Annotated in this window: 38 protein-coding genes, 2 tRNA genes, 1 other RNA gene and 1 riboswitch (2 of these 42 running past the window's edge); of the genes, 2 read left to right on the forward strand and 39 right to left on the reverse strand. The window is 27.9% G+C overall.

Translation table 11 applies throughout. The annotated features are described in order from the left end of the window. From EJL03_RS03580 to aroC, 20 genes are all read right to left on the reverse strand, one after another. Positions 1–582, reverse strand: partial view of a penicillin-binding transpeptidase domain-containing protein gene (locus EJL03_RS03580; protein WP_125152606.1) — the 5' end (the start) only. The gene continues 2,325 nt to the left of window position 1, outside the view; only the first 582 of its 2,907 coding nucleotides appear in the window; the start codon lies at positions 580–582; its stop codon lies beyond the left edge, outside the window. A gap of 14 nt (positions 583–596) precedes the next feature. Next, on the reverse strand, positions 597–1,088 hold the full coding sequence (gene mreD, locus EJL03_RS03585; protein WP_125152607.1) for a rod shape-determining protein MreD: 492 nt from the start codon (positions 1,086–1,088) through the stop codon (positions 597–599). A gap of 10 nt (positions 1,089–1,098) precedes the next feature. Further along, entirely contained in the window at positions 1,099–1,944 is an 846-nt protein-coding gene (gene mreC, locus EJL03_RS03590; RefSeq protein ID WP_125152608.1) for a rod shape-determining protein MreC, read from the reverse strand. Between the two features lie 2 nt (positions 1,945–1,946). Next, positions 1,947–2,960, reverse strand: a complete 1,014-nt coding sequence (locus EJL03_RS03595) for a rod shape-determining protein (protein WP_125152609.1) — start codon at positions 2,958–2,960, stop codon at positions 1,947–1,949. Positions 2,961–2,980: 20 nt separating this feature from the next. Then, positions 2,981–3,667, reverse strand: coding sequence for a RadC family protein (radC, locus tag EJL03_RS03600; RefSeq protein WP_125152610.1), 687 nt, complete (start codon positions 3,665–3,667; stop codon positions 2,981–2,983). A gap of 15 nt (positions 3,668–3,682) precedes the next feature. Next, complete coding sequence (locus EJL03_RS03605) at positions 3,683–4,261, reverse strand: Maf-like protein (RefSeq protein ID WP_125152611.1); 579 nt, start codon at positions 4,259–4,261, stop codon at positions 3,683–3,685. A gap of 247 nt (positions 4,262–4,508) precedes the next feature. Beyond that, complete coding sequence (locus tag EJL03_RS03610) at positions 4,509–5,147, reverse strand: hypothetical protein (protein WP_125152612.1); 639 nt, start codon at positions 5,145–5,147, stop codon at positions 4,509–4,511. A 191-nt stretch (positions 5,148–5,338) separates the two neighbouring features. After that, complete coding sequence (locus EJL03_RS03615) at positions 5,339–5,953, reverse strand: C40 family peptidase (protein WP_125152613.1); 615 nt, start codon at positions 5,951–5,953, stop codon at positions 5,339–5,341. Next, positions 5,954–6,099, reverse strand: a riboswitch (cyclic di-AMP (ydaO/yuaA leader). 120 nt (positions 6,100–6,219) lie between these two features. After that, positions 6,220–6,861, reverse strand: a complete 642-nt coding sequence (locus EJL03_RS03620; RefSeq protein WP_125152614.1) for a lactate utilization protein — start codon at positions 6,859–6,861, stop codon at positions 6,220–6,222. Continuing rightward, positions 6,862–7,380: a GNAT family N-acetyltransferase gene (locus tag EJL03_RS03625; RefSeq protein ID WP_125152615.1), complete on the reverse strand. Its 519-nt coding sequence runs from the start codon at positions 7,378–7,380 to the stop codon at positions 6,862–6,864. A 148-nt stretch (positions 7,381–7,528) separates the two neighbouring features. Beyond that, positions 7,529–7,921, reverse strand: coding sequence for a hotdog fold domain-containing protein (locus tag EJL03_RS03630; RefSeq protein WP_125152616.1), 393 nt, complete (start codon positions 7,919–7,921; stop codon positions 7,529–7,531). Positions 7,922–7,950: 29 nt separating this feature from the next. Further along, on the reverse strand, positions 7,951–8,388 hold the full coding sequence (locus EJL03_RS03635; protein ID WP_125152617.1) for a beta-alanyl-CoA:ammonia lyase: 438 nt from the start codon (positions 8,386–8,388) through the stop codon (positions 7,951–7,953). Positions 8,389–8,412: 24 nt separating this feature from the next. After that, positions 8,413–9,603 (reverse strand): CaiB/BaiF CoA transferase family protein, encoded by a 1,191-nt coding sequence (locus EJL03_RS03640; protein WP_125152618.1) that lies wholly within the window; start codon positions 9,601–9,603, stop codon positions 8,413–8,415. A gap of 119 nt (positions 9,604–9,722) precedes the next feature. Further along, a complete protein-coding gene (locus EJL03_RS03645; RefSeq protein WP_125152619.1) occupies positions 9,723–11,057 on the reverse strand; it encodes a branched-chain amino acid transport system II carrier protein in 1,335 nt (444 codons plus the stop codon). Between the two features lie 224 nt (positions 11,058–11,281). Continuing rightward, positions 11,282–11,475: non-coding RNA, 6S RNA (ssrS, locus tag EJL03_RS03650), on the reverse strand. 11 nt (positions 11,476–11,486) lie between these two features. Then, positions 11,487–11,568: transfer RNA gene (locus EJL03_RS03655), tRNA-Leu, on the reverse strand. Between the two features lie 42 nt (positions 11,569–11,610). After that, positions 11,611–12,153 carry a lytic transglycosylase domain-containing protein gene (locus EJL03_RS03660; RefSeq protein ID WP_125152620.1) on the reverse strand — a complete coding sequence of 181 codons (543 nt, stop codon included), beginning with the start codon at positions 12,151–12,153 and terminating at the stop codon, positions 11,611–11,613. Positions 12,154–12,171: 18 nt separating this feature from the next. Next, positions 12,172–12,789, reverse strand: coding sequence for a dephospho-CoA kinase (gene coaE / locus EJL03_RS03665; protein WP_243108635.1), 618 nt, complete (start codon positions 12,787–12,789; stop codon positions 12,172–12,174). Then, entirely contained in the window at positions 12,776–15,406 is a 2,631-nt protein-coding gene (gene polA / locus EJL03_RS03670; protein WP_125152621.1) for a DNA polymerase I, read from the reverse strand. Before polA ends, coaE begins: the two co-directional genes overlap by 14 nt. 23 nt (positions 15,407–15,429) lie before the next feature. Further along, the gene (aroC, locus tag EJL03_RS03675; RefSeq protein ID WP_125152622.1) at positions 15,430–16,575 is read right to left on the reverse strand and encodes a chorismate synthase; all 1,146 of its coding nucleotides are present in this window, start codon (positions 16,573–16,575) and stop codon (positions 15,430–15,432) included. A 379-nt stretch (positions 16,576–16,954) separates the two neighbouring features. On the opposite strand from aroC, the gene EJL03_RS03680 reads away from it, so the two are divergent. Then, positions 16,955–17,041 (forward strand) — tRNA-Leu (locus EJL03_RS03680). Positions 17,042–17,489: 448 nt separating this feature from the next. Here the strand turns inward: EJL03_RS03680 and EJL03_RS03685 are convergent. The 10 genes from EJL03_RS03685 to EJL03_RS03730 form a co-directional block, all read right to left on the reverse strand. Continuing rightward, a complete protein-coding gene (locus EJL03_RS03685; protein ID WP_125152623.1) occupies positions 17,490–19,217 on the reverse strand; it encodes an ABC transporter ATP-binding protein in 1,728 nt (575 codons plus the stop codon). Between the two features lie 31 nt (positions 19,218–19,248). After that, positions 19,249–19,935 (reverse strand): thioesterase II family protein, encoded by a 687-nt coding sequence (locus EJL03_RS03690; RefSeq protein WP_125152624.1) that lies wholly within the window; start codon positions 19,933–19,935, stop codon positions 19,249–19,251. Continuing rightward, positions 19,932–20,624, reverse strand: coding sequence for a 4'-phosphopantetheinyl transferase family protein (locus EJL03_RS03695; RefSeq protein ID WP_125152625.1), 693 nt, complete (start codon positions 20,622–20,624; stop codon positions 19,932–19,934). Before EJL03_RS03695 ends, EJL03_RS03690 begins: the two co-directional genes overlap by 4 nt. Then, the gene (locus EJL03_RS03700; RefSeq protein ID WP_125152626.1) at positions 20,621–26,251 is read right to left on the reverse strand and encodes a non-ribosomal peptide synthetase; all 5,631 of its coding nucleotides are present in this window, start codon (positions 26,249–26,251) and stop codon (positions 20,621–20,623) included. The genes EJL03_RS03695 and EJL03_RS03700 overlap by 4 nt, the downstream gene beginning before the upstream one ends. Beyond that, positions 26,251–33,873: a non-ribosomal peptide synthetase gene (locus EJL03_RS03705; RefSeq protein WP_125152627.1), complete on the reverse strand. Its 7,623-nt coding sequence runs from the start codon at positions 33,871–33,873 to the stop codon at positions 26,251–26,253. Before EJL03_RS03705 ends, EJL03_RS03700 begins: the two co-directional genes overlap by 1 nt. Further along, positions 33,866–43,324, reverse strand: a complete 9,459-nt coding sequence (locus EJL03_RS03710) for a non-ribosomal peptide synthetase (RefSeq protein ID WP_125152628.1) — start codon at positions 43,322–43,324, stop codon at positions 33,866–33,868. The genes EJL03_RS03705 and EJL03_RS03710 overlap by 8 nt, the downstream gene beginning before the upstream one ends. Positions 43,325–43,620: 296 nt before the next feature. Beyond that, positions 43,621–43,836, reverse strand: a complete 216-nt coding sequence (locus tag EJL03_RS03715) for a hypothetical protein (protein ID WP_125152629.1) — start codon at positions 43,834–43,836, stop codon at positions 43,621–43,623. Continuing rightward, complete coding sequence (locus EJL03_RS03720) at positions 43,836–44,531, reverse strand: hypothetical protein (RefSeq protein ID WP_125152630.1); 696 nt, start codon at positions 44,529–44,531, stop codon at positions 43,836–43,838. Before EJL03_RS03720 ends, EJL03_RS03715 begins: the two co-directional genes overlap by 1 nt. Continuing rightward, positions 44,528–45,259 (reverse strand): ABC transporter ATP-binding protein, encoded by a 732-nt coding sequence (locus tag EJL03_RS03725; protein ID WP_125152631.1) that lies wholly within the window; start codon positions 45,257–45,259, stop codon positions 44,528–44,530. The genes EJL03_RS03720 and EJL03_RS03725 overlap by 4 nt, the downstream gene beginning before the upstream one ends. A 12-nt stretch (positions 45,260–45,271) precedes the next feature. Then, positions 45,272–45,883, reverse strand: coding sequence for a TetR/AcrR family transcriptional regulator (locus EJL03_RS03730; protein WP_125152632.1), 612 nt, complete (start codon positions 45,881–45,883; stop codon positions 45,272–45,274). Positions 45,884–46,370: 487 nt separating this feature from the next. On the opposite strand from EJL03_RS03730, the gene EJL03_RS03735 reads away from it, so the two are divergent. Then, positions 46,371–47,135 carry a hypothetical protein gene (locus tag EJL03_RS03735; protein WP_125152633.1) on the forward strand — a complete coding sequence of 255 codons (765 nt, stop codon included), beginning with the start codon at positions 46,371–46,373 and terminating at the stop codon, positions 47,133–47,135. Positions 47,136–47,458: 323 nt separating this feature from the next. On the opposite strand, the gene EJL03_RS03740 is transcribed toward EJL03_RS03735, so the two are convergent. The 9 genes from EJL03_RS03740 to EJL03_RS03780 form a co-directional block, all read right to left on the reverse strand. Then, entirely contained in the window at positions 47,459–48,478 is a 1,020-nt protein-coding gene (locus EJL03_RS03740; RefSeq protein WP_125152634.1) for a sensor histidine kinase, read from the reverse strand. After that, positions 48,475–49,146, reverse strand: a complete 672-nt coding sequence (locus EJL03_RS03745; RefSeq protein ID WP_125152635.1) for a response regulator transcription factor — start codon at positions 49,144–49,146, stop codon at positions 48,475–48,477. Before EJL03_RS03745 ends, EJL03_RS03740 begins: the two co-directional genes overlap by 4 nt. Before the next feature lie 188 nt (positions 49,147–49,334). Next, positions 49,335–50,045 carry a hypothetical protein gene (locus EJL03_RS03750; RefSeq protein ID WP_125152636.1) on the reverse strand — a complete coding sequence of 237 codons (711 nt, stop codon included), beginning with the start codon at positions 50,043–50,045 and terminating at the stop codon, positions 49,335–49,337. Next, complete coding sequence (locus EJL03_RS03755) at positions 50,038–52,200, reverse strand: M1 family aminopeptidase (protein WP_243108651.1); 2,163 nt, start codon at positions 52,198–52,200, stop codon at positions 50,038–50,040. The genes EJL03_RS03750 and EJL03_RS03755 overlap by 8 nt, the downstream gene beginning before the upstream one ends. Positions 52,201–52,271: 71 nt before the next feature. Beyond that, complete coding sequence (locus tag EJL03_RS03760) at positions 52,272–53,135, reverse strand: ABC transporter ATP-binding protein (RefSeq protein WP_125152638.1); 864 nt, start codon at positions 53,133–53,135, stop codon at positions 52,272–52,274. Between the two features lie 57 nt (positions 53,136–53,192). Next, the gene (locus tag EJL03_RS03765; RefSeq protein WP_125152639.1) at positions 53,193–55,184 is read right to left on the reverse strand and encodes an ABC transporter permease; all 1,992 of its coding nucleotides are present in this window, start codon (positions 55,182–55,184) and stop codon (positions 53,193–53,195) included. Continuing rightward, a complete protein-coding gene (locus tag EJL03_RS03770; RefSeq protein WP_125152640.1) occupies positions 55,174–55,941 on the reverse strand; it encodes an ABC transporter ATP-binding protein in 768 nt (255 codons plus the stop codon). Before EJL03_RS03770 ends, EJL03_RS03765 begins: the two co-directional genes overlap by 11 nt. Positions 55,942–56,212: 271 nt before the next feature. Next, a complete protein-coding gene (locus tag EJL03_RS03775; RefSeq protein WP_125152641.1) occupies positions 56,213–56,638 on the reverse strand; it encodes an FGGY-family carbohydrate kinase in 426 nt (141 codons plus the stop codon). 229 nt (positions 56,639–56,867) lie between these two features. After that, a protein-coding gene (locus tag EJL03_RS03780) for a sensor histidine kinase (protein WP_125152642.1) crosses the window boundary here: on the reverse strand, positions 56,868–57,671 show its 3' portion. 636 nt of this gene lie beyond the right edge of the window; only the last 804 of its 1,440 coding nucleotides appear in the window; its start codon lies off the right edge, out of view — the gene reads right to left on this strand; it ends in the stop codon at positions 56,868–56,870.

Raw genomic sequence — 57,671 nt, forward strand, 5'->3', positions numbered from 1 at the left:
ATTTTCTGGAGTTAATCCATAAAGATCAGCTAAATATTTAAATGTTTCCTCTGGAGAAATCTTTAATAATTCCTCATCCACTTTACTTTGTTCTTCCTTAGTTAAACCTTCTTTTTTATCTGGAAATAATTTTTTTTGTACTTTTTCATGTAATCCCCTATCTTTTTTAAACTTCAATTCCAATAACTTTCTAGTACCTTCATCATCAGTTTTGAACTCAAACCTAAAAGGATTAGTTTTTAATTCAAATTCATCTTGTTGTGTTTCTTTTGTTTTTCCAAGTAAATTAAACACCTTATCCATAGTATCAAAAAAATATTTTTTACTTTCAGTTGTTTCATTATATACAAGCATATAACTTTGATTACTAGTAGCCAAAACCTTTCCATTTCTATCTACTATATTTCCACGTGGTGCCGGATCTGGTATCTCAGTCATAGCTTTCTTATTTGCAAGTTCTGTATAGGATTCTGCTTCGTTTACCTGCATATAAATTAATCTTCCTACTAATAGAGAACATATAAAAGCCATAACAATAAAAAATGTAATAAATCTATCGAATTTCTTCTTTTTTTTCCTCATAAATCACCATTCCTCTAAAACTTCCATTTTCTTTGCATATAATTTTTATTGCATAATTTGTATATATATTTATATGAAGGTATGGCTATTATCATATTATATATAGAACCAAATATTATATTTTTAATTTCCATTTTAATTCCTACCAAATATAATATAATGAAAACTAATACTCCCTTAAAAACACTTAAAAAGAGGTTACTTATAGTAGGTATTAACATCTTTTGTTTAAATATACCCACTCCGATAAAACCCGCTATAGTGCAGCATATCATATTAGTAAAAGCATTTATACCCAAAATATTGTTAAAATATAAATCTTGCAATAATCCTGCAAATACCCCTAACCATAAACCTTCCCAACTACCATTCATAATTGAAAAACCTATTATGAATATAAATAATAAACTAGGAGTAAATCCTTTAATTGATATAAAAGGTACAAAAGCATTATCAATTATAAATAGAATTAAACTTATACAAATTAAAGTTACAACCTTTCTCATTATCATCACCCTAGTTTTCTAAATTTATTTTCTCTTTGGGAACAACTACAAAAACTTCTTCTAACTTATTTAAATTAGCATAAGGCTCTATTACAGCATTTTTCATTACTTTTCCCTTGTCCTCTTCTATATCTATTACTTTTCCTATCCTAATCCCCTTAGGATAAAGTCCTCCAAGCCCTGAAGTAGATATAGAATCTCCAACTTTGATTTTACAATTTAAAGGTAAATAATATAGCTTAGATAACTGTTTATTACTACTATCTTTAAATCCCTTAACTATGCCAACATTTTCTCCTGTACTATCTATCTTAGCTCTAATTGCCATATTTTCATCAGATAAAATTTGCATTATAGACCAGTTGCTACCAACTGAAACTATTTGTCCAACTACCCCTTCATTAGTAATAACTAACATTTGCTTTTCTATACCATCATTTTTACCCTTATTTATTACAAATTCATCTAAAAAACTTCCACCACTTTTATCTACTATGTCACAACCTACAAAATTATATTTTTCATTTTGCTTTTTAAAATTTAAAACTTCTCTTAAGCTTTCATTTTCACTTTTTAGAACATCATATCCTTGAGCTTTAGTTTCTAACTCAATATTTTTATTTTTAAGTTCTTCATTTTCCTTTTTTACTTCAGAAAAATGTGCGAAGAAATCAAAAAAGTTTTTAACTTTATTATTTACATTATAAAAAACACCCTGAGCAGAATTTAACGTTACACCTAATCCATTCTCTACGAAAGACACCTTATTTCTTTTTGCACTGTAACCAATTAAAACTAAAAATGTAACTGACAGTACAACTATTGTCACTGCCAGTTTATTCTTTAAAAATTTCATATTTATCTTTTCTTATTGTTCATAAGTTTATCTAAAGTATCTAACGCTTTTCCGGCTCCAAGTGCAACACAGTCAATAGAGGATTCTGCTATATGAACTGGCATATGTGTTTCATCATTAATAAGCTGGTCAAGACCTTTTAATGAAGCTCCTCCTCCAGCAAGCATGATACCTTTATCCATTATATCTGAAGCTAATTCTGGTGGTGTTTTTTCTAATGTACTTTTAATTGCATCTACTATAGATAAAACTGGTTCTCTCAAAGCTTCTCTAACTTCACTTTCAGTAATATTTATAACCTTTGGAAGCCCTGTAATAAGATCTCGCCCTCTTATTTCCATTGAGTTTTCCTCTTCTGAATCATAAGCGGATCCTAACTCTATTTTTACATTTTCAGCTGTTCTTTCACCTATCATTAAATTATATTGTTTTTTTATGTAATTTATAATTGATTGGTCTAATTCATCTCCTGCTATTCTTAGAGATTTACTTGTAACTATTCCTCCTAATGAAATAATAGCAACTTCAGTAGTACCACCACCTATATCAACAATCATACTACCTGTTGGTTCATTAACTGGTAGTCCAGCACCTATAGCCGCAGCCATTGGCTCCTCCATAAGAAGTACTTCTCTTGCTCCTGCTTGTTTAGTTGCCTCATCAATTGCTCTTTTTTCTACTTCTGTAACACCTGACGGGAAACATACTACTATCCTTGGACTTGTAAAAGCGCTTTTTGCACTAACCTTTTCAATAAATTTTTTAAGCATTGTTTGGGTAACATCAAAATCTGCTATAACTCCATCTTTTAATGGTCTTATAGCAACAATATTTCCCGGAGTCCTACCAATCATTTGCTTAGCTTCTTCTCCTACAGCAAGTACTCTTTTTGTATCACTATTTATAGCAACAACAGAAGGTTCTCTTAAAACAACTCCTTTGCCTTTAACGTATATTAATGTATTAGCTGTTCCTAAGTCTATTCCCATGTCTCTAGATATTCCAAAAAATCCCATTAATATTTCTCCTTTCAAACTTACACTATACCTTTTTCTTTTAAGCTTATATAAACTCCATCACCTATTATTATATGATCCAATAAATCTATTCCAATTAATTTACTGCATTGATCAATTCTATATGTAACATTAATGTCTTCATTACTTGGAGTTGGATCTCCTGATGGATGATTATGACACATTATTATAGCTGAACTACTATTTTTTATAGCTTCTTTAAAAATTTCTCTAGGGTGTATGATAGATGAATTTAATGTACCAATAAAAATATTTTTAATATTTATTATATAATTTTTAGTATTAAGCATTACTACTTTTAAAAACTCTTGCTTTAGTCCTTTCATTTCTTCCATTACCAATAATGCTACATCATCTGGAGCCTTTATCTGATAATCACTTCCTGATTTAAAACTACGAAATCTTTTAGATAATTCTCCTAAAGCTAAAATTTGTGAAGCTTTAGCCTTGCCTATACCCTTTATTTTAATTAACTCATCTAAAGACAAATTTAAGATTCCATTTAATCCACCTGATATTTTCATAATTCGACCACAAAAACTTAATATATTCTCATTTTTGTTTCCTGTTCTTAATATTAATGCTAAAAGTTCTACATTTGAAAGACTTTCTACTCCATAACGGAAAAGTCTTTCTCTTGGTCTTTCATTTTTAGGCAAATCCACAATTTTCAATTCATCTGACATAAAAACATAACTCCTTTATAGATTTACCCCCATCTTTATTAGCATAGAATATAATTTATTTAATGGCAGACCTACAACATTATAATAACATCCATTGATTTTTTCAACAAAAACGCCACCATAATCCTGTATTCCGTAAGAGCCAGCTTTATCCATAGGTTCATTTGTATCTATATATCTTTTAATCATTTCATCAGTTATATTTGAAAACTTTACCTCAGTGCAAACGAAATCACTTTTTAAATCATTTGTAGCCTTATTAAGCACTGTCAAACCTGTATATACTTTATGAGTATTACCACATAATAATTTAAGTGTGTTGAATGCTTCTTGTTTATTTCTTGGCTTACCTAGAACTTCATTATTAAAAGATACAATGGTATCACATCCAATTATTAAAGCATCATGATACTTTATTTTCTCTCCTACGTCCAATACTTTTCCTTTAGATAATTCCATTACGTATTTCGAACAATTTCCACTAAATAAAACAGTTTCTTCTAAAAAATCGCTAGGTAACACCTCATAGTTTTTTATTATTCTTTTTAATAATTCTTTTCGTCTTTCTGAAGCTGAAGCCAATATAACTTTCATTTTATCACTTCCTATATATTACTATATATTAATTCTTGCCAAGATTATGAAAAATATAGCCATTAATGCTATAATTTCAGTTAAAACAATTAATCTTACCCTATATCTTTTATAGTTTATCATTTAATAAAATGTTAAACAAGTATATATAATACATTGTTAAAAAAATTTTTATAAATAGTCGCTTATATGCTTAATTTGGCAAAAAAAATAGAGAATCTATTAAAAATTCTCTAGTAATATAGTGCTAATTTTTTATCTTTTTTAATACGCTATACAAAAATATATAATTTTCTGAAATTTTTTCCTTAGACATAGTCTCTGGCATAGTTTTAATCTTACCCTTTATTTCATTTAAAACTTGTATATTTTTCTTATTTCCTTGAATTTTTTCTAACTCAGAACACCACTTTTTAAATTCCTTTGTTTCAATAGATTTAACATCCTTTTCCCCCAACTTATTCAATATTTGTATGTATGCATTAATTATTTCACCAATTTCTAAATCGCATATATCCTTTCCTTCAATAACAAATGTCATTTTTGAGTTATCTATTTTCTTATTTTCTAAAGATTTCATGATTTTATTACCCTGATTTTCTGAGTATATACCCAAAAATACCCTTTTATATTTATTATCCTGTATAATAAATGGAGAACCGTAGCTCTGTAATATTTTATACACTTCATTGGCATTATTATCATTTTGGAATATGCCACCTTGGATAGCTAAATATTTAAATGTTTTATTTGACTTAATAATTTCATTTTTATCTTTTTCTTTATTTACAACATTCTCTGTTTTTATTGCAGTATCATTAGCAGTATCTTTGATAAAAATTTTAGAAAAAACGCTTCCTATTAGAAAGGATAAAATAAGTATCATAGAGATTATTAAAAGGAAAACCATATTATTTTTTCTCTTTTTCTTTAAATCGTACCTTGTATATTTTATTTTCATCACCCCGCTTAAATTAATCCTTAATTTAATAATATTTATGTAACTTACTTTTTATGATTAATTTAACATAAAAAAAACCCAGCCATAATGGCTGGTTAAATATTTTATTTAATATTCTACTTCAACACTCTTTTAGCTCCAGCATATCTTTCTACATAATAACTGCCTGAAAGATTACTTATAGTTACCTTACCACTACCAGATGAGGCATGTATAAATTGTCCGCTTCCTATATATATTCCCACGTGGGATACACTACTATAAGTATTAAAAAACACTAAATCTCCTGGAACTAAGTTTTCCTTTGATACTGCTTGTCCTACCTCATACTGTGATCCCGTATAATGATCTAACGCTACACCATAGGCACTATACACGTATGCAGTAAACCCTGAACAATCGAATGATGAGGGACCTGCTGCTCCCCATACATAAGGTCTGCCTAGAAACTTGTAAGAATAAGACACTATATCTCCTCTTCCACTTCCACCTCTACTTACAGATATATTGTTCTTATCAATATTATTTTCTGTATTAAAGGATGTACTTTCCCTATTTACTACTATAACTTTATTAATTTTTACATTAGCAGTTTTTATTGATGCAATTTTAGTTTCATTAATTTTTATACCAGCATCAGCCTTAACGCTATTAGTTTTAAAAATTATTAAAGCCATTAAAAATAAAACAAGCATACACAGTATCAATTTAATTTGTTTTGACAATTGCATTATTTTCCACCTTTCTGCTTCCGAAGTTAGCTGCCGGGTTCGGTTGAAAGTTAACCTACTTAATAGCAAATACCTATTAAGATTGACCCCAAAAATTGGTTCCTCCGTACTTAAGAGTAATTCTTAAGATTCAGCACTTTCCTAAGTATAAAATATTGTTAACTAAAAAGTCAACAAAAATTAATACTTTTTTTGCAATTACCACTATTTTCTGAATTGTTTTTGGAATGTTAACCATATTTTTGTTAAAAATAAAGATTTAGGTGTTAATAACCTAAATCTTTCCCCACAATAATAACTTTAATTCTTCCTTTGTTCCTCTGTCTTCTCAAAACCACGTATGAACTACAAATCCTATCTTCACTACTGCAATCCATGCAATACCCTACTTTAGTACAAGGAGTGTTTTTATTAAGTCTTTTAGCATTAATCGGAGCTGCAATTTCCCTTAACCTTTTTTTCGCCTCATTTATATCCTTAACTATTTTGTTAATCCCGGCTATAATTATAACTTGATCTGGACCATATATCATAGCTGCTACTCTATTGCCATTGCCGTCTATGTTATATAATTCTCCTTGTTCTGTTAGAGCATTTGTACTTGTTATATATGCATCTGCAAAAAATGTTTTTTTATATATATTTTCTATTTCTTTAATAGATAAGTTTTCTTTATATCTGTCAAGAAAATTATATTTGCCACTTCTTAAAAAATCAATAACTCCACTTTCAAATAAAGTCATAGACCCGCCTACAGAAACCGTCATATTATCCTTTAATACTTCATTTAACTTATCTTTTAGCTCCTTTTCATTCTCTACATAAAAACCATCAATATTATTTTTATTAAGATTTTCTATTACTTTATTTACTTTTTTTTTCATATGCCATAATAAATTTTTATCCATTTAATTACCTCTTTTCTTTAAAATAATCATATCTTTGTATTCACCATTTATATTATAAAAATTTCTAGATATTCTTAAAATATCATATCCATTGTTTTTAAAAAAATTTATTGCATTAATATTTGACTTTTCAGTAGTAGTATAAAATTCTTTAACCCCATATTGATTCTTAAAATACCCTATTATTTCATTTAATAGATTGGACCCAAAATAAGTACTTCTTAAAGTAGGGTCTAAAACAAAATACCAAATCCACATTTCAGGTACACTTTTAAACTCCAACCTTCCTTTTAATAGTCCTATTAATTTACTGCTTTTATTTAATTTTAAAAAGAACTCGTTTTCACTTATATAACATTCTAAAAATCTTTCATACAACTCCTTTAAATCTCTGGAACTTGCAAAAGAATTTCTAAAATACTCTTGATCCCTTTGTATTAACTCATAGGCGTCTACTAAGTCATTCTTATCAATGTTTAATATATTGATGTTATCAAAACTTAAATTAACATCTAACATATATTCACCCCATTTCGTTAGTTATTTTATTCTACAAAGGCAAATAAAATCCTTTAATTTAATTAACTCTATTACCTAAAACATTATCAAAAAATCACTAAAAAATAGGTTACTAAACATAGCATTTAGTAACCTATTTTTAAAATTTTCATGGAGCCTCGTACTCTCCAATAAATTCAGTGCATAAGATAGGTTTTTCTAAAACGTTTACCGCACTAGGTTTATTCTGACTTTTAGCTCCCTCTGCTATTTTAAAAGTTCTACATTGTATTTTTCTCTTTTTACCATCAACTCCGATAATTCTTCCAATTATTTCTAAATAGTCGCCTGCAAAAATAGAATTTTTTAATTTAATCTCTTCATATCCTAAACATTTTCCTTCGTTCCCATCATGCATTATCATAAGTTTTGTAGCCACATCTCCCATTAAAGTTATAGAACGTGATCCATTTACTATTCCTCCGCCATAAAATACGTCTTTTGATGACATACGCAAACGAATTTTGGTTTCATAATTTTTATCTGGCTTTATAAATGGCATATCTTAATTTACACCCCCATCCTTTATATCTATTCCCATGGATTATCTATTAATCCGTCTGGTTGCATACCTCTTTGCAACTCTTCTTTTACTACTAAAGTTGAAAATCCCTCTCCACACAATAATGGGGGATCTAATATTTCCACATCATTTGCCTGTGCATATGAATTACCATTTTTTCTAGCAGGTGTGGCTACTTTATATGTCTCCAATTTACAGGTACGGGAACTGTTTCCTACTTTCACTAAGGTAGCTTTAAAATCAACTTGATCACCTACATATAAATCATGATAAAATTTAACATTTTTATATCCTACACATAACGATTCATCCCCATCATTTAATATCATAAGTTCAGTTTCTGCATCTCCCCATATATCAAGCTGTCTTCCAGGATGTACAATTTCCCCTAAATTATTAGCATCTGAAAAAGTCATTTTATAATTTAATACAGTCTCCTTTCTCATAAATCTCCCTCCAAAAATATTTCTTTATATAACGCCTTCCTCTTTCAATTTAGTTAATTCATGTTTATTTATCCCAAACATAGAATATACTTCTTCATTATGTTGTCCTAAAGTTGGTGATGGTGCGTCTACAGCTCCTGGAGTCTTTGATAACTTTATTGGTACCCCTTGAAAATACATTTCTCCAATTGTTGGATGCTTTACATTAACCATCATTTCTCTTGCTTGAATCTGAGGATGCTCTATTGCCTCTTTCATATTTAAAACAGGTCCACATGGTATTCCCGCCTCATCAAACATCTCTTCTAATTCCTTTTTATTTTTATTTTTAATCCAACTACTTATAATTGTTTTTAAATCAGGTTCATAGTTTTTACATCTTAAATCATTAGTTAAAAATCTTGAATCCATTATTAGCTCAGGTTTTTCTATTAATTTACAAAACTTTGCCCACAATTTATCCGTACCAACACCTACAGCTATATATCCATCTTTAACTTTATAAATATCAAAGGGAGCTATAGAAGGGTCTATATTTCCTCTTCTTTCAGGTATTTCCCCTGTAAGAGTTGTAGTTATTATTGAATTTTCCAAAAGTGTAAAAATAGTATCTAACATTGCCACATCCACTGATTGACCCACACCAGTTTTCTCTCTATTATAAAGTGCCATTAATACTCCAACACATAAATATATTCCCGTAACATTATCTGCAATAGATGGTCCTACTTTTGTTGGAGGGGTTTCTGGAAACCCTGTTAAATTAACCATTCCTCCCATTGATTGTGCTACTATATCATAACAAGGCCTGTTACTTATAGGACCATATTGTCCAAACCCAGAGCCAGATGCATATATTATTTTAGGATTTATTTCCTTCAATGTCTCATAATCAATTCCTAAATTTTTCATTACGCCAACCCTAAAATTTTCAACAACTACATCAGCACTTTTTGCCATCTCAAGAAAGATATTTCTACCTTTTTCTGTTTTTAAATTTAATGTTACGCCTTTTTTATTTCTATTTAAAAAAGAATAAAATCCACTTTCTCCGCTTTTTTCATCAATTGGTCCCCAAAATCGACATTGATCACCTTTAAGACTTTCTATTTTTATTACTTCTGCCCCATTATCTGCTAAAAGTGTTGTGCAAAATGGTCCATTGTATGCATGTGTTAAATCTAACACCTTAAGTCCCTCTAATGCCTTTGCCATAAAACCATCCCCCTATTTATTATTTTATATCTTCTTTGGTATTAAATACCACTAATAAATCCTATGAAATTTACTTCTGTGTTATTCCTTTAATTTTTATATAAAAGCTAAAGTAGCTACTAAGTTAAACCTTTTCTTTTATTTATTATAGCTCCAATTATAGCAGCTATAAAAGTTATAGTAATCCAACCTAATCCTTGAGATGTCAATGGAAAAACGTCATGGAATTTCTGTAAAACACCTGCATCTATTTTAAACATTGCCATATAAGTTAAAATCCCTTCATATATTCCCCATATAAACGCAGTAAAAATAGCAAATTTATATGATGAAAATGCGGTTGTATTTTTATCTAAATTTGGAATTAATGCATAAAATAAAGTTAATACTATAGCTGCTGGATACACTATATCTAATAGAGGTGCAGCTAATTCCACAATAGTTGTAAGCCCTATAGTACTTACAATAGCGCTAATAATTAAAGTTATTATAGCTGCGTTATTATAGGAAACTTTATCTTTAGTTAATTCCTGAAAATAATTAGCTGTAGCAACAGATAAACCTATTGCTGTAGTAAGCGCTGCAAAAAGTAATGCTATATTAAAAATTATTCCTCCCACATTACCCCAAAGTTTTAATACTACAGCTGAATATAAAGCCGCATATTTCAATTCTCCAAATGCACTTCCTGTAAATGCTCCTACTATCATATGTCCCAAATGAGTTAAAGTAAGTAATCCTATTCCTACTAATCCCACTTTAATTAAATTTTTATCTAAAAAATTATTATCTATACCTTTAAACTTTAAATCTTCTATTATAATTGTTGCATAAACCAATGCACATAAAAGCTCTCCAGTAGCATATCCATTTTTAAAGCCATAAGAAAAAGAATTTATATTATATGTTTTAGGTTCAATAGATGAAATAGGTATAAATATACCTTTAGCTATTATAGCTATTACAGCTATAACAAGTACAGGAAATAATATTTTACTCACTTTGTCCACAGCATCAGACTTTTGTGCTATAAACCAGTAAGTTATTAAATAATACATTATAGAGAAAATTAAGGGTGCAATTATAGATTCAGATTGAAAACCACTTACTTGTAAAAATGCATCCCAAGCAGCTGCACTCATTCTTGGAATACAAAATAAAGGTCCTAAAACTAGCATAGCTATACTACAAAATATTTTGGCAAATTTAGGAGATACTCTTTCTGATACTTGATAAAAAGTACCTTTAGCTTTTGATAACGCTACATACGCAAGTAAAGGAAAAAATAAAGCTGTTAAGTATACACCAACAAATGCAGGTAATATACTTTGACCACTTTCCTTGCCCCAAGTCATCGGCCAAATCATACTGGACCCACCAAAGTGCATTGCAAAAAGCGCTCCCCCCATTAAAAACAATACTTTGGTTGAAAGTCTAGTCTTTCCTTTTTCCACAATTAATCCCCCTTTTAAATACTTTGATTCCTAAAGGAAATAGGTATGTGTTAATATTGTATTAGCTTTTTTACAAATTATTCCTTAAAAAAATTTAGGCTGTTATCACTTTCATTTGATAACAGCCTAAATTCATAAGTCAAATAATTCCTACTCTATTTAATAACCAAAAACTAAAGAGAGGTATTAATACCTCTCTTTATCATAAAGAATTGTTCTCTTATTTATAATCCAAAATACCGTCGCTCTAATTTTGACACCTATCTTCCGATAGGTGGGTGTTCTCACAGATATTTCTATCGCCCTCAATGCCACATAAAGGTCTCACAAGAAGGTACATATCCATACCTAAATATTAAACTCCCGTTTCTTAACTGTAGGTTCAAAATCTAGAGACTCTCGAATATTCCAGACATTTATACATCTTCCTGGTGCGAAAGACGGGACTTGAACCCGTACGGTCTCCCACACGCCCCTCAAACGTGCGCGTCTGCCATTCCGCCACTCTCGCATTACAATATTAATTATACTATTTCATAGCATATTGTCAATACTATTTATCGTATAAATACTTGTAAATACTATAATTAAATTTCACTTTTTTTACATATTTATCAGTTTCTTTGAAAGGAATATAATGGAGATTTTTGCCATCTTTAGAGTGATTATTATCATTTAACCATTTTTGAACATTTCCTCTTCCTCCATTATATGCTGCTAATACTAAATCTATATTATCATCAAATTCCTTCTTTAAATTATTTATGTACCAACACCCCATAGATATATTATATTCAGGATCATACATTTTTTCTAAACTAAAATCCTTTAGTTTCATTTGCTCAGATATCCACTTCCCTGTATCTGGAGTAATTTGCATAAGTCCATAAGCCTGTTTACAGGAAAGTGCTTTAATATTAAAATTACTTTCAGTTTTAATTATAGCATTTATAAGGTATGGATCTAAATTATATTTTTTTGACTCTATTTTAACTATATCAAAATAAGTTAAAGGATATGTTTTCTTAATTATAAATGGTATACTAAAAATAAGTATTATTAAAATAAATATAATAAACTTTAGCGCTTTTTTCAATTTTCTCTCCAACTCCCCCTATGTGGTATAAATTGTATCAAATATATTTTCAACTTGTTTTTCCGTTTTTTCTAAACTAAACCTATTATCTATCACAAAATCTGCCATAGCCTTTTTTTTATCTAGGGATATTTGAGCTTCTATCCTTTTTATGGAATCTTCTCTGTTCAGATTATCTCTTTTCATAACCCTTTTCAACTGAGTACCCTTGTCAACCCAAACCACCACTAAAAAATCCATATGTTTGTGTAATCCATTCTCAATTAAAGTAGGTGCATCTAAAACACATATTTTCTCATTTTGTTTTTCATATTCATAAAATTCCTTAAATATTTCTTTCTTTATATAAGGTATAATTATGTGCTCATATTTTTTTCTTCTAATATTGCTATCAAATAAATACTTTCCAAATTCTTTTCTTTTTAAATTGTTATTTCCATCAAAAAAATTAACATCAAATGTATCTTTTATCTCACCAGTAATACAAGGATAAATTTGAAAAACTTTTCTAGCAATTATATCCGCATCTATAACCTTTATTCCATTTTTTTTAAGCATTCTTGATACTGTACTTTTACCGCTACCTATTCCTCCTGTAAGTCCCACTTTTATCATTGAGCTACTATTTAGCACCATACCATGTTTCACCTACATTCATATCTACTTCTAGAGGCACTTTAAGGTCTATAACATTTTCCATACATTCTTTTAATATAATTTTTATTTCATCTAGTTCATCTTTATATACATTTAAAATAAGTTCGTCATGTACCTGCAGAATCAATGTACTTTTCAGTTTTCTATTTTGAATTTCATTATAAACTTTTACCATAGCCATTTTTATAATATCTGCAGCACTACCTTGTATAGGACTGTTCATAGCTAACCTTTCTCCAAAAGCCTTTACCATTTTTTTAGAATCAACTATTTCCGGTATAAATCTTCTTCTATTTAATATAGTTGATACATACATATCCTGTTTTGCCTTTTCAATAGTATCATTCATATATTTTTTTACATTTGGATATCTTTCAAAATAAGTATCAATATATTGTTTAGCTTCTTTTCTTGATATTTTCAAATCTTTAGCTAAACTAAAATCTCCAATACCATACACAATTCCGAAATTTACGGCCTTGGCATTACTCCTCATAATTGTGGTTACTTCTTCTATAGGTACCTTAAAAACCTCTGATGCTGTTTTAGTGTGAATATCGGTATGATGTTTAAAAGCATTTATAAGATTTTCATCATCTGCAATATGAGCAAGTACTCTTAACTCTATTTGAGAATAATCTGCAGATATAATAATACTCTGATCATTATTAGGTATGAACACTTTTCTTATCTCTCTTCCCATATCATATTTTATAGGAATATTTTGAAGATTAGGTTCTGTGCTTGAAAGTCTTCCTGTAGTAGTAACTGTTTGATTAAAACTTGTGTGAATCTTTCCATCCTCATCTATCACATTTTTAAGTCCCTCAACATAAGTAGAATATAATTTAGTTAACTGTCTATAGTAAGTTATTTTTTGTATTATAGGGTGTTTATCCTCTAAAGCCTCTAATACTTCAGCATTAGTAGAATAACCAGTTTTAGTTTTTTTAATTACAGGTAAATCTAATTTTTCAAATAAGATTTTACCTAGTTGTTTTGGAGAATTAACATTAAATTCCTCTCCTGATAAGTCAAATATTTCCTTCTGAACTTTGCTAATTTCATTTGAAAATTTTTCACCTATATTTGTAAGACCGTCTTTGTCTATTCTAAATCCCTCTGTCTCCATCGATGCTAGCACAGAAGTTAAAGGCAGCTCTACGTCATAATATAGTTCATTCATATTAAGATCATTTATTTCACTTCTTAATTTTTCATACAATCTCTTAAGATAAAATATTTCTTTTACATATTTTTCATCTTCATGTCCTTTTACTAAAATGCTTAAATACTGTTGAAGTAAGGTATCTAAGTTATAATCTCCTCTAGAAGAATCTATAATATATGCAGCAATTTTAGTATCAAATTCTATACCTTTAAAATCCACCCCTATTTTATGTAATATAGTATGAGGCATTTTTACATCATGACAAATTTTAAATATTTTATCATTATCAAATATTCTCTTCAATATACTTATGGTGTTCTCTTTATTTTCTTTTAATAAATTATCTAAATTTATAATATAAACTTTTTCTTTATAATTTATAAATATTTTTTCAATAAAACTTTTAGAATATATATTTTCCTCTAGTATTTTGAAACTCATATATAATTTATTATTTTCTTTATTATCTATTATTTTCTTTAAAAGTTCATCAAACTCACTAACATTGTCTATAATATTAAATTTTATATTAATCTCTTCTTCTTTTTCATTTGAAGAATTTACTTTATCTAATAAAGACTTAAATTGTAACTCCATAAATATCTTTCTTACAGCAGTAGCATCATAATTTTCCTTTGATTTTATTTCTTCTAAATCTATGTCTATAGGTACTTCCCTAATAATTGTAGCTAATTTTTTACTAAATATTGCTTGCTCCCTATACTGATTTAAATTTTCTTTTACTTTTTTTCCACTAATATTATCTATATTTTCAAGTACATTTTCTACAGAACCATATTCCTTTATAAGTTTTAAAGCAGTTTTCTCTCCTATTCCAGGCACTCCTGGTATATTATCAGAGGAATCACCCATTAGACCTTTAACATCAATAAACTCTGTAGGAGTTATGCCCATCTTTTCAATCATTCTGCTTCTATCATAAATTTCTTTCTCTGTTATTCCCTTTTTGGTTATTATAACCTTTGTTGTATCTGATGCAAGTTGAAGAGCATCTTTATCTCCAGTGACTATATAAACTTCTATATTCTTTTCTTCAGCTATCCTTGATAATGTTCCAATCAAATCATCTGCTTCAAATCCATCTATTTCAAATATACTAATGGCTAATTTATTTAAAAGATCCTTAACTATGGGAAACTGTTCGGCAAGTTCCGGCGCCATTTTTTTTCTACCTGCTTTATATTCTTTATACTCCACATGTCTAAATGTAGGTGCACTTCTATCAAATGTACATACTATGTAATCTGGTTTTATTTCTTCCTTCATCTTATACAACATAGTAGTAAAACCATAAATAGCATTAGTATGTATTCCTTTTGTATTTGTAAGAGGCGGTAAGGCGTAAAAAGCTCTATTCATTAAACTGTTTCCATCCAGTATAAGTAACTTTTCTTTAAAGGTCATTTATATCTCTCCTATCAATTTAACTATCTTTTATAAACTGTATCTCTATAATAATTAATATTTCTCTTTAATTCATAAAACTCATCGGATGGGAATTTATTTAAAATCTCTTTTAATATTTCAAAAGCTACTACATTTTCAAGAACTATAGAGGCTGGCACCACAGCAGAAACATCCGATCTCTCATATCTTGTTAAAACTTCTCCTCTAGTCTTAAGATTTATTGTTTTCATATTCTTTTTAACAGAAGGTATTGGCTTTACATAAGCTTTAAATTCAATATTCTCTCCATTTGATACTCCCGCTTCAATTCCACCACAGTTATTTGTAGATCTCTTAATTTTTTTATCTTCATATATTATTTCATCATTAAATGTAGTTCCTCTAAGTGATAAATCCATTGAGTTTCCAAACTCAATTGCTTTTACACCCTGAACTGACATGACTGCATAACTTAAAATCCCATCTAATTTTCTATTCCATTGAGAATAACTTCCAATGCCTATAGGTACTCCCTTTATAGAAATAAATACACATCCACCTATAGTTTCTCCTTGTTCTTTGCAAATATCAATTTTCTTTATAAAACTTTTTTCTACTTTTTCATTATAACATCTAACAACACTATTATCTATTTTGTTGTACACTTCATTATCAAATAAATTTACATCCTGGTCAAATAAATTACCCATACTATGTACCTTACTTCTTATTTCTATTCCTATGTTCTTTAATACCTGTTTACAAAGTGCACCTATTGCAGTTCTTATGGCTGTTTCCCTTGCTGACGTCCTTTCTATACTATCTCTAATATCCCCAGTTCCATATTTAAAATATCCTACTAAATCACCATGTCCAGGTCTTGGGACAACAATCTTTTCTGAACTTTTAGGTTCCTCTGTTATAATATTCTTCCAATTTTCATAATCTTTATTTTTTATAATCATAGTTATAGGATTCCCCGTAGTTTTTGTTCCCCTTAATCCTGATAAAAATTCTACAGTATCCTTTTCTATCTCCATTCTTTTTCCTCTACCATATCCCATTTGCCTTCTTTTTAATTCCTTATTAATGGTATCTATATTGATATTAAAGTTTGATGGCATTCCGTCTAAAATGGCTATCAAAGCTTTTCCATGTGATTCTCCTGCATCTAAAAATTTAAGCATAATTAATCTCTCCCCAAAAATATTTTACTGTTTCACCTTATATTTTACACATTTTTTTGTACAAAACATAATTTTATTTAATATTAACTTCTTTTATTGTTTTACCCATTATTTATATATAAATTTAGCAACTAATACCTATTATCCATTTAATTTTTGTTATTATATGTTAAATTACACTATTTTTTATAATGATATTTAAATACCTTAAAGTCAAGTTATTATAAATTAAATAAAATATTTTATACTGAAAACTATAAAATAAAACGCAAATAATTTATAAACTCTCTTTTTCTTTATTGACATTATACTATAGTATCCCATTTTTTTTTTATTCTTGACTTATACCTATCAATATGATATTATTTTTTTGTAACTTGCCGAAGTGGTGGAATTGGCAGACGCAACGGACTCAAAATCCGTCGAGGTCAAACTCGTGCGGGTTCAAGTCCCGCCTTCGGCACCATGTAATATCAACAGTTTAAAGCACTTAGATTTAATTTTTCTAGGTGCTTTTTGCTCATCTTTAATAATCTTTTATAAATATAAAAATTAGCTAATATAAATAATTACTCTAATTACCCTAATTAAGCTTTTATATCTTTATATATTGTGGATTTTCTACATTTCTTTAATATATTTTTTATAAATAATTCTATAAAAATCACCTCTTTATTATATATTAACAAATATTCTATTATTATATAGTTCAAAATATATTTTTAAAACAATAGTTAATTTAATAAAATGCACTAGCAATGAGTTTTACAAAATCAAACAACCAAGCAGGTATAATTTGTAACAGTATTTTAAAATAAATAACTAATACAAACTATACCTGCTTGGTTACTACAATTGGTTATGTATAATTTAAAATTTTATTGTTCTTAAATAAAGTTTTATATAAATTTCATTTAAACAGATAACTTTTCCACTTGGTAAAGATTATAAAAATCACCCTTTTTCTTCATTAAGTCTAGAAAAGTACCTTTTTCAATTATTTCTCCTTTATTCATCATTATAATTTCATCATACTGTTTTAATACTTCTTCTATTAAACTATGAGTTATTACAATAGTAGTAAGATTTTTAATATTTAGCAATGCAGTTTCAATTTCAAAACTTGTCCTTCTATCTAATGCTGACATAGCTTCATCCAATAAAAGGATTGGGGTCTTACAAATTAAAGACCTTGCTATTGAAAGACGCTGACGTTCCCCACCAGATAATAAAGATCCATTTTCTCCACAAGCTAATTCTATCCCATCTTTATGTGATGATACTAAATCTTTAAGACCTGATAATTCAATTGACTTTTGAATTTCCATATCAGAATAATTTTTATTTAATGTAATATTATTTTTTAAAGTATCATCAAAAATATATACACTTTGCTGTATAATTGCAATATTTTTATATAAACTTTCTAATGAAAGATTATTAATTGGTTTATCATCAATTAAAATCTCACCTGAATTCTTTGGAATATCAAAAAAACGTAGTATTAAATTCATAATTGTGGATTTACCACTACCTGACATTCCTATTATTGCATATTTCTTTCCTTTTTCAAATTTTAAATCAATATTGCTGATGGCTTTTTTATCAATAGTACTGTTAGGATAATTAAATGAGACATTCTTAAATACAATTTTATTTGAGAATGAAAACTCTTCACCTAATTCATTTTTATTTCTATTTTGTAATAAAGATAATGCTTTTTTTATTGTTGCTCTTCCTGCAGAGTATTCATTTATAAGTATGGAAAGCTCGTTTATTGGTACAACTACAAAATTAACTAACTGAGTAACAGCAACAATATCACCAATTGTTGAATTCCCCATAATAACAAGAGATAATCCCAGTACAAAAGCTACCAGAATAACAGAATAGCTAGCTAAATTAGAAATAGCCAAAACTCTTGCCATCATTTTCTGCTTTTTTTCAAAAATATCTAATTTATCTTTAAAAGAAGAAATATATTCTTTTTCAATTTGAGTCTCTACATGAAAACTTTTAATTACTAAAAACCCATTTAAAATATTAGTAGTCTTAGCAACATAATTTTTTTCTTCAACGTCTGCTTTAATTTGCAATTTTTCGATTTTAGAACTAGAAAAAGTAGAAATTAATATGGTAATTGAACACAAAACTATGATAATAATAGAAATCCTCCAATTACTTATTAACATGGCTATTAATGCAAATATTAACAGTGAAGCATTTTTTATAATGTCAAAGTAAGATATAATGTAACTGTTCCTTATAGTATTTATCTCCTCTGTAAATAAATTAAGATATCGAGCAGATTTATCTCTTTGAAACTCTGGAAAATCTTTTCGTATAACTGTTGAAAATATAGAACTACATAATTGATCAATGGATAAATTAGCATATTTTTCCTTCATCATATTGTAAGAATAGGTTAATAATGACATTAATACTAATATCATTAGGCTATATACACCTGATTTTAATAAATCATTCATGTTTGATTGCAAACCTGAATCAATAAGATTTTTTAAGGATAAGGCAAAAATAATAAAAGTTAATGGTTGTGCAATTGAAAGAATTAAAGTAACTATAAAAAATTTAATGTTTACTCTTGATAAACTCCAAACACTTTTATCTTGAAAATCCATATTAGCACTTCCTTTCTATTTTATAATTTTATCAAGATAACTCTTTGCAAATAAAATCAAATATATCCTTAGCATATTCTTCAATAAAAAAATGATTTCCAGGAAATACTTTATAACCACACTCCATTCCCATCTCTTTATTCCATTTTTCCTGTGAATCAATAGCATCATTTGCACCATTTAGTACAGTTAATCTACATACTTTTTTTGAAAAATCTTGATTGTAATCAAATTGAGATAATAAACGTACATCATCATATAGATACGAAAAAACAATCTCCTTTAACTCCGGTTCTCGTAAGACAATTTCAGGAATTCCTCCTAGTTTTATAAAATAGTTTTCAAACTGCTCCCTTGATTTATTGCATATTTCTGTGTCATTTTTAGAAAGTAAGGACGTTCCTGATAAAAATATACATTTGGGAATGGAAATATTTTTATTAGAACTAATTTCTCTATACACCTGATAAGCAACTTTGGCACCCATACTATGTCCTAAAATAGCATAATCTTCTTTTTCATTAACCATTTTCTCAATTATTTGATTACTAGTAGTTTTAACTAATTCATCCCATGATTTTGGATAAGGGAACTTTTGTCGATTCCCTCGTCCATTATATTCTATAATATCTACCTCAATACGGCCATTAGTTAAACCTTCCCAACAGTTATATGGGCTCCAAATTGATCCTGCATAAGGTAACATAAAAAGCTTCAATCTAATACCCTCCTTATTTCTTTTATTAAATGTAACATTGAAATTTTTTTAAATTGTAAAAAACTTCTTGTACTACATCCACTTATAAAATAGTCATTATGATCACTTACGCTATATTTAAGATCATTGGATACAAATTCATTACCTGCTTTGTCAACAAATGAAAAGTTTAAGTCAGTTATTAAATCAGATATTCCTTCACCACTTCTTTTTACCGTTGATTCTTTAAGTGTCCAATATTTAATAAATAATCTTTTCACCTCCTCTTTATTACTAATATTTTGCAATATATGCAATTCATTTTTATGGCAGGCTATATCTATACACTGTGCTTCAAATGCATCAAAATCCTGTACATCTATTCCAATAGAATCTAATGAAATGCAACAAGCTACACAATTTTTACAATGACTAATATTAACATCAATATTAGGATAATTTTTAAGAACTGGTCTTCCATTTACTCCAGTTTCTATTATTATTTTCTCACTTTTTTTGTATTGGCTATATACCATATAATGAAGAAGTAAATACCCTAGAGTACTAAGCTTCTTGTCTTGTTTTTGGTAATAAAAATTAATTCTTTCCTTTACAGAAGGTGAAAATATTTTTATTAATGGTTGCAAATACTCATACTTAATCAACTCAATATCATCTATATATAAAACTGTATCTAACATATACTTCATTTTTCTTTATTTTTTTCTAGTTCTAGTTCTATAGAATTAGACTTACTAATTAGTATACTAGGCAAATCTACATTACAAGTATGACTTAATGGATAAATAATGAAAATTCCTTTCTCACATAAACTAAAAATAATTTCTAGTCCTTTAGCCCTTCTGTCAATTTGAATGTTGTTTTGTACCTGGGTAACTTTCTTCATATCCCATTGAAACATTGACTGATTATTAATTGAGTAAATTTGTTGAAAATCATACTTCTCATTAGCAGATGTAAAAATATGAGAATAATTAATGTATTTTAAAGATTTCTCTTTTTGCATTTCACATATTTGGTTGGAAATACTGTTGCCTATGGATGATTGTTCAGGCCAAATTATTAAGGGCAATATATCTAGGTAGCACCCTATAGAATTAGAATCTTTCATTGGTAGAAAACGTCTATCATTTTGAACAACGTAAATTGGTATTGGCATTATTAAATCCATTCCATTAGAGTTTGCAAATATTATAGTTCTAGCTAAAGTTGTAATAACATTCCATGTATGCTCCATATAATAATTAAGCATTTTTTTATTCAATGGTATTACGCATGAACTTACTGAATATTTATTATTTAGTGGATAATAATTTACATATCTGTTTTTTATCTTAATAAAATCTTTCACCAGTTCATACTTATAACTTATATCAGTTGTTTTAATGGTAGATAATTCAAAAGTTTTTTCTGAATTATTTAAGTTTGTAAAAATTGTTTTGCCTATTGCCTCAGTAAATAATTCCTCACTTTCTTTATCCCAAACAGCATGTGAAGCGATAACATGTATAATATATTTGTTCTCTGATTGTTTAATTAAAGCAATACTATTTAACCTCTTTGATTTCCTATAACTATTTTCTATATCAAAAGATTTTTTATGATGTTTTCTTATTAGGTTTGTTAATTTTCTTGACGCTTGAGTATCATCATATATCATTATAGGTAAACTGTTTGAATCCAATTGGTGCTCTTGAATTTTATAATTATTTTCATTGCAAATAAAAGAGGAACGTAATGCTGGCTGGGATTTTATAATCTGAACTAAATGCTCAATAAAAAACTGCTCATCTTGTGGGTATACCACTTTTTCTAACTCAAAAAACACAAGATTGTTTTCAAAATTTTTCAAAAAGTGTTCTTGAAGACCTACTACATTTACAGCTTTGCAAATTGGTTTAGACAAATAACTTTCCTTATGAGTACAAATGCCCTTTAAATCTGATGATAACATCTCATTTATTTGAATTTCATAAGAACTAGCTACTTTATTTATCTCACTTTCAAATAAGCCTAACAAACTTTTTACCCACTCTAAAGGAAAATATGAAGTATCAAAAGCCGCCACAGCCTGGAATTTATTGCCAATCTTTGCCATATTTATCGATAATGGGGCTCCAAATTTATTATGTTTAGAAATCTCTGAGGCGAAACTAATATTGCTTGGTGAAAAAATTTCACTTGATTCCATAGTTATATTAAGATTTCCATGGTAATTGAATGTAACACAGGCATTTGCTCTTTCTAATTTTGAATTGCTAACTAGCAATCCATAACTTAATCCATTATTAGGTATATTATCCAGCTCATGTTGTACCGTTAGTAAATCTAAATAAGAATCCTTACCTATATTTTCTACAACAAATGGAAATATTGTAGTAAACCATCCAATTGTTTTATCTAATTCTATTGTTTCATTAAACTCCTCTCGTCCATGCCCTTCTAAATTTATAGATACAATTGAATTAGAAGTGATTTGAGAGATTACTCTGATTAGCGACGTTAAAAACAAGGTTCTTAAATCTAAATTTTGTGATAAAACCAATGAGTTTAATCTCTCCGCAACTTTGTTAGATAAAACCTTATTTAAAAATTGAAATTCCCCTTCTTCCTCTGATGCTATTTTATTAATATACGACCTCTTAACCCCTTGTATTTTTTTTAACCAATAATTTTTACTACAAAGAATTTCTTTATCATTAGAGTATTTGCTTAACGCATTACTCCATTGTGAAAACCTCATTGTTTTTGGAAGATATAAATGTTTATTTTTATTAAAAAATGCAGAATAAAATTGCATAAATTCATCTAAAAAAATACTCCATGACACCCTGTCAATAGCTATGTGGTGTATTGTAATAAAAATATAATTAATACTTTCAGTTTTAATTACTGAAACATGATATAAAGGACCTTTTATAATATTTAAACTTTTTTGCTCTAATTTTGTTAAAGATAATATAGTATTTTGAATCTCTTCATCAGTTTTAAGATTAAATAGTTTATAAATAGCAACATCTGGAATTATATGTTCCTTCATACTTTCTATATATGGTTTTTTATTGAATGTAGCTCTAAGTATGTCATGTCTTTCAACAATTTTTTGTAAGGCATATTTAATTCCATCTTTGTTAACATCAGAAGATGTTTCTAATAAAACAGATTGATTAAAGTAATTTGGTTCCTTTAAATTTAAAGAAAAAAACTCTTTCATTATTGGTGTTAATTTAAAATACTCTGATATTTCTTCACTTTCTTTCTTGTTTTCTAAAGTAATCTTTTTAAGACTTTTAGTTATATCCTTTAAAATCCTTTTATTAATTATATCTTTAACTCTGATATTATAGCCTTTATCTCTTAGCTTAGAAACAATACTTATAGCTTTAATAGAGTCACCACCTACAGCAAAAAAATCATTATTTAAAAATATATCCTCTGATTTTAAAACTTCTCTAACAATATCAAGTAAATCCTTTTCCATTTTTGTTTCAGCTTGTAATATAATATGATTATTACCTTTAATCTCAAGTGACGGTAATGATTTTCTGTCTAATTTACCATTCAAAGTAAGAGGTAGTTTTTTTAACTTTATAATATGTGTGGGAATCATATAACCTGGTAATTTAGTTTTTAAAATTGTACGAATATCTTCTGTATCTAGATTTAAGTTAGAAGACATATATGAACAAATGTATTTTTCCCCATTAATCTCTTGAACAACCGTTGCTGCTTCTTCTATTCCTTCAATAGCTAAAATTGAATTCGTAATCTCATCTAATTCAATTCTAAAACCTCTCATCTTTATCTGTTCATCATTCCTACCAATAATATCTACTGTACCATCGCATCTCCATTTCACAATATCACCTGTGCGGTAAATTATCTCATTAGCACAAATAGGATTATTTACAAATCTTTTTTTAGTAAGCTCAGGTAGATTCAAATATCCAGAAGATAAACCAGGCCCTGATAAACATAATTCACCTAGCATACCAATACCACATAGTTCATCATCTCGTAAAATGTATGCCTTAGTTTGATTAATAGGTCTTCCAATAGGTATGGGCACATCTTTTGACCCATTTATTCTATGTGTTAATGCAAAAGTAGTACATTCCGTTGGACCATATCCATTTATTAAAGTAGTTGTTTTATTATTCTTGAAGAAAAGGTTAATATGGTAATCAGATAATTTTTCTCCTCCAATTAATAACTGTTTGAGACCATTAAAAATTGTATTATCAATAGAAACCATTTGATTAAACAAGGCTGCGGTTAACCACATGGTATTTATTTTATATAATTTTATACATTGTTTTAAATCATTTGGATTTGATAGTTGCTCTTCTTCAGGTAAATACAGCTGTCCACCATTTAACAATGTGCCCCATATTTCAAAAGTTGAGGCATCAAAGGCAAGTGATCCTGATTGCAAAAGCTTTAAATTTTTAAAATCAGCATAATTGGCATCCACCACTAAACGAATTACACTTTCGTGACGAATGATTGCACCTTTTGGTTTTCCTGTTGTTCCAGAAGTATAAATTAAATATGCTGTATCAAAATATTTTACTTTCCTTTTCTTTAATAATACTTGGGAATGGTTATCTATCATTTGTGTTATATTTAGTGTTTTTATATTATCAACTAAAAATTCCTTTTCATTACTTACTAAGACTACTTTACAGCCACTATCTTTTAAAATATACTTTGTTCTATCAATTGGATTCTGTGGATCTATGGCTAAATAAGAACACCCGGCTTTTAGTATGCCTATAATTCCAATAATTGTATTTGAATTTTTAAATGCTTGTACTGCTACACATTGCTCAGATTCTAAACCTTCACTAATTAATATATTTGCTATTTTATCTGATGCTTCATCTAACTCCCTATAGCTTAAGCTTATCTTGTTATCCACAATAGCAATACTATCATTGTATTTATTCACTATTTCGTTAAATACACTAATAATCGTTCTATCATCTTTTTTTTCTATATAATTATTTGTACTAAATTCTAAAATTTTTTCTACCTCTGCTTTATTTAAAAAATTTATATTTGAAATAGTATTTAGTGGATTTTTTAATACATTAAAACAATACTCCATAAAATAATCAATATACTGTTCCATAGTATCTTTTTTAAATAGATCAGATTTATATTCCCATATAATATCAAATGTATTATTAGAAAATCCGAAATTAAAAGTTAAATCGAATTTAGAAGTAGTAGGTGCATAGAAAAATGGCTCTAATTCTACATCCTTAAACTTAAACTTATCTCTTGAATCAGTATTTTGATAAGTAAACATAATATTAAATAAAGAATTATTGTTTTTACTATGAAAATTATTTACTTTATTGACTAATTCATTAAAAGGATAGTCTGAATAATCAAATGCTTTTATACACTTCCTTTTAACTTGCTCCGCATAAGAAAAAAATGATTTACTTAAATTTACTTCATTTCGAATAGCTAAGGTGTTAACAAACATTCCAATCATATTTTCAGCTTCAACATGATTTCTACCAGCAACAGTTGTTCCTAAAACTACATCAGTAACTCCACTATGCTTTGCTATAAAGCTTGAAAATAATGCCATCATCACCATATACTCAGTTGCCTTTACTTGCTTACAAAAATTAATAATATTACTACTAAGTTTTACACCCATTTTTCTTTTAACAATATCCCCACAAAAGCTTTGCTTTGATGATGGTGGAAAGTCATAGGGTAAAATTATTTCTTTAATTGGTTCTTTGTACTCTGACAACCAAAATTCTTCTGATTCTGTTTGATCCTGGCTTCTTAACCATGCACTATAATCTTTATAATGAATTTTTAAAGGCTCTAAAGAGATGTCTTCATATAGTTTTGATAATTCTTCCATAAAAATACTAACTGATGAACCGTCAAATACTATATGATGGATATCAATCATTAAAAACTCTTCATTCTCTCCTATAGCAAGCCCCACTCTTAAAAGTGGAGCTTGTCCTAGATCAAAGGGACGAACAAAAGAATCAATAATATTTTTTATTTTATTTTTTCCCAAAATATACATTTCTATATCAATATTAACTTTATCATTAACTATTTGAAAAAATTTTCCTTCTACGATTTCAAAATGTGTTCTAAGAATTTCATGACGCAGTATCATTTTTTCTAAAGCTTTTTTAAATTTAACCCTATTGAGTTTTCCATTAATCCTAAAAATTGAAGGAATATTATATGCAATATTATCTCCTGAAATTTTTTCCGTAGCAAATAATCTTTGTTGCACTTCACTCATTAAATATCTTTTTTGCCCCATTAAAGATCCTCCTTTGCAACCATTATTGTTGCTGAAATTTCATCAGCACTATTAGAAATAATCATATCTATTTGTCTAGCAATCTCTCTTACAGTTCTGCTCTCCATTATCATACTTAAAGGTATTTTTTTTCTAAAAGCCTGTCTTAGTAAATTAGATAATTGTGTGGCTTTCAAAGAATGTCCACCCAGCTTAAAGAAATCATCTGTGGCACCAACCTTCTCTAATTCCAACAATTGTTTGAAGCAAGTTGCAACTTTTTCTTCTGTTTCCCCTTTAGGTTTTATAAATTCATGTTTTTTATTAAAATATGGATTTGGAAGATCCTTTATATTAATTTTTCCACTTGGAGTAACTTCAAATTTAGATATTCTAACATAGTATTTTGGTATCATATATTCTGGTAAATTCTGCTTTAATTTTCCCTCTATTTTTTCAGTACTTAACTCTTCACTAGATGTGAAATAAGCAACCAATGTGATATCTCCTTCAATTTTCTTAGCTACTACTATAGCTTCAATTATTTCAGGAATTTCTTTTATTTTAGAAGCAATCTCATCAACTTCTATACGCAATCCCCTAATTTTTACCTGTGTGTCTATACGTCCAATATAACGAATATTTCCATCTTTCATCCACATCGAAGAATCACCAGTATGATAAATTCTTTGTTCTTTATCTAAAGGATGTGAAGTAAACACCTCACCTGTTAGTTCTTTATTATTAATATAACCCTCTGAAAGTCCATATCCTCCTATACATAATTCACCGGGCATTCCTATACCACAAAGATTACCATCCTTACCCTTTATAAAAGCTGATACATTTGCAATTGGTCTCCCAATAGGTATAGAGTTGTATTCTCTATTATCAATTGTATATGCTGTAGAGCAGACAGTTGCCTCAGTTGGTCCATAAAAATTATGTAGCAAAACTTTATTATTAGTAAGTTTTAAAAATTTTCTAGCACAAGCCACTGAAATTACTTCACCAGCAACGCCAATCTGTTTAGCACATAAAAGCTCTTCTACCTTTCCGTTTTTCTCTACATAGTCAAGCAAAATAGTTAAGTATGAAGGAACAAAAATAACCGTAGCATTTTTTAACTTTGATAAAATATAATCAAAATTGTTTCTTGCCTCATCATCGATTATTTCCAATAAACCACCTTTAATTATTGATGAAAAGTATTCAGGAATTCCCCCATCAAATGCAAAGGCAAATTGCTCTAATAAAATACTTCCTTCTTTAAAACCTAAATAATTTGATTGCCATTGAACCATATTGGACAACGCTTTATGTTTAACCATTACACCTTTTGGTTTTCCTGTAGTTCCAGAAGTAAACACAATATAAGCATTGTCTTCACCTGAAATATTTGGAAATAATATTTTTGAAAAGAATTTATTGAAAATATTGTAACAGCTTATATAGTCAATTTCTAAAGTAGCAGCAAAATCAATATATTTATCTTCAGTAATAACTAAGCTGGCATTACTATCTTTTAGCATATATTCAATACGTTCTAAAGGTAACGTAGGCATAATTGGTAAAAACGTATATCCAGCTTTCATAATTCCATAAACTACAGGAATTGTATAAGCACTTCTATCCATAATTACACCTATAACACCTTTTTTATCACCCATTTTTTCAAGAATAAATTGGGCAATATTATTTACTTTTTTACTTAATTCAGTATAAGTAAGTTTATTATTACTGTCCGAAACTGCAATTTCATTTGCATTTTTTTTAGCTGCTTCTTCAAAGAGGTTAATAACAGTTTTATCACTTAGTTTATTAGATGTATTATTAAATTCCATCAGAATCTTATTATATTCATTTTCATCTACAAGTTTAATATCATTCATAAAATTATTATTATGATGAACAATTCCCCTTATTGCATTGCATAAACGTTTAATTATAATATTAGCATCATATTCAGTTAAAGATTTAGTTTCAACCATAAGTTTAATATTTAGTGTTTTTGATATATTGGCACTTAATGCAACTGGATATATAGTCTGTTCTCTATAACTCTCAATCTGATTAAAAAGTGAATTATCTTCTTCAGTAGTTCCAGAGTCATAATTTTCAAATACAATTGTAGAATTAATTAAGTTTTCCCCTAAACTACTAGTTTTTTGGATTTCGTATAAAGGACAAAAATCATTACTACTACTATTATTACTTTGCTCCTGAATTTTTTGCAGCATCTCAGTAATGTTAACATTACTTGAAAGATCAATTCGAACAGGAATTGTATTTATAAAAAGGCCTACAGCATCTATTAATCCTTCCACATTTTCATTTCTACCAGAAACAACTTTTCCAAATACTACATCATCAACGCCAAACAATCTTTGTAATACCAGCGCCCAAGCAAGCTCCAATAACGTGTTAGCTGTTATTTTATTATTTGATATAAAAGAAAGGATATCTTTAGTTTCTTTTTCAGTAAATGAGTAGAAATATGCCTCAACTTCATTTTCTGAGTATTTAGGATAATCTGATGATAAAAATTTCCCTTGTGTGTCAAATCCCTTAAGAAGATTTTTCCAGTAATCAAGTGCTACATCCTTATTATGTTTATTGATTTCTCTAATATATGGCTCAAGTACGAAATCTTTTTTTATTGTTTTAGAGATATCCTCCTTACTTTCCCCCCAAAATAATCTATTATAATATTCATTTGTTTTATTAATAATTATTGGTAGACACCATCCATCCATAATTATATGATGGAAATTAATTATTAGATATTTATTGTAATTTGAATCTACTATAACAACAACATTAAACAAACTATCCTTTTCGAAATCATATTTTTTATTAAGAAGTTCTTCCTTTGTTTTAGATAAAATATCTTCAATAAGTTCATTTTCGCAAACTTCAATCATTTTAAAATCTATTTGACGATTAGATAAAATAACCTGTCTAGGAATCTTTACATCTCTATAAAAAATAGAAGTTCTTAAAGCACTATAAGTTTCACATAGTAGTTCAAAAGACACCTTTAATAATTCCAAATCACAATTAACATCAATGCAATAGCATGTTTGAATTATATATGCTGTAGAATCTGGATCTAGTATTTTACTATATAACATACCTTGTTGCATATTAGTTAATGGAATAATTTTATCAATTATCTCTCCTTTTGATTCAATATTTGTTATAACAGAGGTAAATTCTTCATTACTCCATTCCAATTCTCCGTAATCACTGGCAGTTTTAACATATAAATCATCTAGGGACTTTGTGAAAACATTTATTTCTGAATTTAAAGCATATTTTAATGATTGTATTTCATGATCACTTATTACCTGATTGTGATAAAAAATATCAAAATTAAACTTTCCGTCCATAACATAGCAATTTATTGTAAGTGGTGATTTTATTGCATTATATTCACTAATATCTTCCTTTTTAATTGAGCTTTCAATGTTAAATAGTGAGTGGAATTTTCCTTCGCCTTCGCTATTTACTTCCCCCAAGTAGTTAATTGAGACATCTGAAGTAATGTTCTCTAGTTCTGACCCAAATGTTGACAATACCCCATAACTTAATCCATTTAAAGGAACCCTATTAATAATTTCTTTTATATTATATAAATCCACATTAAAGTCATTTTCTGATTTAATCACTATGGGATACATGCTTGTAAACCATCCTACAGTTCGATCAAGAGGCGAATTAAAGCCAATATCCTCTCTACCATGGCTCTCAATTGTCAAAGGCACTTCATCTAATTGCCAAATTTTCTTAATAGAACGAACAGTTATTGCTATAACCAAATGAAAGAATGAATAACCATACTTATTTATTTCATAAACATCTTTTAAAATAGGAACTGAGAAAGAAATATTTTTACTAATTATTTTCTCTCCATCTACTTTTGGAAACAACTTTACTCTTTTTAAAATTTTATTAATATTTTGCCATAAAATTAAATCTTTTTTTGAAGCGTAGGATAAAGAGTATTCCTTTAACAATTTTACCCATTCCAAATATGAAGTTGTTTTTTGTAGGTTAATGTCTTCCCCATTTTTTATAGCTGTATAAATATGATTTAAATCATCAATAATTATATTCCAAGAAACAGCATCAACTATTAAATGATGACAAATAATCCAAACATATGATATTCCTTCTCCCTTAAAAAGAATAACTTTTATCAAAGGTTCTCCAGCTAAACTAAACTTAGATTGAAAACTATTCCCTATTTCCTCAACTTGTCCTAGAAAATTTATACCACTACCTGATATATTAAATTCATAAAAACTAAAGTTAGTATTTTCTCTATATAAATTAATATACTGCTCTCCATTAGATACAGTCATTCTCAACATGTCATGATGAGAAAGTAATATATTAAAGCTCCTTTTTAATATCTCCTTATTAATCTCCCCACTATAATTAAGCAACATAGATTGATTAAAATGATTAGGTCTTTTTAAATTAAGTTTATAAAAATATTCCTGTATTGGGGATCTCTGAACTTTACCCTCAAAATTTTTATTTACCAACTTAACATCATTAATTGTTTTTGCTTTCAGACATATTTCCTTTACTGATTTTGCATTCATAATACTTCTAATATCAATTTGGTAATGGTACTCCCTCATTCGTGCACTAAAACGTATAGCTTTAATTGAATCTCCCCCAAGCTGTAAAAAATTATCTTCCATACTTATTTTGCTTTCATTTAATATAGTTTTTAAAAGCCCAGTAATAGTCTTTTCTTTTTCGGTTACAGGTGGAACATAACCTTTTTGGTTATCCTCCATTGGCAATGGAAGAGATTTATAATCAATTTTCCCGCTTGGTGTTTTAGGAAATTTATCAACAATAATAATGGAATCTGGTATCATATAATCCGGTAATATTTTTCCAATCTGCTTTGTTATATCTCTTGGGGATATAAGATCTTCTGTTATTACATAAGCAACTAATTTTTCATAATTTTTATATTTTTTAGTGGTTGTTATTGCTGCTTTCACACCCTCACAATTCATTAAAACTGAAGAAATTTCTTCAAGTTCTATTCTGTGTCCTCTAATTTTTATTTGTTGATCTATTCTTCCTAAATACTCCACATTTCCATCAGAAAGCCATCGTCCTAAATCTCCAGTTCTATATATAATTCTTTTAGTAATCTCAGCATTGAACTTAAATTTCTCATTGGTTTGAGCAATATTATTTATATAACCTGGCGATACATTTTTCCCGGAAAAACATATCTCACCCACCATTCCTACCCCTAGTAAATTTTCATCATCCATAATATAAATATTAACATTATTAATAGGTTTTCCAATGGGAGGAGATGTACTAGAATCAACATTCTCACAATCATAATAAGTTGTAACTACTGTCCCCTCTGTAGGCCCATAAAGATTTGTAAGCTTTAATCTTGATAAACCAGTTACTCTTTCAAATTTTTCTATTAATGATAAAGATAGCGCCTCTGCACCTACATAAACCCTTTGTACATTATCAAATACACCTCCCTTTTGTGTCTCCTCTAAATAATTTAGATATTCATTGAAAAATGAGGGAATTAACAACATATGTGTAGTTTTATGAGTTTTTATAGATTTAACTAATGCTAGGAAATTATTTTGTTCTTCAGTTGTAAGAAGTTGAATAGCTGCTCCAGTTAAAAGAGCAGAAAAAACCTCCCAAATAGACGCATCGAAAATAAATGTAGACTTCTGTAAGATTACACTTGATGGTTTAATTTTGCCATGATTAATCTGCCAATTAACTAAATTTGAGAGCCCTTCGTTCTTAATCAAAACGCCCTTTGGCTTCCCTGTACTTCCTGATGTATATATTATATACACTGGATCATCTTTAGTTGTAATTACAGTGTCAAAAGTTACTCCTGTAAGGAGATTATTAATATCAATATAATGATAATTTATATTATCCTTTTTCTCTAAATTATTATATTTACTATAATATAATATATTTTTCACTTTGCACTCTTCTAACATATAAGTAACTCTTTTTATAGGCATGTCCAATTCAATAGGTAAATATACGCCACCTGTTTTAAGTATTGCAATAATACCTATAATCATTTCTGGAGTTTGAGATGTTTGCAATCCAACTACATCACCCTTTTTCACACCATTATCCTTTAATTTTTTTGCTAAATTATTAGCATAATTGTTTACCTCTTCATATGTTAAATATATATTGTCATAAATAATTGCTGTATTATTAGGATATTGGTCTACAATTTCTTCAAAAGTACTAATTATGCTACTCTGTCTAATATTAGACTTATAACCTGGTGATATTTTGTTAAGAATTAATCTCTTTTCTTCAAATGATATACAAGATACTTCCGCTACACTAATAGATGCATTATTTATTAAACTATTTAATAAATTTCTAAAATGTCTAGAGATTTGCTCAATAGTCTTTTCTTTATACAAATCAGTATTATATTCCCAATGCAATAAGTAACTTAAATTACTTTCTTTCTTAACTGTTAAAGTTAAATCAAATTTAGATACACCTAAATTAGTAGGATAAATTTGGCAACTACAATCTCCAATATTTATGGGCTTTGAATTTGCTATCTCATATGAAAACATTGTATTAAACACTGGATTACTAGTAAAATCACGTTCATTTTTCATCTTTTCTGCTATCAATTCAAAGGGATATTCTTGATTTTCAAAACCATTAAGACTCGCTTCATGAACATGTTGAAGAAGGTCAATAATACTACTGTTTTTATCTATATTCAAATGTACAAAAATAGAATTAACAAACATTCCTATCATATTTTCTGTTTCACTAAGGGAACGACCTTGCGTAGGAATTCCTACTACAGAATTATCAGCATAGTTATATTTAGCAAGAAGAATCATTAAAGTAGTTAAAAATATGGTATTCTCTGTGAAACAATTATCCTTACAAAATTTTGATATATTCTTACTCATTTCATTATCAATGTAATTTAATATTGATTTCCCATTAAAACTCTGGTAAGATGTCTTTGCAAAATCCACTGGGAAAAGCTTAGCCGTTTCATCAGTTATTTTACCTAATTGCTCATTCCAGTACTTCTCCTCATCTTGAAAATCAAGTGAGTTATGCCAAGCAGCATAATCTTTAAATTGCAGTTCAATATCTGGTAAATCAATACCCTTATATAAATAATCTAATTCTTCAAGAAGTATTTGCGAAGAAGTACCATCAAAGATAATATGATGTGTATCAATCATCAAAGCCTGACCATTATTACCATAATCAATTAACTTCATTCTAATAAGAGGAGCTTTGGATAAATCAAAAGATTTAACAAATTGTTCTATGTCTTTATCAATATCCTCTATACTTGATTTTGCAAAATCCACTTGAACATCAACTTTTTCATGGATAATCTGTAAAAACTTATCCTGTTTAATATCAAATGAAGTACGAAAAGGTTCATGGCGTTTACAAAGTGCCTTAAAAGCACTTTGTAAATTACCGTAATCAAATGAACCTTTAGTTGTTATAACTAATGGAATATTATAGTTTATGCTATTTTTATCCACTTGGTACAATGCATAAATTCTTTTCTGAGATGAACTCATCATATAAACCTTATTCATTGATAATAACCTCCTTTGCCTTACTCATTTTAGATCTTTTTTTACAAATTAACTCTCTACTTTCTACTAAAGCCGCTAACTCCTTAATTGTTGAATTTTCAATAATATCTCTCAAAGTTATATGCTTACTAAACACTTGTTCAATTTTTCTAGATAATGATGTTGCTAAAAGTGAATGTCCTCCCAAATTAAAGAAACTATCATTTACACTAACTTCTTTAAGATTTAAAATTTCTTTATAAATACTACATAAGGCATCTTCTTCTTTACTATTAGGTAAAATAATATTTTTATGGATTAGTTTCGGTTTTGGTAAATTTTTTTTATCAAGTTTTCCACTTTTAGTTGTTGGAAAATGACTTAAGGAAATTATCTTTGATGGCTGCATATACTCTGGTAATTTTTTAGAAATATATGATTTTATTTTTTTTACATCAGCATCTCCAATAAAATAAGCAACTAACATATCATTATATTCTCTATAAACTACAACAACTGCTTCCTCAACATTATTAATTTCCATAATCGTAGACCTTATTTCTTCCAATTCTATACGGAATCCTCTAATTTTAATTTGATTGTCTTCTCTTCCTAAATAAATAATATTTCCGTTATTATCCCAATAACCTAAATCTCCAGTCTTATAAATTATGCCTTCATTAATAATTGGATTTAATATAAATGATTTTTTATTCTCTTCAGGTAAATTTATATACCCTTTAGAAACACCCTTACCTCCTATACAAATTTCCCCTGGAACACCTATGCTACAAATTTCATTATTTGGTCCAAGAATATAAATTTTTGCATTGGCAATTGGACGACCAATTGGTATTTTTTGTGATTTATTAAAATTAGAAAAATCAAAACAAGTAGCACAAACTGTACATTCTGTAGGTCCATATAAGTTTCTCAATGTAGATAGATTTTTACCTGTAACTCTTTTATATTTTTCTATTAATTCAACATTTACACTTTCCGCTCCCAAAAATATAATTTTCAAGGAATCCAAGCTATAGTTTCCTTTAAATTTTTCTAAAGTATCAAGTAAATAACTAAAGACTGTTGGAACCATTAACATATGGGTTGTTTTTGATTTTGTAATCACTTCCAAAACTTTTATTAAATCAGCATTTTCTTCATCAGACAATAATTGTAAACAACCACCTGATTGAGTAGAAAGAAAAATTTCCCAAACTGATGCATCAAATATATAATTAGATTTTTGAAGTATCACACTACTTGGACCAATATTTGCATCATTCATTTGCCATTGAATTAAATTCATTAGGTTATTATGACTAACAGCTATTCCTTTAGGTTTACCAGTGGTACCTGATGTATAAATTATATAGGCCATGCTTTCACCATTTATATTAAGATTTAAATTAGACACATCCTTAGCAGAATAAAAATCTACTACTTTATATTTACAATTAAGTTCTGGATTAATGTTAGAAAGAACTACAGATACATTACAATCTTCCAACATATAATTAATTCTATCTTCTGAATAATCTGGTAAAATAGGTAAATATGTAGCTCCCGCCTTTAAAATTGCATAAATACCAATTATCATCTCAATAGAACGATTAGTAAATAATCCAACTACTTCTCCAGAACGTACCCCTTCATCTCTTAATTTACGTGCTATTTTATTTGCTTCCTTATTTAATTCCATATAAGACATACTGAAATCCTTAAAGGAAATTGCTATTGAATAGGGTGATTTTTTAACCTGATTCTCGAAAAATTCAACAGCTGTACTATTTGTAATTTCACATTTTTCCCCTTGTACAAATTCTTTTAATAATCTGTTTTCTTCAAATGCATTAATTCCCGTATGTTTGGAAATTTCCAAAGTTGGGTTTTCAAGTGCTTGCTTTAAGAAAGTATAGAAACTATTTGCTATTCTTTCAATTGTGCTTTTCTTAAACAAATCAATATTATAATCCCAACATAATTTATATTGACCTTGCAATTCTTTAACTGTAAGAACTAAATCAAATTTAGCAGTCTTATTTGGTAATTCCAATAATTTAAAATTGGTCGTTCCAAACTTGTAATCTTCTAAATCAAGATTTTCCATAGCTATCATTACATCAAAAATAGGATTTTTAGAAATTGTTCTATTTACACCTAAATCCTTAACAATAGATTCAAATGGATAATATTGATTTCTATACGCGTCTAAAAAAGTATGTTGTGTCAAATGAACTAATTCTAAGAAATTTTTTGAAGAATCAATTATTGAGTGTATCACAACTGTATTTACAAACATACCAATCATATCGGAGGTAAATGAATTATCCCTTCCAGATAGAGCTGTGCCGATAGATACATTATTATTTCTTGATAAACGTGAAACTAAAGTTTCAAGGCAAGATATAAATACAATATAAGGTGTAATTTTTTTTGTATTAGAAAAATCATTTACCTTTTTAGATATTGTGTCTTCTAATTTTAAAACTACAGTATCTCCATTAAAAGACGCCCTTTTATTTCTAGGAAAATCTAGCATTAATTCAGAAGTTTCTTCATAATCACTCAATTTTTGATACCAGTATTCTTTTTCTCTACTCTGATCTTTACCATTAATCCATGTTGAATAATCCTTATATTGATACTTAAGAGGTTTAATTTCACTATGGTTATATAACGTACTAAGCTCTTTTAAAAAGATTGAAACTGATCCTCCATCGAAAATAGAATGATGAATATCGAAAAAAACATATTTGTTACCATTTATCACAGTTAAAAGATATACCCGGATTAAAGGTTCACTCTCAAGATTAAAAGGCTTCCTTAAATCTAATACATTAATTAAAAAATTTTCACAATCAACGGTTAGTTCCATCAAAGGAACTTTTACTTCTTTTTTTACCACCTGAATAAAATCTTTATTTGATACTACAAAGTTTGTTCTAAATATTTCATGTCTTCTACACATAGTATCAATTGCCTCTTGTAATTTTTCTAGATTAATTTCACCATCTAGTTCAATCAAAATTGGAATATTATAAATCACTCCACTATTATCCAACTCTGTAGACATATAGATACGTTTTTGAGCTGGACTCATCTCAACTTGTACATCTTTTTTTATGTTTAATGATTGAAAGGTATTGCTTTTACTATCCATTTTCTCAATAATATCAGCAATTTTTTCAACTGTTCTTGCCTCAAAAATATCTGAAATTAAAGGACGAACCCCCAATAATTTATCTATCTGGCTTGATAAAGACATAGCTTTTATTGAATGTCCTCCTAGTGTAAAAAAATCATCTTTTAATCCTACATTTACTTTTCCAAGTACTTTTTCAAACGCTTTTGCAACACTTTTTTGTGTAGTTGTTTTTGGTTCTACATAATTTTCATTAGATTCAATTATTGGGCTTGGTAACTTATTAGTATCTATTTTCCCATTTTTATTTAAAGGAAATTTATCTACAACCATAATTACCTCTGGAATCATATATTCAGGAATTATTTCAAGTAACTTTGAACGGACAAACTCTATATTATAAGTAGTATTTCCTTTTATATATGCACATAAATAATTACCGTTACTACTGTCAATCACTTTAACAAATGCATCACTTACTATATCTAATGATTTTAAAGCATTTAATACCTCTCCAATTTCTATTCTAAACCCTCTAATTTTAACCTGTTTATCAATTCTTCCAATATATTCAATAGTTCCATTACTTAACCATCTAACTAAATCTCCTGTTCTATATATTTTTTCATTAGGTAATTCAGGATGAAGTATAAATTTCTCTTTTGTGAGTTCTTGCAATTTCATATATCCATTGGCAACACCATCTCCACCCAAACAAAGCTCTCCTAACATTCCTATTCCTTGAATTCTATTTCCTGATAAAACATATGCCCTAGTATTAGAAATGGGTTTTCCAATTGGTATATCCTGTGGAACAGGAATATGTACTTCTTGGCATAAAGCAAAAGTAGTACTCTCAGTAGGTCCATACGCATCTATAAATTTTACATGAGGATTGTTATTAAGAAAATCAACAACTGGTTTTCTAGAAACTTTATCTCCACCAACCAATAATTGGGTTAGTCCTTCAAAAGTGTGGACATCTTCATTAATTAATTGATTAAATAACGCCACTGTAACGAACATTGTATTAATATTATTATTTTTAATAGTACTTTTTAACTCCCCAGCATTAAGTAAAACTTCATTACTAGGTAAGTAAACTTCACCCCCATTTAACCATGCTCCCCATATCTCAAATGTACACGCATCAAAAGATAATGAGCCAATTTGCAATGTTTTAATATTTTTAAAATCCACATAGTTTGTATTTTTAACCAATCTCACAATATTATTATGTGTAATCATTGCTCCTTTTGGATTTCCTGTAGTTCCAGAGGTATACATAACATACGCCAGACTATCTGGTTCAGATTGAATAGTTACATTATTTAAGAAATCGTTGTTTTGTACTGAATCAAGATATATTTTATTTACAGATATATCTTCATTAATGGAACTTATTTCTAAATCCTTATATGTCAAAAACGCAACCATATCGCTATTAGATACCATATATTCTAATCGCTCTAAAGGTTCCTTAGGATCTAATGGCAAATATGCTGCACCAGCTTTTAAAATAGCCAACAATCCTATAAGTGTTTCGTATCTTTTAACAGCAGAAATTCCAACAATATCTCCCTTATTAACCCCTATTTCAATTAATTTACTAGCAATATTACTTGCCTTCTTATTTAAATCAGCATAAGTAATTCTTTCTTTTTTATAACTAAGAGCAACATCATTTGGTCTTTTTAAAACTACTTCATCAAATAAATCTATTACACTCTTTTTACTAGGATATTTTGTTGAGGTCTTATTATAATCAAATAAAACTTTATTCTTCTCAATTTCAGAAATTATATTGATTTTATCCAATGAAGTTTCAATATTTTTATAAAGCAATGAAATAAGACGTATAAAATTATCACTTACCCTTTGGATTTCTGTTTCATCATACAATGAGTTATCGTATAAAAATTTAATACTGTAATTATCCTTTGAAATAATATCAATTGTTAGTGGAATACTAACAGACTCTATTGTCTCTAAAAATTTTAAGTCTAATTCATCTGCCTTCAGGTTTTCAACCTCCTCATAACTTTCAAAGGCAACAAGTGAATGAATTAAGTCCCCACCTAATAATGATTGGTTCTGAATATCTGCTAAAGAAACTTCATCATGATTACTGCTCTGTAAATATTGTTTCTGCATATCTTCCATTAAATTGTAAACTCTTTCTTTACCTTCAAATTGAACTCTAACAGGTATTGTATTTATAAATAACCCTAAAGCCTCGTTGATTTGGGATATTTGTGAATTCCTTCCGGACACCACTCTACCAAAAACAACATCCTTTGAATTATTGTATATTTGTAATAATATTCCCCAAGCAGTTTCAAAGAAAATATTGGGAGTAATATTTTTATTTTTACATATTGAACGAATCCTGTTACTATCTTCAAAAGACAACGTTCTGAATATTTCATTTTTCTTCTTACTCATTGATCTTTCTAAATACTCTGGCCTAATCTCAGCTTTTTTATTATAGTCATATAAAAGACTATCCCAATATAATAAATCCTGCTCATAAGTAAAACTATTCTTCTTTCTTATCCATTCTTCAAATAAATTATTTGATTTTGTATCTTCTAATTGGATTGAAAAATCCTGTCCTGATTTTAATAAATAATAATAATAACATAAATCTCTCAATATAATAGAAGTACACCAACCATCTATAATTATGTGGTGAAAAAGTAAAATTAGTTCATAATTGTTAGTTGAACGTCTAATCAAAATAAACTTTATAAGTTTATCATTTTGTAAATCAAATATTGTTTTAGATAAATTAGATAAAATTGAATTATATTTTTTAGTACTCTCATAATCACCCAATAAATCAATATAATTAAAATCCGCTTTATAGTCTTTAAAAACAACTTGTCTAGGTACCGAAACATTAGAAAAAATAATTTTTGTTCTGAGAGAAGGATGTCTCTTTATTAGCAACGACAAGCTTTTTTCAAATAATTCAGGATCTATATCCTTGTTAGAAACATATTTTGATAAAATAACATAGTTCTTACTATCAGGCTTTGAAATATATTGGTATAAAATTCCTTCCTGCATTGATGTAAGAGGTATAATAGTCTGAATAGATTGATTTTTATCATTTACATATTGATGAAAGTTATTAAACTCCTTAATTGACCAATCCATTTCCCCAACATCTGAAGGCGTAGTTATTCTTTCTACACAATCAATACAATGATTCACTAATGCTTTTAATTCTGTCAAAAAACAGTTCTTAATTTCTTCCACAAAAGCATGATTACAATACCCCTTATAATATTGGAAGACAAATTCCAAATGTCCTTCAACAATAGAACCATCTATAGTAATTGGTGTACCAAAACGATTTTTAGGATCTATTTCATTACCAAATTCTATTTCCTCAATATTTATAGGGAATTCTTCTTTTTTTGAATCAAATTCACCTAAATAATTGAATGTAATATCACAACTATGCTCCAACAGTTCAGAACTTCTATATGCTTTAATTACACTATATCCTATGCCTTTATTAGGTACTCTTCGCAAAGTCTCTTTAGTATTTAAAATATCCTCTTTTATAGACTTACCAATATTAGATGCTGTTACTGGAAAAATCGTTGTAAACCATCCCACGGTTCTTTCTATAGATATTGGTATATGTAGTCTCTCACGGCCATGACCTTCCATGCACACACTTACTGTAGTGTTGCCGGTTACTGTATTTATTGCTCTAAAAAGAGCCGTAAGCAAAATATCATTAATTTTTAAATTATATGGTTTCAGCGCCCTCTCAAATAGATTCTTTTTAAAATTTTTCGAAAGAATTAAAACCTCTTTTCCAAATCCATAATCAGCTTCTTTTTCTTTTCCTTTATAAGAAAAATTAGTATTTTCAGAAACTTTATTCCAATAATCAATTTCACTTGAAATTATATCTGTTTTACTAAATTTTTTTAAATTATTTGCCCATTCTAAAAAAGACGTAGTTTTCATTGGAAGATCAATTGGATTTTTATTTATCAATTGCTTATATGCAGTATTTAAATCTTCTATTATTATTCTCCATGATATACCATCTACTACCAGATGATGTATAGCCAGCAAAACATAAGTAATTTTATCATGAATAAAGCACACAGTCTTAACCAAGGGTCCTTTTGTAATATCAATATTTGATTGAATATCCCTATCTATCTTTAATATTTTCTTTTTAACTTCTTCTTTACTCATAAAAGATTCTAAATTATATACGTTAAAGTCTACTGCTGCATCTTTTATGGGTAAAACAATTTGTTTATTTCCATTGTAAGTAGCACGAAGCATATCATGATATTTTACAATATTTTGCATTGCCGTTTTAAGTGCACCTAAATTCAAATTACAGCCTTTTAATAAAAAAGTTTGATTAAAATGTGAAGGGTTTTCTAATTGGCTAGTTAAATATTGTTTTTGTATAGGTGTTAGTGGAACTTCACCTGATATTTTATAATTATCTCCCCTAAATTTTTCTATTTTCACTAAATGCTTTGCAATATCCCTAGGAGTTTTTTTCATCATAATTTCCTGAAAAGGTATAGTAAATCCTTTTTCTCTTAATTTTGATGCAACACATATAGCCTTAATTGAGTCTCCACCTAACTTAAAAAAGTTATCATATACACTTATTGGTGAAATCCTTAAGACATTTTCCCATACTGAAAGGATAACTTCTTCTTTTTCTCCTTCTGCTGCAATATATTGGGTACTTTTAGCACTGTTACTTGGATTAGGCAACAGTGTTATGTCTAATTTTCCATTTATATTATAAGGAAATGAATCTATTTTTATGGAATATCTTGGTACCATATATTCCGGTATAGATTTTCTCAAATAACTTTCTAAAGACTCTACATTTAATTCATCTTTACATATATAATAAGCACATAAGAATATATTATTGTAATCATCCTTCATTGGAACAATGGCTACTTCTTCAATTGAACTATATTTTAAATATTTATCTCTTATTTCTTCAATTTCAACACGTTGCCCATTAATTTTAATTTGATTATCTAACCTTCCCATAAAAATAAGATTCCCATCTGAACGCCTCTTTACCAAATCTCCAGTACAATAAACTTTAGAGTCTTTACAAAAAGGATTCTCTATAAATGCAGTTTTATTTAATTCCTCATTATTTATATACCCTTTAGCAACAGCAATTCCACCAATCCACAATTCACCTACCTCATCAATATCACATAACTGATTGCTTTGTGACATTACATATACATTAATATTAGGCAAGGGCTTGCCAATAGGTATCCCCTCTTCTAAAGCCTCAAATGTTGAAAAATCATAGTATGTAGTACAAATTGAGCTCTCTGTTGGACCATATAAATTTGTGATTATTGAGAGGGATTTTTTAGTTACTTTACAAAACTTTTTAAGAAATTCAATAGTTGACGCTTCTCCTACTACATAAAGCTTTTTTAAACTTTCCCAACAATCATCCATTTTAGATCTGCTACTATAATCTAACAGAGCTGAAAGTACAGTAGGAACCATTACCATGTGTGTAACTTTATATTTTCTAATAGCATTAAGTAACAAACCAAAATCATTATTTTCATCCTCTGTTAATAAACGAAGTTCCACTCCCGCAAATAAAGCTAAAAAAATTTCTCCTACTGCCGCATCAAAAGAGCAGGTAGCCTTTTGTAACATTACTGAGTTTTCTGTAAAATTTGCATGTTTAGCTTTCCATTTTATAAAATTTACAATACCCATATGTTTTACCATTACACCCTTTGGTCTGCCGGTCGTACCAGATGTGTAAAGAATATACGCAACATCCTCTGATGACATACTAGTAATAGGGCCTATTTCACTTTGATCTTTCGTATTAATAATTATATTTTTTAAATTAGACAAATTTGATAATAACTTCTTATTATTCTCCTCTTCAATTAGTACCATCTTTGCACCACTGTCTAAAATAATATGCTTAATTCGATTCTCAGGCAAATTAACATCAATTGGTAAAAACGAATGACCAGCCTTTAATATAGCCAAAATACTTGTAATCATATTTTCTGATCTTCCTATAAGTACTGCAATAACTGATTTAGGAGTAAAGTTCTTTTTAGATATTTCTAAGGCAATAGCATTTGACATTATATCTATATCATAATATGAGTAACTTCTATCTTTTATTGATAATGCAACTTTATTAGGATTCTGTTTTAGTTGATTATAAAAAAAATCAATTAAAGTTTCATTATTATTTTTTTTCTTTAATTCTACAATTTTGCCATCATTAATATCTATTTTATCTACAGTATTTTTCATAACATTTCCCCCTTTTGTATTTATGCCATATCTTAAACGCAAAAATCTGAATTATTTAAATAATATTTTTGATAAAATTTTATATTTCCGTGTTAGTATATATCCAATGCTCATATAAATTAATTTAATATAATTACTCATTGATTGGAATCTTATTTAAATATATTTTATAGCCCCAAAATACATTTAAAATTATACGCATAAACTTAATATTATGACTTTTTCTTATTGTTTATATTAGGATGAAAGAAAAAATATTATAATTTTATAAATATCTTCATTATTACAATTATCCTTTAAAAATAACTGTTTAGTAATTGACCTCCTTGACACAAAATAATCGCTATACCAATAATCAATAATATATTAGAAGCTTTTCGCTTGTTAATTTTTTTATGCCTTAATATTAATCCTAAACCTATTAAACAAAAACCAATAATTATTGTGATAACCCATATATGCTGCAAATTTCCAATATCCGGAATCGAAATTACTTGTGGTATACCTGGCATTATAAATCCTCCTTATCCATTTTTATTATTGTAAATACTAATATAACAATTGATATAATTGCTAATATAATGGATATAATAGGTATGGTAAGTAACCCCTGATTATTTCCTTGTGAGTTTGATATTGCCATAACTATAACCAATGAACTAACAATTACTGAAACACTAGATTTTAACTTGATACCAACAGCTAATGGAATAAATCCTACTACAATTGTTGTGAAAATTGAAATTATATCAATCAGTTTAATATTTAGTGTAAATGAGATTGAAGAACTGTAGATTGATATTATATAAATAACTACATTTTGAAAAAGTATTGAAATAAAATACGCAGATAGTATTAACATGGAAACCAGTATTATTTTTGAAAGAACTAACTGGATTCGCTTATATGGAAAAGAATATAAAAGAGTGATAGTTCGTGATTCATATTCACTAACAATGATTTGAGTTATTAATACTGCTTGCCAAACTATAATTACAGCACGTAGTAGCATCATTGCTAAATCTATAGTACTAAGTGCAAAACTTGGTAACGTAGGTGCCACTGAAGTGGGCCCCGATGATGGATTACTTAACAGCATGTAGGATGTAGAAGCCAAAAATATTACTATAATATTTGAAACAATCAGTGTAAGTAAATACTGGCTTATTTTTATCCTACGAAATTCATTTACAAATAATTTTTTCATTGCATGCCTCCCATTCTTAATAAATTAAAATAATAGTCTTCCAACGAGTTTTCATCAGCTCCAACTTGATCTAGTGAAATTTGAGATAAAATCTTACCTTTATGAATAATACCAACGGTGTCTGCAATTTTTGATATTTCAGATAAAATATGACTTGATATCAAAATTGTTGTTCCAGCCTCACTATTAATCTGTTTCATAAGTTGCCTAAACTCTTTAATCCCATGTGGATCCAACCCATTTATTGGTTCATCAAGTAATAACAATTTTGGATCCGCCAGTAGAGCTCGTCCAATAGCTAACCTCTGTCTCATTCCTAAAGACATTTCTTTGGTAAGCATTTTTTCACAATTTTGCAATCCCACTAACTCTAATATTTTAGGAATTTTAGAATATGAACAATCTAAATAATCACAATATATCATTAAATTTTTATTTACTGAAAGGTGAGTATAAAATACTGGCACTTCTACTATATACCCAATATCTCTATACAAATTTTTAAATCTCTCGTTATTTCCATCCATAGAGTATCCAAAAATTCTAACTTCGCCAGATGTTTTGTGATATAATCCCATTAGTATCTTTATAAATGACGTTTTACCAGCACCATTAGCACCTAAAAAACCATAAATCTCCCCACTTTTAATACTTAAAGATACCTTATCTAAAATATGTTTATCACCTATTTGTTTGCATAGTTTATTTGTCTGAACAGCATAAGACATAGCATCCCCTCCTTATCTTTTTATTACTGTAGTATTATCAAACAATGAATTAATTAAATTATCTAACATAAAATCAAAAAGCTTTATGTGGTCATAACTCTTATCTAAAACATCTTTACTTTGTATTGTAGATAAGAGTGCACTTAATGTTCCTATTGCAAAATCTTCTTCAACTTTAAGAACTAAATTGGCTTTTCTAATCGCCTTTCTAAAAAAATTTACACTATCTACATGTAGCTTTTTTATAATTTCACTATCAATTTTTTTTATTAAAGCAATAAAATCAGGTGTGTTAACTTCATATAAAAACGGAATTTTATCATATTCTCTATATAACATTTTTATGGCTTTTGTATACCCATTAAGAGTAGGCTCTTTTGAAAGAGTCAATTCAAAAAATTGGTAATCTAGCCTTTCCTGAATTCTTATTATAGTTTCAACAAATAAATCTTCCTTTTTATTAAAAAAAGAATAAAAAGTTCCTATGGCAACATCTGCTAAATCACAGATTTCCTTAACGCTGGTCTTTCTATAACCATTTTTCTTCCAACACTCTTCACAAACTAAACATAGCTTATTTCTCAATTCATCTTTACATTGAGAATCAACAATTGTTTTTCTCATTAATTTCTCTCTCCCTTAATCTCTTAAATAGAATATTTATATATGAATATTCTCTTGTGAATATTCTATTTTATATATTCATTTTAACATTTTTTTATTTTATGTCAAGGATATTTTTGAAAAACTATTGACAAAATTCATTCAATTGTTAAAATGAATATATACTTGTGAATATTCATTTTGTAATATTCAATCTTAAGCTTAAGTATCTTAATGTAAAGTTAGATATAATTAACTAATCAAGAATAATATGCTCATGAGCTATTAACAGTTAAAATTTTTATATGACACAAACTCTCTCACTTTAAACTCTCTCACTTTATAATGTCCATTCTTACTACACCACAAACATGTTTTTGAATCTATTAACAATGATAAAAAATTCAAAAACAAATAATAATAAAATAAAGTTTTTCTCACATTTTTTAATATTCATATATATTTACAAAATATATTAAATTACATAAATATATTAAGGAGTTGTATTATGAAAAATCATATTAAAAAAATAATTATTACTTTTACATTAGTGACCTGTGCCGTATGTACAATCATAATGTCCAAAGTTGTGACACCTAACAGTACCCCTAGCACTAAACCCAGTAATAAACCCAGCAATAAATCAAATGATAAAATTAATATTAGTGGTAATAAAAGTAATAGAAGTACTGAAGAAGATGTCCAAAATAAATCCACTAGTGGAGGTGATGAAAAGTTGTTTATAAATATAAATAGTGGTGTTGTAAAGATAATTCCTGGTAATTCTGATGAACCTAAATTTGAATATGATAAATCTTTATGTAGTGTTAATACTCATAAAGATGAGTTTTCAAGAACAATTACTGTTACTTCTAAAAAATCTTTAAATAGCTGGGCAGGCAAAATATGTACAATTTATACTCCAAAAACTATAAAGTCTTTAAAAGTTAACAATGATATTAGTGGTATAACTACAATTTCAGATTTTAATGTAAATTTAGATATAAATGGAAAAGGGATGACTTCACTAAACCTACCTGATAATTTTAGTTCAAATGTTAAAGTTACAACTAAAAATGTTACAAATGTAGTAATCCCAGCCAATATTAATAATGCAACATTTACTTGTACAAACAGAGGATCCGGCCTTATAAAGTTACCCTTTGATGATTATGATTTCTTAATGAAATCCTATAGCAAAGTATTTGGTAACGGACATCAATCTTATTATTTTGAAGCACAGGGACAAGCTATGCTAACAATCTCTTTTTAAATTCTTAAAAATTGAAACCACTTTTCATATAACATGAAAAAAATCGGTGTATACCAATATAATATCCACCGATTTTTTTTATAATACTCTTAGAACAATTATTAATTTATATAATTTTTATTTCCTTTTATTATTTGTGAATTTATTCCACAATCTTAGTATATATCCTCAATTTAATTTTATCATAATTTATAAACTGCATAATCATTTTTGTAATTTTTTAAAATAGATCCTCTGTTAAATCTTTAATAATAATATTGAATTTTCCTGGTCCCCTTATTAAAATTTTTAATGAACTTTAATAATCTTTAGTATATAATCATTTAATAATATATAAAATTTTCCATACTTGAAAATGGAAATATTAATGTAACCTTAGTTCCCTTGTTTACCTGAGAATTAATAGTAATTTTTAAACCTAATTTCGAACAAAGTTTACCGCATAAATACAATCCCATTCCCGTACTTTTACTAAATTTTCTTCCATTTTCACCGGTAAATCCTTTTTCAAAGACCCTATTAATATCTTTCTCTATTATTCCTACTCCATTATCTTCTATAGTTAGTATTACAGAATTAGCCCTTTTTATTGAATATATTTTTATAATTGGTCCTTTACTATTTGAATACTTTATAGAATTTATTATTATCTGATTAATAATAAATTCAACCCACTTTCCATCACTATGAACAATTTTATCAATATCTAATATATCTAATTTTATTTTCTTATGAATAAAATCTCTATAGTTCCTTCTAATTACACTCCTTACTACAAAATCAAGGTTAATTTGTTTTATGATATAATCTTTACTTACATTATTGCTTTTAGAATAATAAAGTACCTGCTCTACAAATCCCTCAATCCTATCCATCTGAAAGTCTATTTTATTAGTTAATTCATTTCTATTATTTTCAATTATTAACTTTATAGAAGCTATAGGTGTTTTAATCTCATGTACCCAAGTCTCTATATATTCTCTATAATCGTTTTGCATTTCCTTATAGTATTTTACATTCTCATGCATATCTCTACTTATCTCTTTAAGTATAAAATTAAGCTTTTCTCCCTCAATAAAATTTGCTTCCTTTATTATTTCTGGAAGTAAATATTTATTATCTAAGTTATCTAATATACTCTGGACTTCATTATAGTAATTCCTATATTTTATAAATTCTAAAGTCATATATGAAACTAATGGTAAAAACCAAATACATAATGCAGATAAAATTATAATTAATCTAACTTTGGCAGCCGCCATTATAACCCCTATAACAATAAATACTAACAAATTACATATTATTACTACCATTTTGTCTTTGATAAATTCACCTATGCTCATGGCATTATATACCCCAGCCCTCTCCTAGTTTCTATTGGATTTTTTATACCTATTTCTTGAAGCTTTTTTCTTAATCTATTTATATTAACAGTTAAGGTACTATCATCTACAAAATAATCTGATTTCCACAGATATTCCATAAGTAAATCTCTTTTTACTATATTGCCCTTATTATTTATTAAATAGGAAAGTATCTTAACCTCATTTTTAGTTAATTCTAATGATTTATCTTTATAAATAACTGTTGCATTTGAAAGGTTTAAATCAAAATCTTTATAGTTTAATATATTATTAGTTTTTAAGTTTCCATAAGTTCTTTTTAATATATTTGTTATCCTGGCTAATAATATCTCCGTGTTATATGGTTTTGTTATAAAATCATCCGCCCCTAAATTTATGCTCATTAATTCATCTATATCACTATCTCTACTTGTAACTATTATAATTGGAACTTCTGAAGTCTTACGTATTTCTCTGCATATATAATAACCATCATAAAGTGGTAGATTTATGTCTAATAATATAAGATCTGCATGTTGGTTTTCAACGTATTTTATTATATTATTAAGATATATAGGCGCCTTTACTTCATATCCATATTTAATTAAAAAATTTTGTAATTCTTCTCTTATAACTTCATCATCCTCAATAATAAGTATTTTCTTCATTAATTACTCTGCCTCCCTAATATAGAATATAAGACTATTAAACTTTGGCACCAAAATCTAATAGCCCTAATGATTATTATAAGATTAAATATTAATTTTTACTATGTTTTTTACTTTTTAATTAATATGTGCATATTTACATAAAGCAAGCTACTACAATTATTGTAAGAAACTATTAAATAAAATATTTATTTTTTCTTTTTTACACCAGGTAAAAGCATCATCAATAGTCCAGTTACCCCATATATAACTTTTCCAATTACTACACTTAGAGGTATGGAAAATACTGGTTCAACTACCTGAAGAGACTCTGGATATTTTGTAAAGAAGTTTCCTCCAAATAAATCCATTGAATACGGTAATGGAATGAGACTTAATAATACCACCCCAGCCATAAGCACAAAAACTACTCCTTGGTGATACTGCCCCCCAAAAGTTCCTAATCCAAGGGTAAACAACATAGCTGGTAACAGTGTTATAATTATTGGGACTAGAAATGCTGAGAAGTTTGTGTAATTAAAATTCACAGCATAGAATAAAAAACTGTAAATAATAGGAACTGAAGAAATTAACCCAAAACCTACAATAATAGTTACAAAGCGTATCACTTGAAACTTAAAGGGGTCAATAGGAGTTGCTTTAGTTAACACCTGTACACCTTTTTCTTGTTTTTGATAAAAAAATGATACAAAAAATAACAGAGTAACAAGCAAAATAGGTAACACTTTAGCTAAGTATGTTCCATAACTCCAGCCAGAGAATGGGGCGGTATTTGCTATTCCAAGAATTATTTGTCCACGCATAATCTCATAACTATATAAAGCAGAAATAATAAGCAATCCTAAGAAAAATTTATTTATAATCAGCCTTTTAAGTTCATATTTAAATATTTTATTCAAGGTTTAATTCCTCCCCTTTTAATTTACAAGCATTTAAAAAATCATCCCATGTAATTTTGGTTTTTGATTTATTTTTATATAATCCGGCCAAAATTTCATCCATTTTATCCTCTCCTCCAACTAACTTTGATGCTTTCAAAATCTGAAGAGGCAATTTTGAGTATAGTCGTAAAGTCCTATCAGTGTCATTAATATCTTGAACATATCTTTTGGGTAATATTTTTAAATATTCTGGATGTCTACTATAAAAATTTTTATTATTTTCCTTTACACGCTCTTTCCATATGTCTACATAATTTTTATGAGCATATTCTTCTCCATAAATTTTCTTCATAGCTCGGTAAGTTGTATAAACAGCAAGGCCTTCAGCTGACCAATTTCTATTATTTCCACCATCACTTACATTTTGCACTCCCCACCATTGATGAGCAAGTTCGTGGGATAGTGTTTCAGCCCCAGATGCACCCTTTGATTTGTCATTTAGATTTTCATCATTAAAACAAAATTCTCCCATGGTACTATGATTTGGATATGCCAATCCTCCTGGAAATAAAGCAGTTTTTTCTACTATTTTTAAAGGTGAATTTTTAGTAACATTATTTAACTTACCATAATGACTAATACAATAATCAATAGTATCCTTCATTACTTTTTCAGCACTTATATTCTTCATAGTGTCCTTATGTTTGCTACTATAATAAAAGTTTATAGGCATTTTTTCATTTCCCAACTGCTTCATAACATAATCACCAGCCATTAAAGAAAAACGAGTCCCCTTAAGATGAACAAACCATGTTTTCTTATCCCCATTCTCTGAAAGTAACTTAGTTGTATCCCCATTTAAGTTTGCTACTGCTTTACCACTTTCATCCTCCTGTGAAGGATCTACTACTGGAATAAGCCCCGCAGGCATTGTAAGTTCGCATACAAGTTCAGAATTTTTCTTGCTACTTTCCACTTTTATATTAGGAATAAAATCACTACTCAAATCTATATATTTTTTGCTAATGTTAGTATCCAAAATATAATCACTTAAAAAATACAGAACTTTAGGTCTTCCTTCATATTGTATAGTGAGTTTAATATCCTTTTCATCAGGTACATTAAATATAATATTATTTTTTATATTATCTATTTTTTTAAATGCAACCTTTTTATCATTTACTATTATTTGCTGAATATTATATCCTGGATTTATTGTAAATCTACATTCCTGTTTATTGTTGCTCAAATTTTCAAGGGAGTATACTCCCTTTGCAAAAAGACTTCCCTTACTTCCATCAAATGAAATTTTCAAATTACTATTTAATAACTTAATCTCTTTATTTACTTTGTCAGTAATATGGTTTGAATCGTCATTAATCATTTCAATAATTCCTTCTTTAGATACCAGAAAAACATCAGGTTGATTCATAAAAGCATAGCATCCACCAGCAATCATTGCTACAGCCAGTATGGGAATATACACTTTTCTAGAATTATAAAAAATAGAAGCAAATATCCTCTTTCCATAACATCGTACACTTAATAACCCAATTAACCACAAACCACCAAATATTAAAAACCAAAACAGTCTATTATGCTTCATTAAACGAAAAATTTGTGCATTACTAAAATAATCTGAAAGCGCTGGAACTGAGGGTTTTATCCAATGCAATATATTCCCAATAGGTAAATCCCTAATTAAATTTGGCAGCATTATTAGAATAAATGCTCCCATACTAAGGTCTACACGGTAAAAAATCTGATAAAATGCAGAAGCTACTAAAATCGATAGCAGTATAGATGGAAGTATCAAAAGAAAAAAGCTGTTTAAATAAGTATATCTATCAAAAACATTACCCATCTTTATAACTGTATATGGATAATAAAGTAGTGAAGTAATAAAAACAGTTACCGTAGCTAATATTCCCAAAGTAAATAATCTGACCACATTTAGCACCAATGGGGATACAATACTATTTGTTAATCCTTCAGTTTCATATTTGTGTACCCTATGAAATTCTAACAGTGTTAATATTGCAAATAAAATTCCTCCTCCTACTGCTCCGGCAATAGTTGGGTTTCCAATAAATTGGCCACATAAGGTTTCATTAAGCATACCCTCATTGTAAAATTTATATCCTGCCATTGGTGAAAGCATAGTCAATATCATAATTAAATAAACAATTTTTGAATGGAAGATACGATTTAATTCCACTCTTAGATAAGAAAAGAACTTCATAACTATTTCACCTCTTTCCTCATAATAAGATACATGTAAGCGTCCTCTAAAGTAGGCTCCACAGTTTTTGCAAAATCTGGAAGTGATTCTGCTACAATACGACAAGCAATACCACGGGCTGTGTTAACTCTTGACGTTATCTTATATTGTTGATTTACCTTTTCTTCTGTTTTTTCTTCAAATACTCCAACATGATTGTGTGCTAAAAGGATCAGTTCCTCTGGTGTACCTGTAAACAAAATTTGACCATGATTAATAACAATCAGTCTATCACATACTGATTGTACATCTTCAATTATATGGGTAGATAATAACACTATCTTATCCTGTGCAGTTTTGGAAAATAAATTACGAAAATTAATACGTTCCTCTGGATCAAGTCCAACTGTTGGTTCATCAAAAATTAATAATTCAGGATTACTCATAAGGGCTTGGGCAATACCTACACGTTGCCTTTGGCCACCAGACAAAGTGGAAATTCGTGATTTACGTTTTTCTATCAAATTTGTCTTCTCAATAACATTTTTAATAACCTTCTTACTATTTTTAATTCCTTTTAACGCTGCCATATAATCTAAAAACTGCCAAACGGTAAGTTCATCATAAAGTCCAAAAGATTGTGGCAGATATCCTAGACTTGCTTTTAGGTTTTTTTCGTTTTTAAGCAAAGGCTCACCATCTATAATAATTTCTCCACTAGTTGGTATCAATTCTGCTACAAGTAGCTTCATAAGTGTGGATTTCCCTGCTCCATTAGGTCCCAAAAGTCCAATAAAACTTGGACTTTCTATTTGCAATGAGACATCCTTTAATGCGTGTTTACCAGTTTTATATGTCATATTTAAATTTTCAACTGAAATTTTCATATATTTATCATCCTTTCATATGTCTTATAAAATATTTCAATATTTTAAATAAAAAACTTAGATATTCCTTTTTACTATATTTTTATATCCAGTATATGTTACATAGAAATAACCTGTATAAACTACACTAAATATTAAAGCTGTTATTAAGGCAGAAAAGCTAATATCAATTTTTGTAAATACACTTATATAATCACTGACTACATTAATTCCAATCACTGAATGAATTAACGCAAGAATCATTGGTATGTTAAAACATATAAGTGTTTGAAAGAAAATTGTTTTATCTATCATTTTTGAATTTGCACCAATCCTCTTTAAAGCTTTATATCTTTCTATACTGTCATTGGCCTCCGATAACTGTTGAAGAGCCAATACAGCCATACTAGTTATTAAAAATACTAATCCTAAATATATTCCAACAAATAATATGGATGTTGTTGCTCCCTTACTGGTAGAGTAAATGTCATCCTTTGAATAAGAACTCATATATGAAATATTTAAACTTTTATACTTACCATCTTTATAGTTATTATTTATTTCACTATATTTTTTATTATTTTTTTCTCTATTTTTATCTGAATACATTACATTAAGCAGGGAATATGCAATTTTATCGTAGTCATATAAAAATTCATCGCTTATAATTACTGTAAAAACATTATCTGCAAAAATATAAGTAGCAAGATTTTCATCTATTATTTTATTATTTTTTACTAAATACTCTTTTCCCTTTATATAAAATTTTCTACTACTTTTTAGCTTTTCATTAGTCTGCTTAATAATGTTATTATCATTAGACATAATTAGAATCTCATTTTTATTTAAATTTACTTCTTTTTTCCCTTTTAGTTTCAGTATTTTATTATAATCAGATATTTTAACAAAAGATACTTCACCATCTTTATAATCTTTATCTGTGATAGATAACAAACTATCTATCTTTATTCCTGAAAGATATTTATTACAAGTTGCATATTCTTCATTTTTACTCCTTTTAAATTTAATTTTATCTAATATCTCCTCTAAATTGTCTTCCTTACTATTATTTGATATTCTTATACTAGCATCAAAAGGTGCTTTTATTTTTAGCCCCTCTTCTAGACCCTTCTTAAAGCTTATTCCTGTTGATAATACAAGTATTGTAATAAATAGCATTAAACAAATCAAAGACATGGATAAAAAATTTGTATTAATCTTACTATTTATTTGCTTTACCAGAAATATATTTAGTCCTTTAAAATATATCCTTTTGTTTTTATTTACTACATATAATATAACTCCGGCTAAACTGAAGAAAAACAGCATAGTACCTAGTATTACAAACACTATGGATAGCTTAAACATAGGATCTCTTAAATTTAACCCTATTTTCAATATAAATTTATATGAAAAACCAAGTAATACTACACATAAAATAAATGTTAATAAATATATAAATGTATTTTTAAATTTTATATATTCATTTTTTCTACCTGCTGTTAACAAATCAATTATTTTATATTTGGATATAACAAATATATTAAACATCATAACCAGTAAAAACATTATTACAAAGTATAGTATAGTTTTACCTATAGCTTTTGTTGAAATAGCAAATGTATATTCATTTATAGAAACCTCAAATAATTTTAATGCAAAAAGGGATACCCCCTGTGATACTCCCATTCCTATTATAATGCCTGTAATTAAGGATATAATTCCTACTATAGAGGTCTCTGTTACTAAGATTTTAGATATTTTTCTTTTCCCCATACCTAAAATCATATATATTCCCAATTCTTTTTTGCGTTTTTTTATCAAAAAATTATTTGCATATAGTATTAAACTTCCTAAAATTATAGATACAAATACGGATATAAAAGACATAAAATCCATTAATTTAAATACATAATTTCCATCTGAAGACTTTAAATCAGTAAGTGCCTTTTGTGAGTCTAAAGAATTAAAGCTATAAAATATACAAACAGCTAATATCAACGTTAAAAAATATATAGTATAATCCTTATAACTCTTTTTTATATTTTTAAGAGCTATCTTAGAATACATTTCTATCATCGCCTCCAAGAAGAGATGTAACTTCTATGATTTTATTAAGAAATTCTTTTCTAGTATCCTTACCTCTAATCAATTCATTAAAGATCCTGCCATCTTTTATAAAAAGAATTCTATGAGCATAACTAGCTGTAAAAGTATCATGGGTTACCATTAAAATAGTAGCCTTTAATTCTTTATTTAGACTAACAAATTTTTCAAGTAATAATCTAGATGATTTAGAATCTAGAGCACCTGTTGGCTCATCTGCTAAAATTAAAGATGGATCAGTTACTATTGCTCTTGCTGAAGCAACTCTTTGTTTTTCTCCACCTGACATTTGATATGGATATTTATCTAATACCTTTTCAATTTCTAGATATTTTGCCACTAATTTAATTTTACCCTGTATTTCAAAACTCTTCTCGCCCTTTATTGTTAATGCTAAAGCAATGTTTTCATAAGCTGTAAGAGTATCTATTAAATTAAAATCCTGAAATATGAACCCTAACTCATTTTGTCTAAAGTTATCTAATGATTTTGATTTTAACCTGGTAATATCCTTATTATTTAATATTATTTTACCAGTGGTAACATTATCAATAGTTGATATACAATTAAGTAAAGTAGTTTTACCACTTCCCGAAGGGCCCATTATACCAACAAATTCTCCGTTATCTACCCTAAAACTTATATTATCTATAACCTTTGTTACATTGTCCTTATTTCCATAATACTTCTCAATTTTTTCTACATTTAATAGCATTGCCATTATAGTTCTCCCTTTTTTATTTAAATAAAATTTTTTATCTTTCCTTTTGTAATTCATTTTATACAATTTTACTCATTCCATCAATTGAAGTATGTTTCATTAATGTTACATTTTTGTTATGTATTAAACATACTCTAATTAAAATACAGTAACAACTTATATATGAATTAAAGTTTATTATTAAAATAAAAAGTAAGCATTTTAACTATTAAATGCTTACTTTAATAACATTGTATAATTTTTGTTCCTACTTTTGTATTTTATAATTTCCCTAACCCGCCTTAATCTGTTTTAACCTTTTCATAATATTATTTGTACCTTTTCCAAAGTAATTATGAAGATTTAAGTATTCTTTATATAAGTTATTATATATGATTACGTTTTCTTTAATAGGTTTAAATGTTTCATTTTTAATTTTACCTAAATTTCTTGCCACTTCATTAGCATTTTCATATCCAGTAATTTTTTTATTATCTGCTGCAGTTCCTAAAATAGCACTTCCTAAAGCCCCTGATTGGTTTGTGTCTATAACTTTTATTTCCATATCACATACATCTGAATATATTTGAACTAACATAGAGTTTTTTAATGGTATCCCACCTGCAACATATAATTCGTTAACTTCAACATTATGATACTGAAACTGTTCTATAATAGCGCTAGTTCCAAAAGCAGTTGCTTCTATGTATCTTTCCATGCATATAATGTTTTATACTTAAACATATTCAACATTATATTTATAAGACCAAGGGGCTATCTTAAAACTATATTTAAGACAGCCCCTAAAGTATAAACCCTTGCATAAAAACGCCTATATTTTTATAAAAACTTTCCTGTTTTTATATTATATTTGCTTATTTTATTATAAAACCTTTTAAATATTATTAATAATATACTTTTTTATAGCCTTTATATTTAATATTTGCTTATATTTTCAAAGAAATTTTCACCTTTATTTTAGCTCCATTTTCCATTGATATTTCCCCATTATGTTCTTTAACTATTTCTTTACATAAATATAACCCAAGTCCTCTGCTATCCTTACTAACACCATTATTAGTTTTTATAAAGGGTTCAAAGATATTATTAAATATTTCCTTTGAAATTGGATTACTATTATTTACTACTTCTATATGATATTTATTATTTAGTACATAGGAATTAACATATATTTTATTATCTCCCTCTGAATATTTAATAGCATTATCAATTATATTAATCATGACCTGTTTAATCTTATCTTCCTGTACCCAAATAGTTCCTTCACTTATATTTTGTAATATCTTTAAAGAGTACTTATTTGCCTTTATATTCATATCGTTACAAATTTGTATAATAAGTCTTTTCATATTAACTTCCTTAAACTCCTCTTTTACAACATACATACCCTTTGATACCTCTATAAGCTGTAGTACTAACTTATGCAATCTATCGCTTTCTGAGTATATTCTTTTGATAGCCCTTTTATCAAACTCTTTATCATCAATCATTCCAGTAAGCAATAACTCAGCATAACCTGATATAGCTGTTAGAGGGGTTTTAAGTTCATGGGTTACACTATTAAAAAATTCTCGTCTCCCTTTTTCTAACTTATAAACCTTCTCTTTCTCCTGTTCTATAGTCTCTATTTGTTCCTTTATTTTAGCTCTCATATTAATAAATTCTCTTTTTAATATTGCAACCTCATCTTTACCATGATCATCTTTATGATTCTCATCTATATATATACT

The organism is Clostridium rectalis, assembly GCF_900626095.1.
Classification (GTDB): domain Bacteria; phylum Bacillota; class Clostridia; order Clostridiales; family Clostridiaceae; genus Clostridium_AS; species Clostridium_AS rectalis.

Excerpts from the sequence above, each read along its gene's own strand:
- mreD (WP_125152607.1), bottom strand. The coding sequence starts at position 1,088 with ATGAGAAAGGTTGTAACTTTAATTTGTATAAGTTTAATTCTATTTATA.
- mreC (WP_125152608.1), bottom strand. The coding sequence starts at position 1,944 with ATGAAATTTTTAAAGAATAAACTGGCAGTGACAATAGTTGTACTGTCA.
- EJL03_RS03595 (WP_125152609.1), bottom strand. The coding sequence starts at position 2,960 with ATGGGATTTTTTGGAATATCTAGAGACATGGGAATAGACTTAGGAACA.
- radC (WP_125152610.1), bottom strand. The coding sequence starts at position 3,667 with ATGTCAGATGAATTGAAAATTGTGGATTTGCCTAAAAATGAAAGACCA.
- EJL03_RS03605 (WP_125152611.1), bottom strand. The coding sequence starts at position 4,261 with ATGAAAGTTATATTGGCTTCAGCTTCAGAAAGACGAAAAGAATTATTA.
- EJL03_RS03610 (WP_125152612.1), bottom strand. The coding sequence starts at position 5,147 with ATGATACTTATTTTATCCTTTCTAATAGGAAGCGTTTTTTCTAAAATT.
- EJL03_RS03615 (WP_125152613.1), bottom strand. The coding sequence starts at position 5,953 with ATGCAATTGTCAAAACAAATTAAATTGATACTGTGTATGCTTGTTTTA.
- EJL03_RS03620 (WP_125152614.1), bottom strand. The coding sequence starts at position 6,861 with ATGGATAAAAATTTATTATGGCATATGAAAAAAAAAGTAAATAAAGTA.
- EJL03_RS03625 (WP_125152615.1), bottom strand. The coding sequence starts at position 7,380 with ATGTTAGATGTTAATTTAAGTTTTGATAACATCAATATATTAAACATT.
- EJL03_RS03630 (WP_125152616.1), bottom strand. The coding sequence starts at position 7,921 with ATGCCATTTATAAAGCCAGATAAAAATTATGAAACCAAAATTCGTTTG.
- EJL03_RS03635 (WP_125152617.1), bottom strand. The coding sequence starts at position 8,388 with ATGAGAAAGGAGACTGTATTAAATTATAAAATGACTTTTTCAGATGCT.
- EJL03_RS03640 (WP_125152618.1), bottom strand. The coding sequence starts at position 9,603 with ATGGCAAAGGCATTAGAGGGACTTAAGGTGTTAGATTTAACACATGCA.
- coaE (WP_243108635.1), bottom strand. The coding sequence starts at position 12,789 with ATGGTGCTAAATAGTAGCTCAATGATAAAAGTGGGACTTACAGGAGGA.
- polA (WP_125152621.1), bottom strand. The coding sequence starts at position 15,406 with ATGACCTTTAAAGAAAAGTTACTTATACTGGATGGAAACAGTTTAATG.
- aroC (WP_125152622.1), bottom strand. The coding sequence starts at position 16,575 with ATGCTTAAATTTTTAGATGCAGGAGAATCACATGGAAAAGCTTTGATA.
- EJL03_RS03685 (WP_125152623.1), bottom strand. The coding sequence starts at position 19,217 with ATGGATTTTCAAGATAAAAGTGTTTGGAGTTTATCAAGAGTAAACATT.
- EJL03_RS03695 (WP_125152625.1), bottom strand. The coding sequence starts at position 20,624 with ATGAAGTATATGTTAGATACAGTTTTATATATAGATGATATTGAGTTG.
- EJL03_RS03700 (WP_125152626.1), bottom strand. The coding sequence starts at position 26,251 with ATGGGGCAAAAAAGATATTTAATGAGTGAAGTGCAACAAAGATTATTT.
- EJL03_RS03705 (WP_125152627.1), bottom strand. The coding sequence starts at position 33,873 with ATGAATAAGGTTTATATGATGAGTTCATCTCAGAAAAGAATTTATGCA.
- EJL03_RS03710 (WP_125152628.1), bottom strand. The coding sequence starts at position 43,324 with ATGAAAAATACTGTAGATAAAATAGATATTAATGATGGCAAAATTGTA.
- EJL03_RS03715 (WP_125152629.1), bottom strand. The coding sequence starts at position 43,836 with ATGCCAGGTATACCACAAGTAATTTCGATTCCGGATATTGGAAATTTG.
- EJL03_RS03720 (WP_125152630.1), bottom strand. The coding sequence starts at position 44,531 with ATGAAAAAATTATTTGTAAATGAATTTCGTAGGATAAAAATAAGCCAG.
- EJL03_RS03725 (WP_125152631.1), bottom strand. The coding sequence starts at position 45,259 with ATGTCTTATGCTGTTCAGACAAATAAACTATGCAAACAAATAGGTGAT.
- EJL03_RS03730 (WP_125152632.1), bottom strand. The coding sequence starts at position 45,883 with ATGAGAAAAACAATTGTTGATTCTCAATGTAAAGATGAATTGAGAAAT.
- EJL03_RS03735 (WP_125152633.1), top strand. The coding sequence starts at position 46,371 with ATGAAAAATCATATTAAAAAAATAATTATTACTTTTACATTAGTGACC.
- EJL03_RS03740 (WP_125152634.1), bottom strand. The coding sequence starts at position 48,478 with ATGAGCATAGGTGAATTTATCAAAGACAAAATGGTAGTAATAATATGT.
- EJL03_RS03745 (WP_125152635.1), bottom strand. The coding sequence starts at position 49,146 with ATGAAGAAAATACTTATTATTGAGGATGATGAAGTTATAAGAGAAGAA.
- EJL03_RS03755 (WP_243108651.1), bottom strand. The coding sequence starts at position 52,200 with ATGATATTGACTATGCTTTCACCAATGGCAGGATATAAATTTTACAAT.
- EJL03_RS03760 (WP_125152638.1), bottom strand. The coding sequence starts at position 53,135 with ATGAAAATTTCAGTTGAAAATTTAAATATGACATATAAAACTGGTAAA.
- EJL03_RS03765 (WP_125152639.1), bottom strand. The coding sequence starts at position 55,184 with ATGTATTCTAAGATAGCTCTTAAAAATATAAAAAAGAGTTATAAGGAT.
- EJL03_RS03770 (WP_125152640.1), bottom strand. The coding sequence starts at position 55,941 with ATGGCAATGCTATTAAATGTAGAAAAAATTGAGAAGTATTATGGAAAT.
- EJL03_RS03775 (WP_125152641.1), bottom strand. The coding sequence starts at position 56,638 with ATGGAAAGATACATAGAAGCAACTGCTTTTGGAACTAGCGCTATTATA.